This is a genomic window from Nocardia sp. NPDC003963 (assembly GCF_053605105.1).
Genome location: NZ_JBSGIP010000015.1, coordinates 88,541 through 130,784 on the forward strand (window position 1 = coordinate 88,541; position 42,244 = coordinate 130,784).

Genomic DNA, 42,244 nt, shown 5'->3' on the forward strand with positions numbered 1-42,244 from the left:
GATGCCGCCCCGCGCGCGGTGCCCCAGGACGGATTGCTCGCCGCGCTCTCCCCGGTGGTCGACGGCGGACTGCTGGTGAAGCTCATCCTGGTGACCGCGCTGTGGGCCGCGGGATACGGCGCCGCCCGGCTGGTGCGGGAACTGCTCGGTGCCCCGCTCGCGCCGCAACTGGTCGCCACCACGCTCGTGATCTGGAATCCCTATATCGCCGAGCGGCTGCTGCAGGGCCATTGGAGTCTGCTCACCGGCTACGCCGCCCTGCCCTGGACCGCGCTGGCCGCGCTACGGCTGCGTACCGGCGGGCGTAACGGCTTCGAACGTTTCACGAACTGGTCCGTACTGGCGGGCTGTCTCGCGGCCGCCGGTCTCACCCCGACCGGCGCGCTGCTCGCCGGAACCGTCGCCCTGCTGGTGGCGGGGTGGCGACGCGGTATCGGAATCCTCGTACTCGCGGCCGTGGCCAGCGCTCCGTGGCTGGTCGCCACCGCGGTCTCGGGGGTCGCGGCCGAACCCTCCGATCCCGCCGGCGTCACGGCCTTCGCGGCCCGCGCCGAACCCTGGCTGGCCACCGTGGGCAGTCTCGCCGGGCTGGGCGGTATCTGGAACTCCGAGGCAGTGCCGGTATCGCGGACCACGCCGATCGCCGCGCTCGCGACGGTCCTGCTGCTCACGGTGCTCGTGCTGGGGTTCCGGCGGGTGGTGGCGGCGGACGGCGATCCCGGCCGCACCCGGACCCGCCGTGTGTTGGTCGCATCGGCCGGGGCGGCCGTGCTGGTCCCCGCACTGGCGGCCACTCCCGCCGGGCTGACCTTCATGGAGTGGCTGGTCGTGGAGATCCCCGGCGCGGGACTGTTGCGCGATACCCAGAAGTTCGTGGCGCTGGCCGCCCCCGGTTACGCGCTCTGCGCGGCGGCCGCGTGCCTCGGGTTCACCGGCCGGGTCGAAGAGCCCGCCCGAGATGAAGGGACGACCGACCGCACGGATACACCCACCGGGCCGGACCACTGCACGGCGCGCTGGTCACCGGCACTCGCCGCGCTGTTCATCGGGGTGTTCACCCTCCCGCTGCTCGATCTGGGCTGGGGTGTCGGCGGGCAGATGCGCGCGATCGACTACCCCGGCTCCTGGCACGAGATCGCCGAGCGGATCGACGGACCCGGCGATATCGCCGTTCTACCGGGCGGAATGTTCCGGCGCTTCCCCTACAGCGGCACGGCCCCGGTCCTGGACCCGGCGCCCCGGATACTGCCGCGCGATGTGCTGCAGACCGGCGCGCTACCCGTCCACGATCTGACGGTGACCGGCGAGGGCGCCCGTGCCCAGCTCGTCGAGGATCTGCTGCTCGACGGCGGCCCACCGGATCGGCTGGCTCAGCTCGGTGTCGGCTGGGTCCTGGTGGAACGGGACACTCCCGGCCCGCTCGGGAACTCCGGGGCGACCCTGGAGCGGCTGCGACCGGTCCACAGCACCGGTGAACTGGCGCTGTATCAGGTCCCCGATGTACGGGCCCGTCCCGCGCCGCAGCACCGATCCCTGGTGGTCGCCGCACATTTCCTGTGGGCGCTGCTGCTGGTGGCGCCGCACGCCGTCGTCGCGGCCGGCGGCCCGATGTACCGAATCAGGCGCCGGCCGGGAGCTGAACACGCATCGGCGCGGTCGCCGCATCCTCCCCCGGCGAAATGAGCCCGCTGACCCGCCGGCCGGCCGCCGCGGCCGCCAGTACCCGGTACACCCCGGAAGCGGTGTGCTCCCAGGAGAATTCCCGGGCCCGGGAGCGGGCCTTCTCGCCCATGATCGTGCGGGCGGCCGCGTCGTCGAGCAGTTCACCGACGATATCGGCCAGTTGGTCGGCGTCGTCGGCCAGCACCCCGGTCACCCCGTCGACAATGGAATCGGTGAGACCGCGCGAGGACCGGTAACCGACGGTCGGCACACCGTGCTGGGCGGCCTCGATAACCGCCAGACCCCAGCCCTCTTTACGTGAGGGCAGTACGTGCACCCACGCGCGGGAGAGCAACTCGTGCTTACGGCCCTCGTCGACGTGCCCGTGGAAGGTCACCGCGTCGGCGATACCGAGGGCCGCGGCCTGATCACGGAGTTTGTCCGCCCACCAGCCGCCGCCGATCACATCGAGCCGTATCCCGGGGATCCGGTTCCGCAACCGGGAGACCGCGGTGAGGGCGTCCTCGATCTGCTTGTGCGGTACGAGTCGCGACAGCACCACAACCCGTGGCTCGGCCGAGCGCACCGCCGCGGTGCCGGTGGGTACATGCGCGGGAACGGCCTCGGCCCCGTTACGGACCACCGCGATCCGGGACCGGTCGACACCGAGCGTCGCCAGCTCCTCGGCCGAGGGCAGTGAGACGGTGAGGTACTGGTCGCCGCTGTGCACCCGAGGCGAGAGCACCGATTCGATCCACCAGCCGATCCGGCCCACCAGCCGTCCGGCGACCGGCCACTGCTCCCGGTGCCCGTGATGGACCAGCACGATCGAGGGCACACCCGAGACCACCCGGGCGAAGAAAGGAATGCCGTTCTGGGTGTCGATCACGGCCTCGGGCCGAATACCGCGCAGCGGTCCGAGACCGATCCGGCCCAGCGCGATCGCGGCCAGCGCGCGGGGATACACCGAGAACCGGCCACCACCCCGGCTGATATCGATACCGTCGATGCGCTCCCGCTTCGGCGCTCCCCGATAGCGGGCGGTACGCAGCGTCACCTTCACCCCGCGGGCGGCGAGTTGCGCGCCCACCTGTTCCAGGTACCGCTCGCTACCGCCGCCCTGTGGATGACCGGTATCACGCCAGCAGAGCAGGAGTACTTCGCGCACGTGGGGCTTCTCCGGTCGGCTCGGGTCCCGCGGACGGGACATGGGCATCGCGGTACACCATAACGCCCGGGCGCGTCCGGCAAGTCGCCCACCTGCGTGTCCATTCGATATCGAAGACCGGGTGCCGGGGTTTCCCGGCAGCAGAATTTGTCACCTGTCACAATGTGCGAGACTCGGCATCGTGCTCGACGCCGAGGAATCTTCTGTGGACCGGATAACGCCCGCGACGGGTGGTGCCGTCGATACCGCAGTTCGCCCCGGTGGCGAGCCCGACGATGCGGCCGGCCCGGCCGTCACCCGATCGACGCCGAAACGTTTCCGGTTCGCGCGCCGGGCCACCGTGCGCCGGTCGCTGCGCCTGTTGCACAGTTTCCGCTTCGAGCAGACCGACCCCGCCCGGTTCTACGGCGGTATCGCGACCGACAGCGCCGAATTGCTCGCCGATTTCTACGCCGATCTCACCGGCCGCGATCTCACGGGCACCACCGTGCTCGATGTCGGCGGCGGGCCCGGCTATTTCGCCGACGAATTCGCCCGCGCCGGTGCCCGTTATATCCCGGTGGAACCGGATCCCTCGGAAATGCACGCCGCGGGTATCTCGGTACCGGCCGCGGTGCGCGGTTCCGGAATGGCACTGCCGTTCCGGGACGACGCGGTCGATATCTGTTTCTCGTCCAATGTGGCCGAGCACGTACCGGATCCGTGGCGGATGGCCGACGAGATGGTGCGGGTGACCAGGCCCGGCGGAATGATCGTGCTCTCCTATACCGTCTGGCTCGGCCCGTTCGGCGGCCACGAGACCGGCCCCTGGCATTACCTCGGCGGCGAATACGCGGCCCGCCGGTATCGGCGCCGGAACGGAAAGGAGCCGAAGAACCGTTTCGGTACCTCGCTGTTCGCGATCCGGGCCGCCGACGGTATGCGCTGGTCACGGCGTACACCCGCACATATCCGAGTACTGTTCCCGCGCTACCACCCGCGCTGGGCATGGTGGCTGGTGCGGGTGCCCGGAATCCGGGAGCTATTGGTCAGCAACCTGGTGGTGGTCGCGAGCAAACCCGGCTGATCTACAGCGCCATCTGCGCACGGCTCCGCCCGAGCCGGCCGCGCCAGCCGCTGCGGACCACCGGATCCGCTCGGGTCCACGGTGATTCCTGAATCGCCAGCCCGACGGTTTCGAGAGTGGTGAGTCCGACCAGGTCGGCCAGTCCGCCGACCACCGCCACGGCCTCGGCGGCCTGCATGGCCGCCATCGCCTGCTCGGTGGTCAGGGTCCGTCCGGGTAGGAAGGAAACGACCCAGCCGCCAGTACCGACACTTTTCGCCTGATGGTCGGTCTGGTCGCTGGTCATCAACGTCCGGCCGATCACTTGCACCGCCATGAACACCTCTCCCGGTCGCGGGTATTCGGTTCGATGAATGGAGCGAGCTGATATCTGGCTACCAGCATGCGCCTTCCAGCAACAAAACGCAATAGTGCGTTCGATGAAACACGAACCGCGAGGCGAGATTTCGGAGTGGCGATCACCTGCGCCGATAACATACGGGCGGCCGGTGCCGGGCGAGAATTCACGAATTTTCTTCGCGTGCAGTGCAACACCCGTATACGCCGAAAGTTTGCCACAGTCCCGGGTTTCCGTCGCGCAGAAACGCCGAGTACCCGAAAGAGCATCTACAGCAGACGATCTCGACGACAGTCGGCGAAGAAATTCGTGTAGCAAACTAATCGGTGGCCGGCAACGCCCGCAACACCGGCCGCCCGTCGGTCACCGGGTCGTCGACCGCGACCACCTCGACCCGCCAGCCATCGGGAAGGACCTTCTGCAGCCGGCCCGCGACACGCTGCAGCGGTGTACTCACCGGAATACCGGCGGCGGAATCCGGGGTGATGAATCCGTCGGCCATGTGCCAACCACCTCTCAGGGGTGATCGGCTCGGACACGAACAGCTCGGAGCCGATCGGGCGATATCAGGACGGTCCAATCGGGAGTGCACGGTCGTGAGATCCAGACCTGTCCAGAATAAGGCAACCGGCCCCGTCGAACCCGGCCCCGCACCGGCGGGCACCTCTATCGGTTCCGGCCCGTGACACACCGCGGCCCGCGGCGAAAGGTATTCGCCGCGGGCCGCCGGTCGGAATCCATCGGGTCGTCCGGGCCCGCGCCCGAACGACCGCCGCGCTCACTGCACGCGCTGTTTGAGCGCCTCGAACTCGTCGCGCACGCCCGAGGGCAGCTTATCGCCGACGAATTCGAACCACTCCTCGATGAGCGGGAGCTCGGCCCGCCATTCGTCCACGTTCACCGCGAGTGCCGCGTCGACATCGGCGGCGTCCACATCCAGGCCGGCCAGATCCATCTGAGCGGCGGTGGGCACCTGGCCGATCGCGGTGTTCTCGGCCTCGGCCGAACCCTCGATCCGGCCGACGATCCACTCCAGCACGCGGGAGTTCTCGCCGAAGCCGGGCCACAGGAAACGGCCGTCGTCACCGCGCCGGAACCAGTTCACATAGAAGATCTTGGGCAGTTTGGCCGCATCGGCGTTCTTGCCCAGGTCGATCCAGTGTCCCAGGTAGTCGCCCACGTGGTAACCGAGGAACGGCAGCATGGCCATCGGGTCGCGGCGCACGGTGCCGACCTTGCCCTCGGCGGCCGCGGTCTGCTCCGAGGACAGCGTGGCGCCCATGAACACACCGTGCTGCCAGTCGAAGGATTCGGTCACCAGCGGCACCGTGGTCTTGCGGCGACCGCCGAACAGGATCGCCGAGATCGGCACACCCTGCGGGTCGTCCCATTCGGGGGCCAGCGTCGGGCACTGGGACATGGGGGTGCAGTACCGGGAGTTGGGGTGCGCGGCCAGTGTCTCGGTCTCCCGCAGATTCCAGTCGTTGCCCTTCCAGTCGATCAGATGATCGGGCTCACCCTCCAGACCCTCCCACCACACATCGTTGTCGTCGGTGCGCGCGACATTGGTGTAGACGGTGTTACCGGCCTCCAGCGTCTCCATGGCGTTGGGGTTGGAGGAGCGGTTGGTACCGGGCGCGACACCGAAGAAACCGAATTCGGGGTTCACCGCGTAGAGACGACCGTCCGCCCCGAAACGCATCCAGGCGATATCGTCGCCCAGGGTCTCCGCACGCCAGCCCGGCACGGTGGGCTGGATCATGGCGAGGTTGGTCTTACCGCAGGCGCTCGGGAAGGCGGCCGCGATGTAGTAGTTCTTGTTCTCCGGGGAGATCAGCTTGAGGATCAGCATGTGCTCGGCCAGCCAGCCCTCGTCGTGGGCCATGGCCGAGGCGATCCGCAGCGAGTAGCACTTCTTGCCGAGCAGCGCGTTCCCGCCGTAGCCGGAGCCGTAGCTCCAGATCTCGCGGTCCTCGGGGAAGTGGGTGATGTACTTGGTGTCGTTGCACGGCCACGGGACATCGGCCTGGCCCTCGGCCAGCGGCGCGCCCACCGAATGCAGTGCCTTCACGAAGGGCCGATCCGTGCCCAGCGAGTCCAGCGCCGCCCGGCCCATCCGGGTCATCACCCGCATGGAGACCACGACGTATTCCGAATCGGTGATCTCGACGCCGAGCTTGGGGTCGTCGGCACCGAGGGGGCCCATGCAGAACGGCACCACGTACATGGTGCGGCCCTTCATCGAGCCCCGGTAGAGCTCGGTCATCGTCGCCCGCATCTCCGCGGGCTCGACCCAGTTGTTGGTCGGGCCGGCGTCGTCGGCGGTCTTCGAACAGATGAAAGTGCGCGATTCGACCCGGGCCACGTCGGAAGGATCGGATAAAGCCAGGAACGAGTTCGGCTTCTTCTTCTCGTCGAGCTTCTGGAACGTGCCCGCCGCGACTAGCTGGGTGGTGAGCCGGTCCCATTCCGCGTCGGAACCGTCCGCCCAGACGACTCGCTCCGGCTGAGTCAGTTCGGCGACCTCCTGAACCCAGGCGAGCAGTTCGCTGTGTTCGGTCGGCGCGGTGCCGTCGGATCCACGAAGACCGGGAATGGTCGCTGAGGTCATGAAAACTCTCCTGAAATGGGCGACGAAGTATGCTTCCGCCCTGGCCCTTGGGCCCGTGACCAGCGCGAAAACACCTAGCGCCACCATTGGCGGGTGAGGCTTCCGCAACGGTCCATCCTGTGCACCGCCGGATCGGGGCAGTGTACTAAGGGCGATGCGGACGCCCAGGTTCCTGTCTAGAGGTTAACGCGGTATTGCGCCTCCTATGGAATCGGGTTGCCGATCAATAGGGGTGGACAAACTATTTTCCGGAAGCCGGTGTCCACTGCTCCAGTATCTGTCGGTCCCGGGCGCAGGCGGCGAGCCGGCCGGGCTGCCCGGTGGTCGCGCGGCGCAATGCCGTCTCGAGCTCGGCGACCCGGCGATCCACATCCACCATGCCCGCCGCCGCGGCCCGCACCATTTCGTCGGACAGGTCGGATTCGGTCTCCACCAGCGCCGTTACCGCTCGCTGCTCGAGCTGGGCTTTCACATTCGCGACCGCGTCGGCGACCCATTGCCGCAGATGATCACGATCGGCGAGCTGGCGGCGCGCCCGCACAACCCACGCGGCCGCGCCCGCACCGAGCAGCAGGGTGACCGGAACGCTCGCCGCGTCCAGCGCGGGCACCAACGACAGCGGCGATACCATCAGCCGTCCCAGACCGACCCCGGCCGAGGCACCCAACACGATCATCAGGTGATCTTCGACACCCCCGGCCCGGGGTTGCGGATCGGGACCGAGCGTGGGCGCCGGCTCGTACCGCAGCGGGGGTGTGCCCTCCGGCGGCGCCATACTCGCGGGATGCGCGGCGGCCGCCCGCACCCGCAGTTCGGTAAGCCGGGCGGCGATATCCATATCCACCGTCGCGGTCAATTGACCCACCGCCTGCCGCAGCCGCTCCGGGAAGGCGCGGCGGCCCGCCCGGTCCATGCCGTCCAGTTCGGCCCGCGCCTCGGTATGCAGCGCCCGGACCCGGGACCCGACCTGGGTGAGCAGATCGACCCGGGCCAGATTGATCTGGGCCCGCAGGGTGGACACGGCCACCGCACGACCGCCGTCGCGATCGGCCAACAGTCGGGCCCGCTCCCCGCGCAGCAGCTCGGCTTCGGTACCCGACCGCAGCAGCGCCTCTTCCTGCACGATGCGCTCGCGGGTCCCGGCGACGACCTGCGCCACCGCCGCCGCACGGCGCGCGCTCGCGGTCGCGGTATCGGTGGTGAACTCGACCAGCCGGGCGTGCAACGCCCCGAGTCCGGAACGATCGAGCAGGGTCGAATCGGCCCCGGTGCGGGCGGCCATGGCCAGGCGGGCCGAGACGGGCACGATCTCACAGTCCAGATCCGCGGCGGCCAGCAGCTCGGCGCAGCGGTCACGGACCAGCTGCCAGTCCTTGTGCGCGTGGGTGCCGTTCAACACCAGCAGGACGCGCGCCCCCTCCGCACCCAGACGGCGCGCCGTGTCGAGCTCCGCCGCGCCGATGACCACTCCCGCGTCCAGGATCAGCAGCACCACCGCCCCCGGCGCCGCGCTCACCCACGGATCGGATGTCGGCGCGCTCAGCTCCACCCGCGGTTCGATCCGGGTCAGCTCGGTACGCAGCAACGCGGTATTGGCGTCATCGGCGCCGACGAGCCGAACCTCCGCGGCGGTGCCGGTCACCGACACTGTGCGCAGTAGCGCCATACCCTGCGGATTCCAGCGTGCCACCACCTCGGCCACCCGATCGGGCAGCTCGTTACCGGGCGGCGTCGTGTCCTCGGCCACCGGTTCCCGGGAGGTCTCCGGGAGACCTGCGTCCGCCGGCCCCCGGTCAGAGTCCGACACTGCTCATCCGCTCCCACATCCGGACGTAACCGTTGTGGACCCGGACGGCCGCCCGGCGGGCACCCGGCGCCATCTCACCGGCCACCACCGCCCGCCACCGGATGGCGCGGGCCAGGGCGTCGTCGGCATCCTCGGGCTCCGGCCGGGGGTAGCCGGCGGCCAGATGCGCGACCTCCGGGTCGACCAGACCGCCGCACAGGGCGAGCCACCGCGCCTCGTCGGTATCCAGATATTCGGTGATCAGCGCGCGGGCCCGGCTACGTCCGTGCGGTACCGCGCGCGCCGCCAACCGGGTCAGTTCGTCGATCAGGGTGCCGGCCCGCCGCGATATCGCCTGCTGATAGCGCTGCCCGAGCAGGCGCGCCACCGGGTCGACCCCGCTGACCACGTGCAGGATCTGGAGCACGGTCTGCGGCGCGAGCTCCGGTTCGTGGCGCAGCGCGGCGAGCACACACGCCAGCCCGTACAGATCCCAGCGTTCGAGCAGTTCCGCGCGTTCGGCGGTATCGGGTCCGGCGGCCGGGGAGACGAACGCCTCGGCCGACACCGCCACCGCCGTACCGGATTGCGCCAGCCGCCGCAGCAATGCCAGATCGGTCTCCTGGAAAGCGCCGGAAACGGTCCGCGCGGCCAGTGAACCGACCATCGGGAAGGTGGGCAGCCCGAACTCCCGGCCGAACCGGCCGGCCGCCCCCACCGCGTCGGCCCAGCCGGTACCGATGGCGTCGGCCTTGTTCAGCACCAGAATCGTGCGTTCCGGCCGCAACGACGCCAGGATCCGGCGGTCCCCCGGCGACGGCGTACTGGCCAGGACATAGACGACGATATCGGCGTCCAGCACCGGATCGGGGAACCCCGGTTCGTCCACCGGGGCGGTCTCCACGCCCGGCTGTAATCCGAGGGCTCCGGATACCGTGGTCCGCCCGGCCCGGGTCCGCCCGGCGACCTGCGCGCGCGGCAGGGTCCGCCAGCGCTGCACCGCCACTTCGATACCGTTCGCGATCCCCGCGTCCGCGCCGTCGCCCATCCGGAGCGTGGAGATCAACCGGTCCAGCGGATCCCCCGGCCCCACCTCACGCATATATCCGTCCGATCCCTCGACTGCCGACACGCGCGACACCCCCTTCTTCCGGTGCGCATTCTGTCAGAACCCGGGCCGTGACGCGGCGGGTGCGGACCGAGCCGGTCCTACCAACCGGTAGCCCCTACCGGTCCGTTGCGTCCCGGAACCGGCCATGCTGGACAATAGGGCTGTGAACGACGCCGTGCACCCCAGCTCCGAGTCCGTTCCGGTCGCCCTCTCGGAAACGTCCGGCGATACCGGAGGCCAGCGGCGACGACATGGTGGTTCCCGCCTCTACCCGCGGGTCACCAGCTTTCGCTCCCGGCGCGGTGCGCTCACCCCGAACCAGCAGAGATCCTGGGACCGCAGCTGGCCGGTACTCGGCCGCGAGGTCGCCGACGAACCGCTCGACGCCGACGCCTGGTTCGGCCGCCGGGCGCCGCTGGTGATAGAGATCGGCTGTGGAACCGGGACCGCGACCGCCGCGATGGCGCTCGCCGAACCGGAACTGAACCTCATCGGTGTCGAGGTCTACCAACCCGGATTGGCCCAGCTCGTCCAGCGGATCGAGCGCGAGGAGATCGGTAATGTCCGGCTGCTGCGCGGCGATGCGGTGGATGTGCTGGAGAACATGATTGCTCCCGGATCGCTGACCGGTGTGCGGGTGTTCTTCCCGGACCCGTGGCCCAAGGCCCGCCATCACAAGCGCCGGCTGTTGCAGCCGGCCACCGTCGCCCTCATCGCAGACCGGTTGCGGACCGGCGGTGTGCTGCACGTGGCCACCGATCATGCCGGATACGCCGAGCACATCGCCGAGGTCGGCGCGGCCGAACCGCTGCTCATCGGGTTGAACGAAACCACGGGCGGTACGAACGCCACGCGACGTGAGGCCTCGCCGATCGGTTTCGAACGACCGGTCACCAAATTCGAGAGCAAGGCACACACCGCCGGAAGTGCGATCAACGAGTTCATATGGGGCAAGATCGAATGATGAGCGTCAGTGAGATGGCCCCGACCGGCGACGAGGTTGCCGAAAGTCTGCACGAATCCGGCGACGAGGCCGTCGGCCCCGAAGCGGACGGGTTGCGGCGGGTCCTGCTGGTCTGGGACGCACCGAACCTGGACATGGGCCTGGGTGCCATCCTCGGCGGGCGGCCCACCGCCGCCTATCGGCCCCGTTTCGACGCGCTCGGCCGGTGGCTGCTGGCCCGTACCTCCGAACTCTCCGTCGGCGAGAAGCAGCGGCTGGAACCCGAAGCCACCGTGTTCACCAATATCGCGCCCGGGACCGCGGATGTGGTCCGCCCGTGGGTCGAAGCGCTACGCAATGTCGGTTATGCCGTTTTCGCCAAGCCGAAGATCGACGAGGATTCCGATGTCGACTCGGATATGCTCGGCCATATCGCCCAACGCACCCGGGGTGCGGGACTGGCCGGAATCATCGTGGCCTCGGCGGACGGCCAGGCGTTCCGCGAGCCGCTTGAACAACTGGCCGAAGACGGCATCCCGGTTCAGGTGCTCGGGTTCCGCGAGCACGCGAGTTGGGCAGTAACATCCGATACTCTCGAATTCGTCGACCTCGAGGACATCCCGGGAGTTTTCCGTGAACCGCTCCCCCGGGTGAGCCTCGACTCGCTGCCCGACGAGGGTGCCTGGCTGCAGCCGTTCCGGCCGCTGTCGGCGCTACTCACCTCTCGCCCCGCACAAGGAGTCGCTTAAGTGTTCACCCGCTGGGGCGATCTGGTCTATCGGTTGCGATTCGCCGTTATCGGAGTTGTCGTCGCCGGGATGCTGGGCCTCGGGGCCTACGGTCTCGGGCTGGCCGACCATCTGAGCTCCAGCGGCCTGTTCGATCCGAACTCCGAATCCGTCAAGGCTGCCGAACTGTCCGACGGGGCGTGGGGACGTGACCACCAGGCCGATGTGCTGGTGCTCTACACCGCGCCCGAAGGCCAGACCATCGACAGTGATCCGGCGTTCCGGGACAAGATCGTCGACAGCCTGAACCGGCTGCCCCGGGAGCATCCGGATCAGATCGACAAGGTCAACGGCGCCTATTGGAAGACCGAGACCGGCGAAGCCCAGCCCGCGGTCTTCGGTTCCAAGGACAAGACCAAGACCTTCGCCTCCATCGCGATCGTCGGCGACAATGACACCGATATGGTCCGCAACTTCCGGGCCGTCAAGGACGTTTTCGATATCGACGGCGTCAATGTTCAGGTCGCGGGTCTACAGCCGGTTTCGGGCACGCTCAACGACACCATGGCGCACGACCAGCACCGGATGGAGATCCTGGCGATCCCCGCCGTGGGCGTCCTGCTGTTCTTCATCTTCGGCGGCGTGGTGGCCGCGGCACTACCGCTGATCATCGGTGGCCTGACCATCATCAGTGCCAACGGCATCATCATGATGCTGACGAAAGTCACCGAGGTGAACTCGTTCGTCGGGGCAGTGGTCTCGATGATCGGTCTCGGTCTGGCCATCGACTACGGGCTGTTCATCGTCAGCCGGTTCCGCGAAGAATTGGCCGAGGGTTACGACACCCGCGCCGCCGTCCGCCGCTCCGTGGTCACCGCCGGCCGGACGGTCATCTTCTCCGCGACCATGATCATCGCCAGCCTCGGCGGTCTGCTCCTGTTCCCGCAGGGCTTCCTCAAATCCATGGCCTACGGCACCATCGCCACTGTCGCGCTGGCCGCTCTGGCTTCGATCACCCTGCTGCCCGCCATGCTGAGTGTGCTGGGCAAACGGGTGGATATGCTCAGCTTCAAGCAGATCCGCAAGACCAAATCCGCCGAGGAGGTGGAGGCCAGTTTCTGGGGTCGGGCCACCACCTGGGTCATGCAGCATCCCCTCAAGATCGCCATCCCGATCTGTGTACTGCTCCTGCTGCTGATCATCCCGGTGAAGAACCTGGCCTTCGGCGGTATGAGCGAGCGTTACCTGCCGCCGGACAACGCGACCCGCGTCGCGCAGGAGGATTTCGACAAGACCTTCCCGCTGCGCCAGTCCGATCCGATCCAGTTGATCTTCATCGGCGATAACACGCGGTCGATCGCGAAGGTGATGAAGGAGGCCGACAAGGCTCCGGGTCTCGCGGACGCCTCCGGCTTCTCGGTCCCCTCCCAATCTCCCGAGCGCAAAGATCTCTACCGGTCGAGCGCCACACTCCTCGATTCCGAGGACTACGAACCGACCGTCGACTATCTCCGATCGATAGAAGTGCCCGACGATGTGACCATGCTGGTCGGCGGTCAGCCGACGCTGCAGATGGACAGTATCGACGCGCTGCTCGACCGGATCCCGCTGATGATCGCCCTGGTGCTGCTGGTCACCACGGTGCTGATGTTCCTGACCTTCGGCTCGCTGGTGTTGCCCATCAAGGCCGCGTTGATGAGCGCGCTCGGCCTCGGCTCCACCCTCGGCATTCTGACCTGGATATTCGTCGACGGGCACGGCGCGGGTCTGCTGAACTTCACCCCGCAGGCGATCATGTCGCCGGTGCTGGTGCTGATCATCGCGATCATCTACGGCCTGTCCACCGACTACGAGGTGTTCCTGCTGTCGCGGATGGTCGAGGCGCGCGCCATGGGTGCCTCCACCACCGAAGCGGTCCGTATCGGTACCGCGCACACCGGCCGCATCATCACCGCGGCCGCGCTGATCCTGCTGGTGGTCACCGGCGCGTTCGCGTTCTCCGATCTGGTGATGATGCAGTACATCGCCTACGGCATGATCGCCGCGCTCATCATCGACGCCACCATCCTGCGTATGCTGCTCGTCCCGGCGACCATGAAACTGCTCGGCGACGACTGCTGGTGGGCCCCGGCCTGGATGAAGCGGATCCAGCAGAAGATCGGTCTGGGCGAACCCATCCTCGATGACGAGCGCCCGGGCGGCGGCGATGTGGTCGACCTGGTCAAGACCACTCCGGTCACCGATCCGGTCACCATGCAGATGCCGGCGATCGACTCCGGGAAGCAGCGCAAGACACCGGTACTCAAACGCAGCCGCGAGGAGATCGAGGCGGCCGCGCCCACCGCGCATATGCAGGCGGTGCCCAAGGGACAGCGCGCCCGCAAACAGGACCCGGCCCCCGGCGAGCCGAAGGCTCCCAAACAGCAGATGCCCACCCCGCCGGACCCGACCCGTCCGCGCGCGAATCCGCCCGCCGACGGTCCCGGTGAATCCGGCCGCGGCGCCGAGGAACCGCGCGGTCCGCGCCCGCCCGTCGAGGGGCGGGGCCCGCAGCCGTCCGCGACGCGATCTCCTGCCGAGAACCCGGCGCCGCACCGGAATCCGCAACAACCCGCGGGTGGTCCCGAGCCCGGCACCTCTCCGGCACCCGGCCCGGCCCCGGCCCGCCCGCCCGGCCGCGCGCCCGAAGTCGGTCGCGGACCCGGCGCCCCGGGACCCGAGGCCGGACGCGGGTCCGGTCCGCGCACCGATTTCCGGCCGCAACCCGGTCGAGCGCCCGGTGGTCAGCCCGGCCCCGGCCGCCCCCAGCCGAACCAGCCGGGCCCGAACCAGCCGGGCCCGAACCAGCCGGGCCCGGATCAGCCGGGCCCGACCGCCGAGGCGCAGCGCACTCCGCCCCCGGGACGGCCCCAACCGGGCTCGCCCCGGCCCGGTTTCGCCACGCCGAACCTGCGCGGCCTGTTCGCCTCCGAGCCCACCGAGGATGCCGAAGGCCAGAATACGAGCGGCCGCACCGTCTATCCGACGCCCGCCGACGCTCCCCCGCTGCCACCCACCCCACAGCAGGCTCGGACCAGCGGCACCACACCACCCCGCCCCCGGCCGGAGAGTTCACTGCGGATACCGGGTGCCCCCGGACAGCCCGGTGGCGCCACCAGACCACCCGCGCCGCCGCGTCCGCCGGCCGCCGAAGGACGTCCGCCCGGGCGCCCCGGACCGGGGCAGCAGCCCGGCGGTCGGGTGGGAGACGGTAACCGTCCCGTTCCGGGCCAGGCTCCGGCCCGGCCGCCGCTGCCACCGCGCCGCCCGGGCCCCGATGCCCCACCGGATACGCGGTCACCGCAGGACCAGGGTTCGCAGCCGCGGCCGCTCCCACGGATCCCCGATCCCGGTACCGCTCCGGGGGCGCCCGCCTCGGGCCTGCCCGAACTCCCGCGCCGGGTGCCGGGCGCACAGCCGCCGGCGGTACCCGGTCTCTACCGGGCTCCGGAGCCGCCGACCCGGCCCGCCGAACGTCCGGCCCCCAGCACACAGCGACCCGACAGCCTGGCCCAGCAATCGGCCGAAGGGCCCGGCGACCGGCAGAATCCGGATCCACGCGAACGCAACAGCATCGAATCGTGGATGGCGGGTCTGCGTTCGGCCCGCCGTCAACAGGCCGGTACCGGTACTCCGGCCGACGACAGTGGACGCCACCAGCACGGTGAGGGCCGGTCGGTCAGCGTGAACGAACTGCTGCGTCGGCGCGAACAGGATTAGCGGCGCCCGGGATTCACTGCCCGAGCAGCCGCCGCCACTGGGCCATGAAGGGCTGTTTGGCGGTGACCGAACCGAATCGGACCCGGCCGTGCACCAGCAGATGCAGCGGGCCGATCGGCGGGCCGCTGCGCACTTTGTTGTTGACACTGGATCCGACCAGTTCGAGGCCGTCCAGATCGACCGTGGCCTCCTGCGGCACCACCAGGGTGAGCGAACTCGCGTAGTCGTCGACCTGGATCTCCACCACCTGGGTGGTCATGATCGCCTGGGTGAAATCCAGGGTTACCCCGGACAACCAGCTGTTGACCCGCAGCAGGGGCGCGACCTGCCAGTTGCCCCGGCGATTCACCCCGGACATACGCGGCCGGATGATCCCGCCCTGCACCACCGCCGCCAGTCCCGAACCGGTGGATTCACCGGGATGCGGGACCGGTAAGGGCTTACCGTGCGGCGCCGGCCCGGTGGTCGCGGGTTCACCGATCAGCCGGACCCCGGGCAGGTCGACGAGCACCGAGTTCAGTTCCCCCCGGGTCCGGGAGGCCAACGCGGTATCCATCCGCTCGGTGAACTCCCCCAGCGACAGCATGCCCAGACCGACCGCGCGCTGCAGCAGTTGGCCGACGTGTTCCCGTTCCGCATCGGAAACACGCAGGTCCCGGTTGCCCACCTGGCTACCGGGACCCGCACCGTCGAAAACCGGATCGGAGCCGTTCATAGTTCCGAGATTACCCAGCGGCTCCGGGATCCCGCATCAGGGCATTCCCCGATGCGGGGGTGACCGACGATACGGTCAGCCCTGCTCATCTCGGGTTTCGCGCCGATCGGTGACCGTCTTCTGCTCGAGCTCAGGAGCGAGCTCGGACTCGGGCCGGCTCTGCTCCGAGTCGGTGGTCCGGGCCAGCGGTAGCCGCCGCTGCGCCTCGGCGAGCAGGGCACCGATATCGAAACGGCCCAGGGTCTGCGCTCCGGCGGCGGAATTGTCGCCGCTCTCCGGTGAATCCGGTTCGGCCACATAGATTCCTTTCCGGTCCGGGGTCAGTTCGCCCAGCAGTTCCTCGGGGTCGGTGGCGAGCAGCGAGCGGATGGCGGTATTGAGCACCGCGACCAGCGGTACGGCCAGCAGACCACCGGCGATACCGCCCAGCACCACACCGGCGGCGATGGCGAGCACCACCGCGAGCGGATGGATTCGCACGGCCCGCCCGAGCAACAACGGTTGCAGCACATGCCCCTCCAGCTGCATCACCGCGACGATGATGCCGAGCACGATGAGCGCGGTCACGAATCCCTTGGTCACCAGCGCGATGAACACCGCCACGAACCCGGCCAGGAACGCACCGATGATCGGAATGAACGCGCTGATGAACACCAGCGACCCCAGCGGCAGCGCGAGCGGTACCCCCAGCAGGGCCAGTCCGGCGCCGATACCGATCGCGTCCACCGCGGCGACCACGACGGTGGCCCGCACGAACCCCACCAGCGAACCGAATCCGAGTTCCCCGGCGGTACGTACCCGTTCCCGATGCGCGGCCGGCACCACCCGGGTGACGAACCGCCAGATCTGATCGCCGCTGTAGAGCAGGAAGATGAGAATGAACAGGGTCAGGAAGGTACCCGTGAGAATGTGCCCGATCATGGTGGCGGTGGTGAGCGCACCGCTGGTGAGCGTGTCCTGATTGGACTGGATGGCCCGGACCGTGGCATCACCGGCATTGCGGATCTGCTCATCGCTCAGATGCATCGGACCGTTGATGGCCCAGTCCTGCACCTCGTGAATGCTGTTGGTGAACTCGTCGGAGAGCTGCGGCACACCCACCACGAACTGCTCCACCACGAAGGTCACCACACCGGCGACCAGCCCCAGCGAACCGACCAGCGCCACGAAGACACCCAGCCCGCGCGGTACGCCCCGCCGCTGCATCCAGTCCACCAGCGGCGCGAGCAACGCTGCGGCCAGCATGGCGATGGCCAGCGGGATCACTACCGTATCGAGGCGTCGCACGGCCGCCGCGAGCACCGCGACCAGGGCGAAGATCACCAGCAGCCGCCAGGCCCATTCGGCGGTCTGCCGGACGATCGGGTGAACGGCGTCTGCGGCAGATGGTTTCGGCTCGGTCACGTGGTCGAGCCTAGTCACGGCGGCAGCAGGGTTGCGGAGGTGCGCAGAACGCGCACCTCCGGTGGCCGGCCGCCCTGCTCCGGGAGCACGGCTCCGGGGCGCGCCGCACCACTTCACGGCTGATCTGGCACCAGTCGTATGCCCTGCATCGCCGCTTTGTCGACGACCCGGCCCAGCTCCAGCTCGATATCGAACTCGGACGGGGCGGCACCACACTTCGCGATCATGTTGTGCGCCTCCTCCCGAATGCGGTCCTTGTCCGTAACGAACCGCGACACCCCGAAAGCGGGTGCGTACAAGTACCACTGCGACCCGTAGCAACTCACTGTGACCGAGAACAGCACGACCGCCCCTTATCCGTCGATGGCTCGCACGCCGCGCCGAGGAAACGACACCCGACGCGGCGGCCGAGCCCGACGCTAGAGATTCCGGTAGGTCTGATGACATAAACTTGACAAAATTTGTCACAAATTCTTGGAACAGGTGGAACATGCCGAAATCCGAGGCAATATTGGATCCTGGAGTGTCACACACGGTCACACTCCAGGACGGGAGCCGAGATCATGCGCTTACAGTTCCTCGGTAAAGGTGGCTCGAATGTCGGCGAGTGCCCTTCGCTGTACGTCAGCGACCAGGACACATACGTTGTTCAGGGCTGGGTCACCGAGCAAGCGGCGACGGTGGAAATTCCGCACTTGCTGACCGGGTTCGCGGAGCTGGGTACCTTCATCGGTGCCACGATGACCGACACGGGACGGGGAACGTTCACCCTGACCGGTCGCCCCATCACAGAGCCTGGCACGCTGGCACAACTCGACCTGGCCGACGACGAGACGGCAATCGAGGTGCCGAAGCTGGAGAGGAGTTACTACGGTGCTACTGCTGCAAGCTGATCCGTATCCGGATCTTCTCCGGTCATGCGCACGGGAAGCGTTTCATCTCGAGGTTCGTGACTCCTACGGCGTGGCCGTCGAAACAGCACCGCTGCGACGGTTTCTCTCTGGTGAGCGAGATCTCGACTACGAGTGGTTCCGCCCATGGCAGTCGATCGTCGAGGAAGTGACCGCGCGGGGTGTCGATGTCCGCCGGGTGCGAGTGGTATCCGAACCGCTGACCGACTACCACCGCTGGACCTTGACAGTCACTCCGGAGAACATCCGGGCGGGAGAAGACATTCGGTACCTACCGCGGCACCGTGCCGAGTGGGTTCCGGCAGAGGACTTCTGGCTCTTGGACGATGAACGAGCAGTGTTCCACACTCGCGATCCGGAGGGGCGAGGGCTCGGCGTGGCAGTAACCACCGAAGCGTGGATCGTCGACCACTGCACAAGAATCAAGCAGGACATGTGGGATCAGGCCACACCGTTCGACGACTATGCGGCGGCCGGCTCTCCGCAGTGACCGACTCGGTTCACGACCAGCGAGTAGCGCTCGGCAAACGCCTTCGTGAGATGCGGAAGGACGCCGGACTCACCGGACGCCGGCTCGCCGAACTGGCGGGCTGGCACGAGTCGAAGGTGTCCAAGATCGAAACCGGAGACCGTAGCCCCACCGAAAAAGATCTGCACCAGTACTGCTCCCACTCCGGCACCGGAGACCAACTCCCCGACCTCGTAGCCACCGTTCGCAATATCGAAGCCGCCTACCTCGAATGGCGCCGGGTACTCAACGCAGGGACCAGGCGCCGACAGGAACGATCGATATCTCTGGCCGAGCAAACCAGGCTCATGCGGATCTTCGATCCCATGCTGATACCAGGCATGATCCAGACCTCCGAATATGCCCGGGCAGTGCTACGCCGAGGCGTCGAGTTCTATCGGATACCCGACGACGTCGATCAGGGAGTATCCAAACGCCTGGAACGTCAGCAGGTCCTGTATCGGGGCGACCATCGGTTTCATATCCTGATCGCGGAACAGGCGTTGTCCACCACCGTCGGCGGCCAGTCGGTCATGATCGGGCAGCTCGACCGGCTTCTAGCGGTCATCGGGCTTCCACGGGTTCTGCTCGGCATAGTTCCATCCGCAGCAGAATGGCGAGCACCGGCAACGAACTTCGTCATGTTCGACGATCGGATGGTTCTGGTCGAGGCGATCTCAGCGGAACTGACCATCACTCAGCCCCGCGAGATTGCGCTCTACCAGCGCGCTTTCGAGACACTGGCCGGCCAGTCGGTAACCGGCACAGCTGCCCGGGACCTCATCCGCGCAGCCCTGGAACGGCGACGCGCACTACCCTAGCGTTCGGCAGACAACCCGCCCGATAATTGCGGCAGGGGTGAGCCGCTCCCGCGAAGCACTCGGTTCCGCCGTGGGTATTCCACAGGTACCGAGCGCCGTCTGGAACTCCGCCGCGGACCGACAGTCATCGGCATATCCCCGAATGCCTGTTCGATCGGTTTCCGCATCACCGCACCCCGGGAGCACGATACGGTCGGCCCCGGACGCTAGATTGGTACACGTGTCAGCGCCATTGGAAGCGGTCAAACAGACCATGCATACGCGCTGGCCCCTGTACCTGACCTCCATGTTGCTCGCGAACGCGTTCGGCGCCGTGCTGGTATGGGCGTTCATCCAGTACGGGTTACCGGTCCCCGAGGGGGAGCAACCGGGCACCCGGCAGGTCGGCCTGCTGGTCCCGGCCGTCGTTTTCCTCACCGGCGGCGTACTCAGTGTGACCGCTTCGGCGCTGATGCTGCGGCCGGTGATGCGCTGGCAGGTACGTGGCGGACCGCCCAGCCGCCAGGAGCAGATGGCCGCCCTGCACGCGCCGCTACGACAGTCGATCGTGCATCTCGCGCTGTGGGTCCTCGGTGGCGGTGTTCTCGGCGCGGCGATCATCTCCGAGACCCCCGCCCTGGCCGGCGCCGTGATCATCACCGAATGTATGGCCGCGACCATCGTGTTCGGGTTCACCTACATGCTCGGTGAACGGATTCTGCGCCCGGTGGCGGCCGAGGCCCTCACCGCGGGCCGGTTCGACCACACCCTCACCCCCGGTGTCGGCACCCGGATGGCGATGACCTGGGGTATGGGCACCTTCGCCCCGACCATCGCGATCGTGCTGCTGTGCGTCACCCAGATCTCCTCGGATGTGAAATTCTCGGCGCAGTCGCTGGCGGTATCGATCCTGCTGCTCTGCGGTGTGGTGATCATGCAGGCGCTGGCGCTGTCCATGCTGACCGCGTCCAGCATCTCCGATCCGGTCCGCCAGCTCAGTCAGGCCATCGACCAGGTGCAGAACGGTGCCCGCGATGTGCAGGTCGAGGTTTTCGACGGTAGTGAGATCGGACTGCTGCAGGTCGGTTTCAACCGGATGATGGAGGAGGCGGCGAGCCGGCAGCGGTTGCAGGAACTGTTCGGCCAGCATGTCGGCGCCGAGGTGGCCCAGCGTGCCCTCGACTACGGCACCGAATTGGGCGGGGAAACCCGGTTCGTGGCTGTTCTGTTCGTGGATATGGTCGGTTCCACCGCGACGGCCGCCGAACATCCACCGACCGAGGTGGTCAGCCTGCTCAACGAATTCTTCCGGGTCGTGGTCGATGTCATCGACCGTCATCACGGGTTCGTGAACAAATTCGTCGGCGACGCCGCGCTCGCCATTTTCGGCGCCCCACTGGATCGGCCGGACGCACCCACTGCCGCGCTGGCGGCGGCCCGGGATCTGCGCGAAGCGCTGCGCACGGTGTCCGGACTCGATATCGGTATCGGAGTTTCCGCGGGGCTGGCGGTCGCGGGGAATATCGGGGCCGCCAACCGCTTCGAATACACCGTGATCGGCGACCCGGTGAACGAGGCCTCGCGGCTCACCGAACTCGCCAAGGATCATCCCGGCCGGGTGCTGGCCTCCGGTTCGGCACTGTATTTCGCCGAGGACGCCGAGCAGCGGCACTGGACGGCGGGCGAGGAAGTGCAGCTACGCGGCCGGCGCCGCAAGACCCGGCTGTCCTGGCCGAGCGCTACCGTCGAGTAGATCCGTTCGCCGTGGTCTCGGAGCAGGCAGCGGACTCCGCCGGGGGTGTCCATTAGGCTGGGCCCGTGACGGCCAACGGTGATGCAGCGGGTACCGCTGCTGTGCCCCCGGCCGGAGACCCGGATACCAGCGGAAATCGCCGCGGCAGATTGCGCTGGCTCAAATGGCTGGCCGTTTCGATCGTACTTCTCCTGTTGATCGGCGAGGCTTTCTATCTGTGGCCGCGATTACACGAATCGTGGCGCAAACTCACCGAAATCCATTGGGGCTGGGTCGCGCTGTGTATCGCGGCGCAAATGCTGTCCATGACCGGTTTCGGCTATGTCCAGAAGCAACTCCTGCGCGCGGGTGGCGTCGAGGTGAGCCAGCACCGATCGGTCGCGGTCGTCTACGGCGCCACCGCCATGTCGGTCACCCTGCCCGCCGGTCAGGTGTTCTCCACGGCGTTCACCTACCGGCAGACCCGGCGCTGGGGTGCCAGCCCGGTGGTCGCTTCGTGGCAGCTGGTGTTCTCCGGTGTCGTCTCCGCGGCGGGGCTGGCCCTGATCGGGGTGCTCGGTACCGTACTGGCGGGTGGCCGGGTGGGTCCGGTCAACCTGATCGTTTCGGTGGCCGCGGTGGTGGCGCTGGTCTGGGCCGGGAACTACGCATCCCGGCATCCGGGCACCCTCGCGGGGGTGCTGCGCCGGGGACTGGCCCTGGTCAACCGGGTGCGCAAACGTGCACCGGACACCGGTATCGACAAAATGCGGGAAATGCTCGACCAGGTCGAATCGGTGAAGCTCGGCACCCGTGACGGTGCCTGGGTCAGCTGGTGGGCGGTCGTCCACCGGCTGGCCGATGTGGCCTGTCTGGGTGCCGCCTGTTACGCCATCGGCGGTGACCCGCGCTGGGCGGGACTGCTGATCGCCTTCGCGGCGGGCAAGGCCGTCGGCTCGATCCCCTTCGCGCCCGGGGGGATCGTCTATGTGGACGCGACCCTCATCTACGGACTCACCGCGGCCGCCGGGCTACCGGCGGCGCAGGCCGTGGCGGCCGCCTTCGTATACCGGCTGGTGAGTTTCGTGCTGATCGCGATCATCGGCTGGATCGTCTTCGCCTTCCTGTTCCGCACCCGCAATGCCGAGGACGACGAGTACGAGAAAGAGTTCACCCAGCGCAACGCCTGACCGGCCGGACGCGGATCGTCGATGGTCGCCGCGCGGAGGTGCCCACTAAACTCCTGGGCGTGAAGTGGTTCGTAGCGATCGTCGTCGATATCGTGCTGGTGGTGGTGTTCTGCGCCATCGGGCGCCGCAGTCACGACGAGTCCGTGCTCACCGGTCTGCTGCACACCGCCTGGCCGTTCGTGACAGGTCTGGCTGTGGGCTGGATCGCCGCGCTGCTGATCGCTCGCAAGCCGGCCGGGGCCGCGCCGTTCGACGGTTCCCGGCTGTGGCCCAGCGGTGTGGTGATCTGGTTGTGCACCCTGGTGTTCGGCATGCTGCTACGGGTCGTGGCAGGTCAGGGCACCGCGTTCAGTTTCATCGTGGTGGCGGCCGTCGTGCTGGCGGTGTTCCTGCTCGGCTGGCGAGGAGTCGTCCGCGCGATCAGGTGATCGGGTCGCCCGCGCCCGCCGGTACTCATTCGTCCGGTTTCGCGAGGGCCTGCAACATCCGCTCGCCCATCCGGACGACCATATCGCCGCTGTCGACATCGGCGATATGGATCGCGAACGTCAGATCACCCATACTCGCGATCAACCAGCCGTCGTCACCGGCTTTCGCCGAGAACCCGTTGACATCACGGAATCCGCGCAGCCGCGCCATCTGCGGCGTGTTCATCCCGTCGCGCATTGCCGCGCGCAGGGCGGCGTCGACCGGGCCCGGTAACGGCCCCATCGGTGCGTCGGTTTCGCCGGGGCGGCCACGTTCGAGCATCGGCGGGCGGGCCGTGCCGTTGGTGATGGCCGCGGCCGCGATCGCCATTCCGAAGGGGCTGACCAGCAGTGGGTCCGAACCGCCGCCCTGGCGAACCGGTTCGGCGCCACCCGCGCCGGCCGGGCGGCCGGTGACCTCCTCCAGTCCGGGAACCCGGAAGTCCACCCCGACTCCGAGCATGGCGGCCGCTTCGACGACCTCTTGGTCGGTGACATCCGCGGGCGCCTTACCCTTGGCCGCTGCGGCCGCTTTCCGGAAGAGTTCGATGGTGCCGCCCGCCGGGTACAGCCCGGTGAACGCGACCGGTCCTTGCGCGCTGGAGTAATTGTTCTGCGCCGCCGCGACGACGGCGCCGGTGGAGGGCTGGGTGACGACGATGGAGGCGGGCGAACCGACGCTGACCACCGCGTCCTCGGCCGCGCGCTGCAACCGCTGATCCATGGTGCCCGCGATATCGGGACCGGCCGGGCCCTGGTTGCCGGCGACCTGTTTGACGAACCGCCCGTTCTCGAACAGCTGTACGCCCCAACCGGAGTGCTGGTCCTGGCTTTCCTCCCAGACCTTCTTCATGGCGTCGAGCATCGGTGAGAAGATCCGGCGATCGGCGACGATCAGCCGCGGCTCCTGTTTCATCACCACACCCGGGATCGGCGCCATCCGCGGTTCCAGAATCGCGAAATCGCCTTCCCGCAGGCTGACCGCGGTGACCGGCTTTCCGCCGGCCGCGGCCAGGTCCTCGCGCAGCGAGGCGCCGGTGATCAGCGGTGCGACCGGTTCGATGGCCCGGGCCAGCGCGTCGGTGGAGGCCACCTGATCGGGCATCCGGGTGGGATCGAGCTCGACGACGTTGATGGTCTGCTGGGTCATCAACGGTTTACCGACGTTGTCGACGACCTTCGGCGCCGGGTCGGGCGTGGTGCGTACCAGCTGGACAGTGCGGTTCTGGCTGAGCTCCGGCATGACGACGGAGGGGTCCCAGGAGATGCGCCAGCCGTTGGCGAGTTTGCGGACGGTGCCCTCCAGGCCGTACCGCCAGTTCTTCTGCTCGCCGAAGGTCCATTCGACATCGAGGCTGAAGATGCCGGATTCGGCATCCAGCCCGATGAATTGCGCCTTCTCGTAGTCGACGGTGCCCGATTCGAGGCCCTCGAACATTTGCCGAAGAGTTGCCGAAGCGGCCGACGGGTACGAGGTCAACTCGGCCGCGCCGGCGTAGTCGTGTTCGTCGAGTCGTTGGGTGAATCGGTCGACGACCGTTTCGGGTCCGGTCGCTTCGGTCCCGGTCCCGCACGATCCCATCGCAATTGCCAGAGCCGCCACCCCCGTAAGGGCCATTGCGCCCCGGAAGCGAAAGCGGCGGGATCCCCTCACGTCCATGTCGCCCACTCTTCACTCTTGTCACTCCAGTAACAAGACCACCGTACCTGAAAAATGCCTGCTTGCGAGTGATCGCAAACCCGAAAACGTACCCCGGCCCACTGTGTGCAGTTGTGGCCGAGCCCAACTCGCCGCACAGCGGACCATGATCAATTATCGGGGCGCCCGAGAACACCCGGCGACGCTACGCTACCGATCGCCCGGAAGCGGCACGCCGTTACCCCGCCAGTCCGCATTCATCGAAGAGATACCCCGTCACGGTAGCTCAGAATCATCCGCTCGCGGGTGAGGTGTCGGTAGGGTTGCTGTCATGTCCGACGGCACTCTCCCGCAAACCTCGAGCAGCCCGATTCTGGTCCTCAACGGCCCGAATCTGAATATGCTCGGCACCCGGCAACCCGAGGTGTACGGGTCGGAGACCCTCGACGATGTAATCGAATTGTGTCGTCGGGCCGCGGCGGCGCACGGCCGGGAGATAACCCATTTCCAGTCGAATTCCGAGGGCGAGCTCATCGACCGGATCCACCGGGCGCACGGGACGGTGTCGGCGATCGTGATAAACCCCGGCGGGCTGACCCACACCTCCGTCGCCCTGCGCGACGCGCTGGTCATCCCGGAGGTCCCGATCGTCGAGGTACACATCAGCAATGTGCACGCGCGTGAGGATTTCCGCCGGCATTCGTATATCTCGCCCATCGCCGACGCGGTGGTCGCCGGAATGGGCAGTCAGGGATACGCGGCGGCGATCGAATTCCTGCTGACCCGCCGGATGTGATCCGCCGGGCCCACTCGGGCCGCGCTCAGCTCGCGCCCTCGATCCGGAAAACCGGGAAGCCGGGGGCGATTCCGGCGAGTTCGGAATCGGTGGAGTTCTTGGTGATGCCCTCGAAGAACCGGCCGACCTCCCAGCCCCAGCGCTCGAGGTAGAGCCGCAGCAGCGGGACCTTGTCCGCATCGTCGACCTCGACCGCACCGAACACCTCGGTCCGCCGACCCAGCCGCAGTTCGCCGGTCCCGGCGACGCGCAGGTTGCGCACCCACTGGGTGTGACCGCGTGGCGCGACGAGGTAGCGCTGCCCGTCGGCCGCGGTCATGACATTGACCATGGTGGTCCGCCATTCCCCGGACTTGCGACCGCGCACCGCCAGCAACCGGGATCCGGCGATGCTGATCCCGAGCTTGGGCAGCAGGTTGGCGAACCGGTTGAAGATCGGGTCGAAGCCGGTGGGGCCGAGGTAGCGGGTGGTCGCGGTGGTCATCTCGTTCTCCTCTGTGAGCGGTGCTCTCTGTTGTGAACAACGATCGCACCTCACTGCGCCAAAGTCAAGAGCAGTGCTCTCTTTTTGTGGTAACCACAGGTCAGAGGGTGTCCAGCCGGACATGGACCCGGATCGGCCGTTCGCGACTTCTGCCCGGCCCGCCGAACCGGCTACCGCTCCGCCGTTTTTCTGAGACGGTGGTCGGTGAACCCGATTCCCCGCGGATACCGGGATGGGTACTGGAACGAATGGCGGAGGAGAGTGGTGTGCGAGCCGCAGTTTTCCACGGAACCGAACCCCGGCTGGTCGTCGAGGAGATCCCGGTTCCGGTCCCCCGGCGGGACGAGGTCCTGCTGAAGGTCACCGCCTGCGGGGTCTGCCATACCGATCTGCACGTCCTGCGATCGGAGGTGAAGTTCCCGGCACCCGCCGTACTCGGTCACGAGGTCTCCGGAGTCGTGGCACAGCTCGGCGAGGGTGTGGACCATCTCGCGGTCGGCGACAACGTGGTGTGCAGTTTCATCATGCCCTGCGGCGACTGCCGCCACTGTGTACGCGGCGCCGAGGATCTGTGCGAGAAATTCTTCGCGCACAACCGGCTGAACGGCACCCTCTACGACGGCACCAGCCGGCTCGCCCGGGCCGACGGCACTCCGCTGGCCATGTACTCGATGGGCGGGCTCGCCGAATACTGCGTGGTACCCGCCACCGATGTCTTCACGGTGCCCGACGCCGTCGGTCTCGAAGCCGTATCGATCCTGGGTTGCAGTTCGTTCACCGCGCTCGGCGCGATACACACCGCCGAACTCGGACTCGGCGACCGGATCGCGGTGGTCGCGGCCGGCGGCGTGGGTTCCTCGATCGTGCAGTTCGCGGCGGCGAGTGGCGTCGCCCAGATCATCGCGATCGATATCAGCGACGAAAAGCTCTCGGCGGTAGCGAAACTCGGCGCCACCCATACGGTCAACTCCCGGACCGAGGACGCCGCCGCCCGGGTCCGGGAACTCACCGGCGGCCACGGCGTGGATGTGGCGTTCGAGGCATTGGGCAGCGCCGCGACCTTCACGACCACGCTGGATGTACTCGACGACGGTGGCCGGGCCGTGGTCGTGGGCATCGCACCGGCCGGCTCCACCGGCGCGATCGATCTGGCCCGCCTGGTCCGCCGCAAACTGCAGATCCGCGGATCGTACGGTGCGAAGGCCCGCACCGATATGCCCGCGCTGCTCCGGATGGTCGCGGCGAACACGGTACGACCGCAGGAGGTCATCACCCGCCGATACACCCTCGACGAGGCCGACGAAGCCTACGGCGCGCTCGCCCGCGGTGAGATCGTGGGACGGGCGATCGTCGAAATGGCTTGAGCGCCAGCACCGGCCCGCCACACACGGCGCGGATCGATGCGAAAATTCACCGCCGACCGAGTAACGTCGAGCCATGCCGACGGAGGTCCGCAACAACATCGCACTGGCCCGCTTCGAGATCACGGTCGACGGCGAGGTCGCGGGATATACCGAATACCAGGACACTGTCGGCGAGCGCGCTTTCGTGCACACCGAGGTCGATCCGCGCTTCGACGACGGCCGGGATTACGCCCGGACCCTCCTCGAAGGCGCCCTGGACGCCACCCACCGTGAAGGGTTGGGCGCACTACCGATGTGCCGGACGGTCCAGCATTTCATCGAGGCCCGGCCGCAGTACCTGCCGATGGTCCCGCACTGGGCTCGCGACCGCCTCGGATTGCGGCAGTAGGCCGCGCAGGCCGCGCAGTTACCTGTTGTGGGTTGTGACAGTCCAGCGCCTGAGGAACACCCTCACTCGCAAAACGCTCACCACCGTGGGCCGCGCAGTTACCTGATGTGGGTTGCGACAATCCAGCGCCTCAGGAACACCCTCACCCGCAAAACGCTCACCGTGGGCCGCGCAGGCCGCGCAGTTACCTGATGTGGGTTGCGACAATCCAGCGCCTCAGGAACACCCTCACCCGCAAAACGCTCACCGTGGGCCGCGCAGGCCGCGCAGTTACCTGATGTGGGTTGTGACAGTCCAGCGCCTGAGGAACACCCTCACTCGCAAAACACACCCAGCCGTATGGGCCACCTGTTCTACCGTGGGGGCACCTGTTCCAGGTTGCGACGAGCCAGCGTCCAGAAGACAGGCGGCGGGCGGCGCTACCCGCGGAAAGGCCCCACCCGCGTGGGCCGCGCAGCTGCGCACTCGGCAGTTCGGCTGTCCAGCGCGACAGCCGCGTGCGCATCCCATGCGGGATATGACAGTCCAGGGGCTCGGAACCGACCTCACCTATAGATCCGGCACAGGGGCCGGGCGGCTACCTGATCGGGACACGACGGTCCAGCGCTTCAGGTAGTGAACCTTCCCGTGGGAACAGCCCCGCGAAACTCGCTCCGCGAGGGCTGTGGACAGGGGCTCAGTAGGCGGCGACGGCGCCGTCGAGGGCCTGCTGGAGGTCGGCTCGGACCAGCCGGGCGATCTCCGCCGGCCGGGCCGGGAGATCGGTCCGGGGCACCCCGAAATGGAAACTCGCCGATTTCGCGTCCTCTTTGGTCGGGGGCACCGCCGGATCGGCCCGCGGGCCGTAACTCAGACCGAGGCTGACCAGTGCGGGCCGGGCCCCTAGTTTGGCCGTCCGGAAGGCGATATGCCCGATACCGGTGCCGACCGCCTGCACCTGCGCCGGATCGATCTCGTTGCAGGTGCCCTCCGGGAAGATCGCCAGACTGTCGCCGGCGGCCAGGCGTTCGGCGCAGATATCCATCATCCGCTGACCGGCCGCGTTCACCGCCCGCAGCCCGTGGTCGCTACCCCGGAACACCGGGATCCCGCCCATCATATCGATGCGACGGCGCAGTTTGATCTGTTCGAACAGCTCGTCCTTCGCCAGTACGCGGGTGCGCCCGATGATGGTCCGCAGCTCGCTGCGCCAGGCCGCGGCCGCGAGTGTGTAGGGGTCCAGCTGCGACAGGTGGTTGACCGCGATCAACAGTGGCGTCCGGGAGCGGATCAGTTCGCGGATCGCCTCCCGCGCGCCGGCCGCGTAGCCGACCCGCGGGCGGTAGCGCCGGCCCAGCAAGGCGTACGCCCCCATAGCCTGCAGCCGGTTCTGCCGGTGTTCACGATAGAAGTCGTACACATCGTCGCTGTTGTCCAGAAGCACCTCGGGGGGACGCATACGGCTGACTCTACGAGTCTGCGGCGGTATGTCCAGAGGGCCCGGAAACGGCCGCGGGATGAACTCCGTGTGAAGTGAACAGTTGATCAGCGCGGCACAGTCGGGCAATAGCTGCGATGATGGCCAGGTGGCGCAGGCAGATGACCCCGATGATCGCAAGACCCGGGGCGGCCGCGGTGACGGGCACGAGCCCGAACCTGGTCGTCGCGGTAGCCGGCAGGGTGAGCAGACGGTGCGGGCCGGTACGCTGCTCGTTTCCTCCACCGACCTGGCCGAGCCCACGTTCCGCCGCACGGTGGTCTACATCATCGAACACAACGACGCCGGAACCCTCGGGGTGGTGCTGAACCGTCCCAGCGACACCCCCGTGCACGATGTGCTCCCGCAGTGGGCGGAGCTGTCCGCGCAGCCGCACACCCTGTTCGTGGGTGGCCCGGTCAAACGGGACGCCGCGCTGTGCCTGGGCACGCTCCGGGTGGGTGCGCCCGTCGACGGGGTGCCGGGGTTACGGCGGGTGGACGGCCGGGTGGTGCTGGTCGATCTGGACGCCGACCCGGATCGGATCGGCCCGCTCGTCGAGGGTGTCCGGATCTTCGCCGGATACGCGGGCTGGACCTTCGGTCAGTTGGACAGCGAACTGGCCAACGACGACTGGATCGTGGTGTCGGCCCTGCCCAGTGATCCGATCGCCGGGCGGCGCACCGATATGTGGGCCCAGGTGCTGCGCCGGCAGCCGCTGCCGCTGTCCCTGCTGGCCACCCATCCGATCGAGGTCGAACGCAACTAGCACAGCCGAGATCCCCGCCGGTCGGCCCGGCGGGGATACGGCCGACCGGGGTCAGCGCCCCTGCCGCCGGAACATCGTCGTCGACCAGAGGAAACCGCCGAGGCCGATCACCAGGCACCAGCCCAACGAGATCAGCGCGTTGTTGCCGATCTCGCTACCCATCAGCAGCCCCCGCACCGTTTCGGTGAACGGTGTGAACGGCTGGTACTCGGCGAACCAGCGCATCACCGTCGGCATGGTGTCGGTCGGGACCAGGCCGGAACCCAGGAACGGCAGCATGAGGATCGGGAACGGCAGATTGCTGGCGCTCTCCGGGTTCGGGGCGATCAGGCCGAACGCGACCGACAGCCAGGTGAGCGAGAAGACCACCAGCAGCAGGAACCCGATCGTGGCGATCCATTCCAGTGGTGTCGCCGAGGGGCGGAAGCCCATCAGCAGCGAAACCCCCAGCATCGCGGCGAGCGCCAGGAACGCCTGCACCTGCACACCCAGGACATGCCCGGTGAGCAGTGCCGACCGGGCGATCGCCATGGTCCGGAACCGGTTCACGATGCCCTTGGTGACATCGGTGCATACCGAGATCGCCACCGAGGCGGTCAGATAGGCCGGGAGCAGCAACAGCATGCCGGGCACGAGATAGTCGATATAGGTGGTACCGCCGGCACCGCCGAGACCGGGCTCCAGCGCACCGCCGAACACGTAGTTGAAGATGGCCATCAGGACGATGGGCATCACCGTGACGGAAATCGTCATGCTCGGGTAGCGCCGCGCCTGCAACAGATTGCGCCGCAGCATGGTCCACGAATCGGCCAGTGCCGTCGCCGGACGCGCCGGATGGGTGGTCAGGGTTGTCATCGCACGAGTTCCTTGTCTGCGGTGGTGTTTCCGGTGAGGGTGAGGAAGACGTCGTCCAGGTTCGGCGTGTGTACGGCCAGACCTTCGGCGGCCAGCCGATGGGCGTCGATACGGTCGAGGACCGCGCGCAGCGAACCGAGGCCGCCGTCGCCGGGGACGGCGAGGGTCAGTTCTTCGTCGATGGCGCGGGCATCGGAACCGAAAACCGCCGCCGCGGCGCGTAATCCGGTGATATCGGCGAACTGCACCCGGATATGGCCGCCGGGGACCAGCCGTTTCAGCTCCGCGGACGTACCCTCGGCGACGATCCGGCCCTGGTCGAGGACCGCGATCCGGTCGGCGAGCTGATCGGCCTCCTCGAGGTACTGGGTAGTGAGGAAGACGGTGACCCCGTAGTCCTGCACCAGGCTGCCGATGATCTCCCACATGGTGCGCCGGCTGCGCGGGTCGAGGCCGGTGGTGGGCTCGTCCAGGAAGATGATGCGCGGATCGCCGACCAGGGTCATGGCCAGGTCGAGGCGACGCGTCATCCCGCCCGAATAGGTTCCGGCGGTGCGGCCGGCGGCCTCGGTGAGATCGAAACGTTCCAGCAATTCCTGGGCGAGGTCCCGGCTGCGCCGTCGCGGCAGATGGTGCAGATCCCCCATGAGCAGCAGGTTCTCGCGTCCGGTGAGCAGTTCGTCGACCGCGGCGAACTGTCCGGTCACCCCGATCACCGATCGCACCGCGTCGGGTTCGGTGGCCGGGTCGTGGCCGCCGATCCGGATATCGCCGCCGTCGGCCCCGATCAGCGTGCTCAGGATCTGCACGGTGGTGGTCTTACCGGCGCCGTTGGGACCGAGCAGCGAATAGATGGTGCCTTCGGGCACGGTGATATCGACACCGTCGAGGACCGCTCTGTCCCCATAGGACTTGCGGAGACCGGCCGCGCTGATCGCCGGGCTGCGTCGGTTGTTCATGGATCTTCCCTTCGAAATAAATAATCAGATGCGAATGTGGACATGTTTTATCGCCACCACCCCCAGGGGCACGGCGTGACATGTTCAGTAGATGAGCTCCCGTGGGCATCGCCCGCCGGAGGGATCAGATATCGAGATCTTCGACGGGGGCGTGCTCGGCGATATCGGAGACGCGCCCGTAGAGCAGGTCGGGGATCTTGCCCTTCAACTCCTCGACAGTGTCGACGATGGTGAGCGTGTAGTCACCCCAGTCGTGTTCGATACCGAGCATGCGGCGCCAGTTCTTCAGATCGCGCAGCCAGTTCTCCGATTCCGGGTAATCCGACCAGTTCGCGTATTGCTCGTGCAGGACGAATTTGCCCTTGCGACTACGGAATACGCGCACATGCTCCATCCGCTCGTCGCCGACATCCCGGTGCTCCACGAGCAGGGCGCCCTGGAATCGCACCTGCCGGGCACCGTTGTGGCCGACGCGCAGCACGATCTCCTCGTACCCCTCGAGCTTGCCCTCCTCCAATTCGATGAAGCGTTTGAGCGCGGTGACCACCGCGCCGGAGAGATTGCCGCCGACCAATTCCTGCGCCCGCTGGAACAGGGGCAGATCGTCGTCGGCGACGTAGATGGTCTTGTTCGGCATGAGCCGACTATACGTAGACATATACGTATAGGCAAGCGGTCGAGCCGGCCCCGTTCGCGCAACCCACGAATTCGAGCCGATCAGCCCCCTTACGGATTCACCTATTGAACGTGCCGTTGAATAGCGGTACGGTAGGTGTTGTTCCGATAAAGCGCTCCAGAGCGTGTGGCCCGCACCGAAGGCCGCACCGGGGCGTGACCGAGTGAGGACCTGCCGATGAACCCGAACCCCGCACAGCGCACCCGCCGCCTCGCCGCGCGAATCGCCGCGATCGCGGTCATCGCCCTCGCCCCCCTGGCCGTCACCGCCGGCCCCGCCCTCGCCGATACCGGCGAGGCAGCCCAGATCAGCGATTCCAGCGACAGCTTCGGCGATAGCAACAGCTGGAACGGCAACGACGATTTCGGCTGGGACGACAACGGCCAGTACGGCTACACCGACCACAACCGGCAGAACTACGACGGATACGAGGACCACCTCAACAGCGGCGGCAACCAGTACCCGGACCGCGATTCGCATACCGATTACGACGGCGACCGCGGCTTCGACCTGCCGGCCGGCCGGGACAGCGAGGACCACAGCGGTGGCAGCCCGAGCCCTGCCACCTGGAACGTACCCAACCCCTACATCCCGCCGGCGACACCGAGCCTGCTGCCGCAGATCCAGCTGCCGCAGCTGCCGTTCGCACTGCCGGGCCTGCCGCCTCTCGCCTGACCGAGACGGACCGGCCGGTACCGAAGTTGAGTAGCCGTTATATAGCGGCACGTAACTCAGTGGGTCACCATAGTGTGACCGGATGGGTTCACTCTCACCCAGCGCGGTCCGGAGCCGGCACCTGAGTTCGTGAAACACCGGCCGGAGCGGCCGCAAACAGCGAACCGTCGGGGAGCGGTGCCGGTGCCCTGTCGATCAGCGCGAACGAAAGCGCCGGATCAACCGGGCGACCGGCGCGAAGGCACCCGGCCGGGGCGGGGGCCACGGAATATCGCACTCGCGAGCGAACCGCCGGCCGTCGGCCACCGTTGTGTCCCTCGGCCGGGCCCGCGCCCACTCGACGAATCGGGTGGTGAAATCCGGGCCGGCCGCGTGCACCAGTTCGGGACAGCGGGCCGCGACTTCCCGGGCCCGTTTGTGCAGTAGCGCGTGGGCCGCCGCCCGCACCGGCTCCGGATCGAAACCCGGCGGGATATCCCCACCCGCCACCAGCGCCCGCACCAGCGCGGCCTGCCGATCCGCCAGACCCGGCCGCTCCGGACCGCCGCTCACCGCAACCCGGCCCGGGCCGATGCGGTGAGCGGGGCACGCGCGGCCGCATTCGCCACCGCGTCCAGCTCGTCGAGCAGTTCGTGCGCAGGTGGATAGTTACCGTCCCGTTCGAGCATCAGGGGAATCGGATGATCACGGACGAAATCGGTGACCAGCGCCAGCACCTCCGCGGGAATCGGATGCAGATGGGTGTCGTGGTATCGCCCGCCGGATTCGTGACCGCCCGCGATATGGCAGTAGGCGATCCGTTCCGTGGGCAGCCGCCGCAACTCCGTGGCCGGATCGCGCCCGCGATTACGCGCGTTCGCGTACACATTCGCGATATCGAGCAGCAGATACACCCCGGGGCGCTCGACGATCTCGGTGAGGAACTCCGATTCGCTGAATTCGTCGTCGGGCCAGTCGAAGAGCGCGGCGATGTTCTCCACGGCCAGCGGTGTATCCAGCCCGGCCCGGGTGCGGGTGATATTCGCGGTCACCGCGTCGAGCGCTTCGCGGCTGCGCGGGATCGGAAGCAGATGAACGGCCTCCAGACCACCGGCCCGCACGAAGGCGATGTGCTCACTCACCAGCGGCGCCGAGACGGCCCGCGCACAGGCCGCTAGGTACTCGATCCGGCGGCCGTCCACAGGTTCGGCGCCACCCAGCGACAGCGAGATACCGTGCGGGACAACAGCGGTACCCCGGTCCCGCAGTGCCGCCAGTTCCACCGGAACCGCGACCCCACCGCGCCCGCGGCCCAGCGACTCCGCGACGACTTCGCAGAAGCCGAGGCCGTCCAGCTGGTCTATCACGCCGCAGATCTCCGGGCGCCAGCCGATGCCGAGCGCCGAATCGGGTAGCGGGCCGGTCACCGGTCAGCCACCGCAGCCTCCGCAACCCCCGCAACCCCCGCCGCCACCGCAGCCGCCACCGTCGCCTCCGCCCGAATCACCGCTGCCGGAGTCGCCGCCGCTCGACCCGCCGTCGGCGCTGTAACCACCCATGGCGGTGTTCAGTGCGGGGTCGAGCAGTACCAGTGCCTGTACACCGAACAGGGCGACCGCGAGACCCGCGGCGGCGGGACCGTAGGTCGCATAGGACGGCGAGTTGCCCGGACGCAGATAGCGGTTACCGCTCGCGGCCTCCGCCAGCGCGGTACGGCCCGCCGGGGTGACCCGCACCGGGGCCACCACCCGCCACCAGGCGATACCGAGTGCCACCAGCACGAAGATCAGGAAGAGAACCGGGTTGCCGTTGAACAGCCCGGTCACCAGCCGGGCCACTCCGAAGAGTGCGACGACCACGATCGGTAGACCCGCCTCGCGCAACTGCTTCGTGAACCGGCCGTCGGCCAGGTAACCGCGATCGATGAGAGCTTTGCGCATCCGGTCGAGGTCGCCCTGGAGCCGATGGGTCACCACGGTGATGCTCTGTTTCGACGCGCCGAGCCGGTCGTGGACGGCGGCGGTGAAAGGATCGAGCGTGGCCGTGCCCGTGGTGGCACCGACCGGGCGGCCACCGGCATCGATGAGATCGTGGCCGCGCAGCAGTGCGATCGAGGCCATCACGGCCCGGCGATCACTGGTCAGCAGACCGAGTTCGGGTGCGGTCAGCTCTCCGGCCGGGGCCGGCGCGGCCGCAGTGACGATCCGGTGCCGCAACCACAGACCGATCGCCACGGCGCCGATCACGAAGGGCAGGTACAGCAGCAGGAATCCGGGACCGGAGATACCCCAGGTCTCGCCGGCGACCAATGCGGATGCCGCACCCGGCAATTCGACAGTGTGCATACCTACCTCCGGCTCCGCACATGATTGAGTCCAGTATCCGCATCGGATCCCGGCCACGCCACGGTGTTCGAGGCCGTAGCTCCGGCAGCGCGGGGTGGACACCGTCCGATCCCGGTTCCCATCCGGCGCCCGGTCGCCGCGCTTCTTCGCTCCGCCGCTCCGGTACCGGGGCACGCACCCGCCACCGAGGTCGCCCGTCCAGGAACGAAGTTGCCGCAGGACCTTCGGACACGGCGGTGTAATACCGGAGAGTGCCCGGCGGCGTGCCTAGGGTCGGGGACCATGAACACTGCCCGTAGGAGATCGACCGTGAGAAGGTCCGGCTCGTGTATGGGGCCGGGCAGTACCGTACGACGCCGTTTCGGGCGGCCCGGGTTCGGGCTGGTGACATTCGCGCTGGTGGCCGGGCTCGCGCTGGTATCCGCACCGGCGCACGCCGAACCCACCGGCCCGGATGTCTCGTCCTGGCAACACGGCGGCGGACGGCCCATCGACTGGTTCTCCGTCCGCGCGGCCGGCCACCGCTTCGCCATGGTCAAGGCCACCGAGGGCCTGAACTACGTCAACCCGTTCTTCGTGCAGGACAGCCTGCAGATGCGCGTGGCCGGAATGGCCCGCGGCACCTATCACTACGCCCGTCCCGAACTGCCACCCGAGCCCCAGGCCGCCCTCTACGCGACGATCGTGCTCGGCCAGAACGGTCCGCTGGACCTGCCACCGGTCCTGGATATCGAGAATTCCGGCGGCCTGGCACCAGGCGCGCTGATCGATTGGACCCATCGCTACCTCAACACCGTGCAGACCCTCACCGGCCGGGTTCCGATCGTCTACACCTATCCCCGGTTCTGGCAGACCGCGATGGCCGACAGCGACCAGTTCCACCGCTACCCGTTGTGGATCGCCGACTACCGTGACCGCGACCAGCCGGAGGTCCCCGGCCGCTGGCCCGCCTGGACGTTCTGGCAGCAGACCGATTCCGGCTCGATCCCGGGTATTCACGGCAATACCGATGTGAACGTGTACAGCGGCGCACAGGGCGATTTCGCCGGCTTCGCCCGGATGGGTGGACTCACCGGCAGCGGATAACCCGTACGCCACCGCATTCCACTGAGAACACCCGACCGAGCTGTGACCGAACGCCCTCGCACACCGACGCGCACGGCCGGAGCGAACGCGGAGGTACGCACAACGCGCACGGCCGCAGCGAACGCGGAGGTACGCACAACGCGCACGGCCGCAGCGAACGCGGAGGTACGCACAACGCGCACGGCCGCAGCGAATGCGGAGGTACGCACAACGCGCACGGCCGGAGCGAATGCGGAGGTACGCACAACGCGCACGGCCGGAGCGAATGCGGAGGTACGCCTAGACCCCGATCCGGCCGCCCCCCGTTTTCCAGACCGCCACCACAGCGGGGCGCGGCTGGGTCGTACCACCGTCGGGCCAGTGCGAGGCCGGATTCTCCACCGACGCCTCGTCGGTTTCGCCCGGATGCTGGACACACACCATGACCCGTTCCTCGGTGATCACCGGACCGCAGGTCTCGGCACCGACCGGGACCGACAGGAACTGTTTGGTCTCGCCGCGCCGATCACCGTCGAGCACCACCGCGAACAGTCCGTCGTTGGCGTCGAGCGCATTACCGTCGGTGCTGATCCAGAGGTTGCCGTACGGATCGAAGGCGAGGTTGTCGGGGCAGGAGATCGGGCTGACCTTCGTCTTGTCGTAGCCCGCGAAGTAGGTGTCGGCGGCGGCCGGGTCACCGCAGACCAGCAGCAGGGTCCAGGTGAACGAGGTGCCCGCGTGATCGTCGGTGAGTTCCAGTACCTGGCCGTTCTTGTTCTTGTTGCGCGGGTTGGCCTCGTCGACCCCGGGTTTGCCGTCGGTACCACGCTTGTCGTTGTTGGTCAGCGCGACATAGACCTTGCCGGTTTTCGGGTTCGCCTCGAAATCCTCGGGACGGTCCATCTTGGTGGCACCCACCTTGTCGCCGGCGAGCCGGGTGAACACCGCGACCTCTTCCGCGGTCATGCCGTCCACCAGCGATTCGCCGCGCCCGTCCGCGGCCGTGCGCAGGATCGGGATCCACTGCCCGGTGCCGGTGAAACCCTGATCGGAGGGGACGGTGCCCGAACCGTCGATCCGGTCCGGGTGGTCGCCGGTGAGTTTCGCGACGTAGAGGGTGCCGGCGTCCAGGATGGTCATATTGTGGCGGCGGCTCGCGGCCCCGGTACCGGACTCGACCTTGCGCGCGGAGACGAACTTGTACATGTAGTCGAACCGCTCGTCGTCACCGGTGTAGGCGACCACGGTGCCGTCGGCGGCGACGTGGATATTCGCCGCCTCGTGCTTGAACCGGCCCAGCGCGGTGTGTTTGACCGGGGTCGCGGCGGGGTCCCACGGGTCCACCTCGACCACCCAGCCGAAGCGGTGGGGTTCGTTGGGTTCGGCGGCGATATCGAAACGTTTGTCGAATTTCTCCCAGTAGTGCGGGGCGTCGGATTCGCCGATGCCATAGCGCTTCAGCCGCGCCGCCGCCACCGGATCGGCGGATCTGCCCACGAAGTAGGCGTTGAAGTTCTCCTCGCCGGACAGCACTGTGCCCCACGGGGTCACCCCGCCGGAGCAGTTGTTGACCGTACCGAGGACCTTCGTACCGGTGGGGTCGGCGGAGGTCTTCAGCAGCGGGCTACCGGCCGCGGGCCCGGTCAGCCGGAATTCGGTGGTCGCGGTGATCCGCCGGTTGTACTTGCCGAACGCCGGCTTCAGGCGGCCCGTACCGGAGTCGCCGTGCACCTCGACCACGGACAGACCGTGCGCGGCCATCGCGATCTCGACCTGTTCCCTGGTGATCGCCTCGGGCTTGTACCCGGGGAACATGAACTGTTCGGTCGTGTACTCGTGGTTCACCACGAGCAGGTATCTACCCGGCTGCCCCTCGATCGGCAGCAGACCGGCGAAATCGTTGTTGTAACCGAACTGCTTCGCCTGCGCGGCCGGGGTCTGGCCGAAGAAATCGAACTCGGGTGCGTCCTCGAACAACGGATCACCCCAGCGGATGACGACACCCTGCTCGTAGCCCTCCGGGACGACGAGGGCGTCCGCGGTGTTCGGCGCGACCGGGGCGAACCCGGTCCCTGTGCCGCCACCGGAGTCCGCGGTGGTACCGACCTCGGTTCCGTCACCGCAGGCGGCGAGCGCGCTCGCCGCGCCGATCGCGACCACCGCGGCCGCACTGCCCTGGAGCAGGCGCCGCCGGGAGATCCCCGCGACGATATCCCCGAAGTAGGTGTTCGACGAGGTGTTGGGTACCTCGTGGAAGCAGGCGTTTCCGCATTTGTACTGGCAGGTGACGCGGGCCCGCGAACCCGCGGGTTCGTGGGCGACAAAGAGCGCGAGAGGTTTCACTGTGAACTCCTGTTCCGGGCTGAACGCACGCACGCTAGCCCACCCAGGCGAGTCCGAGGAGTCCGCGAAATTAACTGTCGGTGCCGTACCGGTGGCATCGCCGCAGGGTCCGGGCCCACCGAGCCCGGTGGTACGGCCCCCCGACCGGCGCCGCGCACACACCGTCACATTCTCGGCGCCGAGATCTCACGCGACGATATTGACCAACCGCCCGGGCACCACGATCAACTTGCGCGGCGCCTTACCGCCCAACAGCGCGGCGATCTTCTCGTCGGCCAGTGCGGCCGCTTCGATGGCGGCCTGATCGGCCTCGACATCGACCTGGATCCGGCTGCGCACCTTGCCGTTGACCTGGATCGGATATTCCACCGTCTCCGCGGTCAGCAGCGCCGGATCGGCCACCGGGAACGGCCCGTGCGCCAGGGAGTGGCTGTGGCCCAGCCGTTCCCACAGCTCCTCGGTCATATGCGGAGCCAGCGGCGCCAACATCAGCACCACCGGTTCCACCGCCGAACGGGGCGCGCCGCCGGGATATGCCTTGGTCAGGTGATTGGTCAGCTCGATCAGCTTGGCACCGGCGGTGTTGTCGCGCATCGCCGCCAGATCCTCGTCGACCCCGGCGATCGTCCGGTGCAGCAACCGCAGCGTCTCGTCGGCCGGATTGTCCTCGGTGACCCGGGTCGCGCCGGTCTCCTCGTCGACCACCAGCCGCCATACGCGCTGCAGGAACCGGTGCGCGCCGATGACATCCTTGGTCGCCCACGGCCGGGAGGTGTCCAGCGGGCCCATCGACATCTCGTAGAAACGGAAGGTGTCGGCGCCGTACAGATCGCAGATCTCGTCCGGGGCGATAGCGTTCTTCAGCGATTTGCCGATCTTGCCGTACTCCTGGTTCACCTCGGCCTCGGTTCCCGAGGCGTCGGTCCAGTAGAACCGGCCGTCGCGTTCGGTCACCTCGGCGGCGGGCACATACGCGCCGCGCGCGTCGGTATAGGCGAAAGCCTGGATATACCCCTGGTTGAACAGGCGGCGGTACGGCTCGCTGCCGCTCACCTCGCCCAGATCGAACAGGACTTTCTGCCAGAACCGGGCGTACAGCAGGTGCAGCACGGCGTGCTCCACACCGCCCACGTACAGATCCACACCACCCGGATCGTCGGCGCCGTGTTCCGCGGGACGTGGACCCAGCCAGTAGGTCTCGTTCTCCTTCGCGCAGAATTCCGCGGAATTGGTCGGATCGGCGTAGCGCAGCTGATACCAGGAACTACCGGCCCAGTTGGGCATCACATTGGTATCGCGGCGGTAGGCGCGCGGGCCGTCCCCCAGATCCAGCTCCACCGCGACCCAGTCGGTGGCCTTGGCCAGCGGCGGAGACGGTTCGGAGTTCGCGTCGTCGGGGTCGAAGGTGACCGGTGCGAAATCGTCCAGTTCGGGCAACCGCACCGGCAGCATCGATTCCGGCAGCGCGTGCGGAGCCCCGGATTCGTCGTAGACGATCGGGAACGGCTCACCCCAGTACCGCTGCCGCGCGAACAACCAGTCGCGCAGTTTGTACTGGACGGTGCCGGCGCCCCGGCCTTCGGCCTCCAGGCGCGCGATCACGGTGGCCTTGGCGTCGGCGATGTTCAGGCCGTCCAGATAGCCGGAATTGATCGCCGGCCCGTCACCGCTGTATGCCTCGCCGTCGAAATCCGCGGGCGGTTCGACGGTGCGGACGATCGGCAGGCCGAACGCGGTCGCGAAATCCCAGTCGCGCTGATCCTGCCCGGGTACCGCCATGATCGCGCCGGTACCGTAACCGCTCAGGACATAATCGGCGATGAAGATCGGGACCTGCGCGCCGTCGACCGGATTGGTGGCGTACGCGCCCAGGAAGACGCCGGTCTTGTCCTTGTGCTCCTGGCGCTCCAGATCCGATTTCGCGGCGATCGACTTCCGGTAGGCCGCCACAGCCTCGGCCGGAGTCGCGCTACCGGCCGTCCAGCGCGCATCGGTGCCCTCGGGCCAAGCGGCCGCCGTCAACCGGTCCACTGCCTCGTGTTCGGGAGCCAGCACCATATAGGTCGCGCCGAACAACGTATCGGGCCGCGTGGTGAACACCTCGATATCACCGACCGCGGTGGCGAACTCGACCCGCGCGCCGCGCGAGCGCCCGATCCAGTTGCGCTGCATGGCCTTAACGTTCTCCGGCCAATCCACCCGGTCCAGATCGTCGATCAACCGATCGGAATAGGCGGTGATCCGCATCATCCACTGCCACAGCCGCTTCCGGAACACCGGGAAATTACCGCGTTCGCTCCGGCCGTCGGCGGTGACCTCCTCGTTGGACAGCACCGTCCCCAGACCCGGACACCAGTTCACCACCGAATCCGTCTGATAGACCAGCCGATAGGAGTCGATCACCGCATTGCGCTCGGCGACGGACAGCTCCGCCCAGTCCTTACCGTCCGGCGCGGGCCGGGCCCCCGTCGCGAACTGCTGTTCCAGCTCCGGGATCGGCCGGGCGCGACCGATCTCCTGGTCGTACCAGGCGTTGTAGATGCGCAGGAAGATCCACTGCGTCCATTTGTAGTACTCGGGATCGGTGGTCGCGAAGGACCGCCGCCGATCGTGCCCCAGCCCCAGCCTGTCCAGTTGCCGCTGCATGGTGGCGATATTGGACTCGGTGGTATCGCGCGGATGCGCCCCCGTCTGCACCGCGTACTGCTCGGCGGGCAGGCCGAACGCGTCGTAGCCCAGCGCGTGCAGCACGTTGCGACCGTGCATCCGGTGGTAGCGGGCGAACACATCGGTGGCGATATAGCCCAGCGGATGGCCCACGTGCAGCCCCGCCCCCGACGGGTACGGGAACATGTCCTGGACGAACAGTTTGTCGGCGGGCACCTCCCCGGCCAGCGGACCGACCGGGTTCGGGGCGTAGAAGGTGCCGCGCTCGTTCCAGCGCTGCTGCCACCGCCGCTCGATCTCCCCGGCGAGCTCGGCGGTGTACCGGTGGACCGGCGTATCACCGGCGCGACCCTGGGGTGCGCCGTGGTCTACCGAGCCCTGCCCGGCTGTCTCGGTTGCGCGGGAGTCCTGCACGGTCCTGCCTTCTCTAGCTGCTGATGGGGAGAATTCCGTCGTCGAACAGCCTAGGACGTGCGCCCTGACAAGCCCAAAAAGGTATGGAGTCGGCAGGCGCGGGTGACCGCGATCACCGCCCGCGCCGCGGACGACAACCGCACGACCGGCGAGTTCGGCCGGACCCCCCACGACCGACCACGGACCGAAATAGAGGGCGCGCAGTATCCGAGAACCCGGCACCGACCGGCCAGTGAACCACCCCGGACCGGTCGAAACACCCTCATACAGCCCGGGTGGTCAGCATTCGTGTGTCGAACCCGCCCCGGTCCGGACCGACAGAACCAAGGAGCACAACAACCGATAGCCCGAGCTCAGAACCCGAGCCACCAGAGCCGGACCCGACCCGACGCCGAAGGCGAGGCCCACCACAAAGGCGGGGCCCGCCCCGGTTCTGGAGCGACAGAGCGAAGGAGCGCAGCGACTGAGCGGC

36 protein-coding genes (1 of these 36 only partly in view) are annotated in these 42,244 nt (G+C 67.9%); 17 read left to right on the forward strand and 19 right to left on the reverse strand.

Annotation, left to right across the window (positions count from 1 at the left end):
* Positions 1-1,683, forward strand: partial view of a hypothetical protein gene (locus ACWEWT_RS22885; RefSeq protein WP_452561774.1) — the 3' portion only. 168 nt of this gene lie to the left of the window's left edge; the window shows 1,683 of its 1,851 coding nt (coding positions 169-1,851); its start codon lies beyond the left edge, outside the window; its stop codon occupies positions 1,681-1,683.
* On the opposite strand, the gene ACWEWT_RS22890 is transcribed toward ACWEWT_RS22885, so the two are convergent.
* On the reverse strand, positions 1,619-2,830 hold the full coding sequence (locus ACWEWT_RS22890) for a glycosyltransferase family 4 protein (RefSeq protein WP_452561776.1): 1,212 nt from the start codon (positions 2,828-2,830) through the stop codon (positions 1,619-1,621). The two genes, ACWEWT_RS22885 and ACWEWT_RS22890, sit on opposite strands and share 65 nt — an antisense overlap.
* Positions 2,831-3,170: 340 nt before the next feature.
* Between ACWEWT_RS22890 and ACWEWT_RS22895 the strand changes: the two genes are divergently transcribed.
* On the forward strand, positions 3,171-3,896 hold the full coding sequence (locus ACWEWT_RS22895; RefSeq protein WP_452561837.1) for a class I SAM-dependent methyltransferase: 726 nt from the start codon (positions 3,171-3,173) through the stop codon (positions 3,894-3,896).
* 1 nt (position 3,897) lies between these two features.
* On the opposite strand, the gene ACWEWT_RS22900 is transcribed toward ACWEWT_RS22895, so the two are convergent.
* The 5 genes from ACWEWT_RS22900 to ACWEWT_RS22920 form a co-directional block, all read right to left on the reverse strand.
* Positions 3,898-4,212 (reverse strand): hypothetical protein, encoded by a 315-nt coding sequence (locus ACWEWT_RS22900; protein ID WP_452561778.1) that lies wholly within the window; start codon positions 4,210-4,212, stop codon positions 3,898-3,900.
* Between the two features lie 340 nt (positions 4,213-4,552).
* The gene (locus ACWEWT_RS22905) at positions 4,553-4,735 is read right to left on the reverse strand and encodes a hypothetical protein (protein WP_452561779.1); all 183 of its coding nucleotides are present in this window, start codon (positions 4,733-4,735) and stop codon (positions 4,553-4,555) included.
* Between the two features lie 276 nt (positions 4,736-5,011).
* Positions 5,012-6,844: a phosphoenolpyruvate carboxykinase (GTP) gene (locus ACWEWT_RS22910; protein ID WP_452561781.1), complete on the reverse strand. Its 1,833-nt coding sequence runs from the start codon at positions 6,842-6,844 to the stop codon at positions 5,012-5,014.
* Between the two features lie 241 nt (positions 6,845-7,085).
* Positions 7,086-8,651: a hypothetical protein gene (locus ACWEWT_RS22915; protein ID WP_452561783.1), complete on the reverse strand. Its 1,566-nt coding sequence runs from the start codon at positions 8,649-8,651 to the stop codon at positions 7,086-7,088.
* Positions 8,638-9,762 carry a hypothetical protein gene (locus ACWEWT_RS22920; protein WP_452561785.1) on the reverse strand — a complete coding sequence of 375 codons (1,125 nt, stop codon included), beginning with the start codon at positions 9,760-9,762 and terminating at the stop codon, positions 8,638-8,640. The genes ACWEWT_RS22915 and ACWEWT_RS22920 overlap by 14 nt, the downstream gene beginning before the upstream one ends.
* A gap of 124 nt (positions 9,763-9,886) precedes the next feature.
* On the opposite strand from ACWEWT_RS22920, the gene trmB reads away from it, so the two are divergent.
* From trmB to ACWEWT_RS22935, 3 genes are read left to right on the forward strand one after another with little or no spacing between them, the layout of a single operon-like run.
* Positions 9,887-10,705 carry a tRNA (guanosine(46)-N7)-methyltransferase TrmB gene (gene trmB, locus ACWEWT_RS22925; RefSeq protein WP_452561787.1) on the forward strand — a complete coding sequence of 273 codons (819 nt, stop codon included), beginning with the start codon at positions 9,887-9,889 and terminating at the stop codon, positions 10,703-10,705.
* Positions 10,705-11,433, forward strand: a complete 729-nt coding sequence (locus tag ACWEWT_RS22930; protein WP_452561788.1) for an NYN domain-containing protein — start codon at positions 10,705-10,707, stop codon at positions 11,431-11,433. The genes trmB and ACWEWT_RS22930 overlap by 1 nt, the downstream gene beginning before the upstream one ends.
* The gene (locus tag ACWEWT_RS22935; protein WP_452561790.1) at positions 11,434-15,171 is read left to right on the forward strand and encodes an MMPL family transporter; all 3,738 of its coding nucleotides are present in this window, start codon (positions 11,434-11,436) and stop codon (positions 15,169-15,171) included.
* A gap of 13 nt (positions 15,172-15,184) precedes the next feature.
* Here ACWEWT_RS22935 and ACWEWT_RS22940 read toward each other — a convergent pair whose 3' ends face one another.
* Both ACWEWT_RS22940 and ACWEWT_RS22945 read right to left on the reverse strand, forming a co-directional pair.
* Positions 15,185-15,838 carry a DUF1707 SHOCT-like domain-containing protein gene (locus ACWEWT_RS22940; RefSeq protein WP_452561838.1) on the reverse strand — a complete coding sequence of 218 codons (654 nt, stop codon included), beginning with the start codon at positions 15,836-15,838 and terminating at the stop codon, positions 15,185-15,187.
* Positions 15,839-15,961: 123 nt separating this feature from the next.
* Complete coding sequence (locus tag ACWEWT_RS22945) at positions 15,962-17,290, reverse strand: AI-2E family transporter (protein ID WP_452561792.1); 1,329 nt, start codon at positions 17,288-17,290, stop codon at positions 15,962-15,964.
* A gap of 563 nt (positions 17,291-17,853) precedes the next feature.
* Between ACWEWT_RS22945 and ACWEWT_RS22950 the strand changes: the two genes are divergently transcribed.
* The 6 genes from ACWEWT_RS22950 (at position 17,854) to ACWEWT_RS22975 (ending at position 22,859) form a co-directional block, all read left to right on the forward strand.
* The gene (locus ACWEWT_RS22950) at positions 17,854-18,183 is read left to right on the forward strand and encodes a hypothetical protein (protein WP_452561794.1); all 330 of its coding nucleotides are present in this window, start codon (positions 17,854-17,856) and stop codon (positions 18,181-18,183) included.
* Positions 18,164-18,691 carry a DUF6879 family protein gene (locus ACWEWT_RS22955; protein ID WP_452561796.1) on the forward strand — a complete coding sequence of 176 codons (528 nt, stop codon included), beginning with the start codon at positions 18,164-18,166 and terminating at the stop codon, positions 18,689-18,691. The genes ACWEWT_RS22950 and ACWEWT_RS22955 overlap by 20 nt, the downstream gene beginning before the upstream one ends.
* The gene (locus ACWEWT_RS22960; RefSeq protein WP_452561798.1) at positions 18,688-19,530 is read left to right on the forward strand and encodes a helix-turn-helix domain-containing protein; all 843 of its coding nucleotides are present in this window, start codon (positions 18,688-18,690) and stop codon (positions 19,528-19,530) included. Before ACWEWT_RS22955 ends, ACWEWT_RS22960 begins: the two co-directional genes overlap by 4 nt.
* A 253-nt stretch (positions 19,531-19,783) precedes the next feature.
* Positions 19,784-21,262 (forward strand): adenylate/guanylate cyclase domain-containing protein, encoded by a 1,479-nt coding sequence (locus tag ACWEWT_RS22965; RefSeq protein ID WP_452561840.1) that lies wholly within the window; start codon positions 19,784-19,786, stop codon positions 21,260-21,262.
* A 65-nt stretch (positions 21,263-21,327) separates the two neighbouring features.
* Positions 21,328-22,431, forward strand: coding sequence for a lysylphosphatidylglycerol synthase transmembrane domain-containing protein (locus tag ACWEWT_RS22970; protein ID WP_452561799.1), 1,104 nt, complete (start codon positions 21,328-21,330; stop codon positions 22,429-22,431).
* Positions 22,432-22,490: 59 nt separating this feature from the next.
* On the forward strand, positions 22,491-22,859 hold the full coding sequence (locus ACWEWT_RS22975) for a DUF3054 domain-containing protein (protein ID WP_452561801.1): 369 nt from the start codon (positions 22,491-22,493) through the stop codon (positions 22,857-22,859).
* Between the two features lie 25 nt (positions 22,860-22,884).
* Here ACWEWT_RS22975 and ACWEWT_RS22980 read toward each other — a convergent pair whose 3' ends face one another.
* Positions 22,885-24,558 (reverse strand): NTF2-like N-terminal transpeptidase domain-containing protein, encoded by a 1,674-nt coding sequence (locus ACWEWT_RS22980; protein WP_452561803.1) that lies wholly within the window; start codon positions 24,556-24,558, stop codon positions 22,885-22,887.
* 310 nt (positions 24,559-24,868) lie between these two features.
* Here ACWEWT_RS22980 and aroQ point away from each other — a divergent pair, with 310 nt between their 5' ends.
* On the forward strand, positions 24,869-25,333 hold the full coding sequence (gene aroQ, locus ACWEWT_RS22985) for a type II 3-dehydroquinate dehydratase (protein WP_452561804.1): 465 nt from the start codon (positions 24,869-24,871) through the stop codon (positions 25,331-25,333).
* 25 nt (positions 25,334-25,358) lie between these two features.
* On the opposite strand, the gene ACWEWT_RS22990 is transcribed toward aroQ, so the two are convergent.
* Positions 25,359-25,817 (reverse strand): nitroreductase/quinone reductase family protein, encoded by a 459-nt coding sequence (locus ACWEWT_RS22990; protein WP_452561806.1) that lies wholly within the window; start codon positions 25,815-25,817, stop codon positions 25,359-25,361.
* A 266-nt stretch (positions 25,818-26,083) separates the two neighbouring features.
* On the opposite strand from ACWEWT_RS22990, the gene ACWEWT_RS22995 reads away from it, so the two are divergent.
* Positions 26,084-27,181 carry a zinc-binding dehydrogenase gene (locus tag ACWEWT_RS22995; protein WP_452561808.1) on the forward strand — a complete coding sequence of 366 codons (1,098 nt, stop codon included), beginning with the start codon at positions 26,084-26,086 and terminating at the stop codon, positions 27,179-27,181.
* A 73-nt stretch (positions 27,182-27,254) separates the two neighbouring features.
* Complete coding sequence (locus ACWEWT_RS23000) at positions 27,255-27,569, forward strand: GNAT family N-acetyltransferase (protein ID WP_452561810.1); 315 nt, start codon at positions 27,255-27,257, stop codon at positions 27,567-27,569.
* 676 nt (positions 27,570-28,245) lie between these two features.
* Here the strand turns inward: ACWEWT_RS23000 and ACWEWT_RS23005 are convergent.
* Complete coding sequence (locus tag ACWEWT_RS23005) at positions 28,246-29,007, reverse strand: lysophospholipid acyltransferase family protein (protein WP_452561812.1); 762 nt, start codon at positions 29,005-29,007, stop codon at positions 28,246-28,248.
* Between the two features lie 127 nt (positions 29,008-29,134).
* On the opposite strand from ACWEWT_RS23005, the gene ACWEWT_RS23010 reads away from it, so the two are divergent.
* Entirely contained in the window at positions 29,135-29,794 is a 660-nt protein-coding gene (locus ACWEWT_RS23010) for a YqgE/AlgH family protein (protein ID WP_452561814.1), read from the forward strand.
* 51 nt (positions 29,795-29,845) lie between these two features.
* Here ACWEWT_RS23010 and ACWEWT_RS23015 read toward each other — a convergent pair whose 3' ends face one another.
* The 3 genes from ACWEWT_RS23015 to ACWEWT_RS23025 all read right to left on the reverse strand — a co-directional run bounded on the left by ACWEWT_RS23015 (position 29,846) and on the right by ACWEWT_RS23025 (position 32,245).
* Entirely contained in the window at positions 29,846-30,649 is an 804-nt protein-coding gene (locus ACWEWT_RS23015; RefSeq protein ID WP_452561815.1) for an ABC transporter permease, read from the reverse strand.
* Positions 30,646-31,608 carry an ATP-binding cassette domain-containing protein gene (locus ACWEWT_RS23020; RefSeq protein WP_452561817.1) on the reverse strand — a complete coding sequence of 321 codons (963 nt, stop codon included), beginning with the start codon at positions 31,606-31,608 and terminating at the stop codon, positions 30,646-30,648. Before ACWEWT_RS23020 ends, ACWEWT_RS23015 begins: the two co-directional genes overlap by 4 nt.
* Before the next feature lie 124 nt (positions 31,609-31,732).
* Complete coding sequence (locus tag ACWEWT_RS23025) at positions 31,733-32,245, reverse strand: EXLDI protein (RefSeq protein WP_452561819.1); 513 nt, start codon at positions 32,243-32,245, stop codon at positions 31,733-31,735.
* Between the two features lie 216 nt (positions 32,246-32,461).
* On the opposite strand from ACWEWT_RS23025, the gene ACWEWT_RS23030 reads away from it, so the two are divergent.
* On the forward strand, positions 32,462-32,959 hold the full coding sequence (locus tag ACWEWT_RS23030) for a hypothetical protein (protein ID WP_452561820.1): 498 nt from the start codon (positions 32,462-32,464) through the stop codon (positions 32,957-32,959).
* A gap of 195 nt (positions 32,960-33,154) precedes the next feature.
* Here the strand turns inward: ACWEWT_RS23030 and ACWEWT_RS23035 are convergent, their stop codons facing one another.
* From ACWEWT_RS23035 to ACWEWT_RS23045, 3 genes are read right to left on the reverse strand one after another with little or no spacing between them, the layout of a single operon-like run.
* Positions 33,155-33,511: a hypothetical protein gene (locus ACWEWT_RS23035; RefSeq protein ID WP_452561821.1), complete on the reverse strand. Its 357-nt coding sequence runs from the start codon at positions 33,509-33,511 to the stop codon at positions 33,155-33,157.
* Entirely contained in the window at positions 33,508-34,365 is an 858-nt protein-coding gene (locus ACWEWT_RS23040) for a DUF692 domain-containing protein (protein WP_452561823.1), read from the reverse strand. The genes ACWEWT_RS23035 and ACWEWT_RS23040 overlap by 4 nt, the downstream gene beginning before the upstream one ends.
* A gap of 3 nt (positions 34,366-34,368) precedes the next feature.
* Positions 34,369-35,283, reverse strand: a complete 915-nt coding sequence (locus ACWEWT_RS23045) for a TIGR04222 domain-containing membrane protein (protein WP_452561825.1) — start codon at positions 35,281-35,283, stop codon at positions 34,369-34,371.
* 330 nt (positions 35,284-35,613) lie between these two features.
* On the opposite strand from ACWEWT_RS23045, the gene ACWEWT_RS23050 reads away from it, so the two are divergent.
* Positions 35,614-36,369: a glycoside hydrolase family 25 protein gene (locus ACWEWT_RS23050; protein WP_452561841.1), complete on the forward strand. Its 756-nt coding sequence runs from the start codon at positions 35,614-35,616 to the stop codon at positions 36,367-36,369.
* Positions 36,370-36,648: 279 nt separating this feature from the next.
* Here ACWEWT_RS23050 and ACWEWT_RS23055 read toward each other — a convergent pair whose 3' ends face one another.
* On the reverse strand, positions 36,649-38,691 hold the full coding sequence (locus ACWEWT_RS23055) for a PhoX family protein (RefSeq protein ID WP_452561827.1): 2,043 nt from the start codon (positions 38,689-38,691) through the stop codon (positions 36,649-36,651).
* A gap of 186 nt (positions 38,692-38,877) precedes the next feature.
* Positions 38,878-41,772, reverse strand: a complete 2,895-nt coding sequence (gene leuS, locus ACWEWT_RS23060; RefSeq protein ID WP_452561828.1) for a leucine--tRNA ligase — start codon at positions 41,770-41,772, stop codon at positions 38,878-38,880.
* Positions 41,773-42,244: the final 472 nt, after the last annotated feature.

Coding starts and splice junctions, on each gene's coding strand:
- ACWEWT_RS22900 (WP_452561778.1), bottom strand. CDS start 4,212: ATGGCGGTGCAAGTGATCGGCCGGACGTTGATGACCAGCGACCAGACC.
- ACWEWT_RS22905 (WP_452561779.1), bottom strand. CDS start 4,735: ATGGCCGACGGATTCATCACCCCGGATTCCGCCGCCGGTATTCCGGTG.
- ACWEWT_RS22910 (WP_452561781.1), bottom strand. CDS start 6,844: ATGACCTCAGCGACCATTCCCGGTCTTCGTGGATCCGACGGCACCGCG.
- trmB (WP_452561787.1), top strand. CDS start 9,887: ATGCTGGACAATAGGGCTGTGAACGACGCCGTGCACCCCAGCTCCGAG.
- ACWEWT_RS22930 (WP_452561788.1), top strand. CDS start 10,705: ATGAGCGTCAGTGAGATGGCCCCGACCGGCGACGAGGTTGCCGAAAGT.
- ACWEWT_RS22950 (WP_452561794.1), top strand. CDS start 17,854: ATGCGCTTACAGTTCCTCGGTAAAGGTGGCTCGAATGTCGGCGAGTGC.
- ACWEWT_RS22965 (WP_452561840.1), top strand. CDS start 19,784: ATGCATACGCGCTGGCCCCTGTACCTGACCTCCATGTTGCTCGCGAAC.
- ACWEWT_RS22980 (WP_452561803.1), bottom strand. CDS start 24,558: ATGGACGTGAGGGGATCCCGCCGCTTTCGCTTCCGGGGCGCAATGGCC.
- aroQ (WP_452561804.1), top strand. CDS start 24,869: ATGTCCGACGGCACTCTCCCGCAAACCTCGAGCAGCCCGATTCTGGTC.
- ACWEWT_RS22990 (WP_452561806.1), bottom strand. CDS start 25,817: ATGACCACCGCGACCACCCGCTACCTCGGCCCCACCGGCTTCGACCCG.
- ACWEWT_RS23000 (WP_452561810.1), top strand. CDS start 27,255: ATGCCGACGGAGGTCCGCAACAACATCGCACTGGCCCGCTTCGAGATC.
- ACWEWT_RS23005 (WP_452561812.1), bottom strand. CDS start 29,007: ATGCGTCCCCCCGAGGTGCTTCTGGACAACAGCGACGATGTGTACGAC.
- ACWEWT_RS23015 (WP_452561815.1), bottom strand. CDS start 30,649: ATGACAACCCTGACCACCCATCCGGCGCGTCCGGCGACGGCACTGGCC.
- ACWEWT_RS23020 (WP_452561817.1), bottom strand. CDS start 31,608: ATGAACAACCGACGCAGCCCGGCGATCAGCGCGGCCGGTCTCCGCAAG.
- ACWEWT_RS23025 (WP_452561819.1), bottom strand. CDS start 32,245: ATGCCGAACAAGACCATCTACGTCGCCGACGACGATCTGCCCCTGTTC.
- ACWEWT_RS23030 (WP_452561820.1), top strand. CDS start 32,462: ATGAACCCGAACCCCGCACAGCGCACCCGCCGCCTCGCCGCGCGAATC.
- ACWEWT_RS23045 (WP_452561825.1), bottom strand. CDS start 35,283: ATGCACACTGTCGAATTGCCGGGTGCGGCATCCGCATTGGTCGCCGGC.
- ACWEWT_RS23050 (WP_452561841.1), top strand. CDS start 35,614: ATGGGGCCGGGCAGTACCGTACGACGCCGTTTCGGGCGGCCCGGGTTC.